The sequence below is a fragment of the Pseudomonas sp. FW300-N2F2 genome (genome assembly GCF_017351655.1).
GTDB classification, from domain to species: Bacteria; Pseudomonadota; Gammaproteobacteria; order Pseudomonadales; family Pseudomonadaceae; genus Aquipseudomonas; species Aquipseudomonas fluorescens_AA.
Genome location: NZ_JACNDQ010000001.1, coordinates 1,423,378 through 1,480,394 on the forward strand (window position 1 = coordinate 1,423,378; position 57,017 = coordinate 1,480,394).

Sequence of the window (57,017 nt, forward strand, 5' to 3'; positions counted from 1 at the left end):
AACGTCAAGGGCGCCAACACCGCTCTGGACGCCCTGTACCACTTCAACAACCCAGGCGACATGCTGCGTCCTTACGTTTCGGCCGGTTTCTCCGACCAGAGCATCGACCAGAATGGCAGCAACGGTCGTAACCGTTCTACCTTCGCCAACGTTGGTGGCGGCGCCAAGCTGTATTTCACCGAGAACTTCTACGCCCGTGCCGGCGTTGAAGCTCAGTACAACATCGACCAGGGCGACACCGAGTGGGCGCCAAGCGTTGGTATCGGTGTGAACTTCGGTGGCGGCTCCAAGCCTGCTGCTGCTCCAGTTCCAGCTCCGGCTGAAGTCTGCTCCGACAGCGACAACGACGGCGTGTGCGACAACGTCGACAAGTGCCCTGACACCCCAGCCAACGTAACCGTTGACGCTGATGGCTGCCCAGCAGTTGCCGAAGTCGTTCGTGTTGAGCTGGACGTCAAGTTCGACTTCGACAAGTCGGTCGTCAAGCCTAACAGCTACGGCGACATCAAGAACCTGGCTGACTTCATGAAGCAGTACCCATCCACCAGCACCACTGTTGAAGGTCACACTGACTCCGTCGGTCCTGACGCTTACAACCAGAAACTGTCCGAGCGTCGTGCAAACGCCGTTAAGCAAGTTCTGACCAACCAGTACGGTGTTGAATCGTCCCGCGTTCAGTCTGTTGGCTACGGCGAAACCCGCCCAGTTGCCGACAACGCCACTGAAGCTGGTCGTGCAGTTAACCGTCGCGTAGAAGCGCAGGTTGAAGCTCAAGCTAAGTAATTAGCCCACAGCTTTGGAAAAGCCCGGCCTAGGCCGGGCTTTTCTTTGCCTGGGATTTATGAAAATGAGGGGGGCGTTGCCGCAAGACCGTTGGTTAAACACAAAACCTGTGGGAGCGAGCTTGCTCGCGATAGCGGTGTGTCAGCCAGTATTGATGCTGCTGACCCGACGCTATCGCGAGCAAGCTCGCTCCCACATTGGGTTGGGTGTTGTTTGTTACAGCGCCGAAGCCTGAACCCACGCAGGCTGTGACGCTGCCAGTTCGGCAGCACCGGCCACCGCGCCAATCACCAGGATCGCCGGGCTCTTGAGCTGGAAGGCGCTGGCATCGGCTTCCATCGAGGCCAGGTCGCTGCGGCAATCACGCTGGTGGGGCAGGGAGGCGTTTTCGATCATGGCCACGGGCGTGTTCGCCGCCAGGCCACCGGCCAGCAACTGCTCACGGATCTCGCTCAGTTTCGCCACGCCCATGTACACCACCAGCGTTGTGCCGCTTTGAGCCAAGGCTTGCCAGTTCAGGCTGCTACCGTCCTGGGTGTGGGCCGTGACGAGGGTCACGCCCCGGGCAATCCCGCGCAGGGTCAGTGGAATATCGCACTGGGTCGCCCCCGCGAGGCCGGCGGTGATGCCGTTGACCAGCTCCACCTCGACGCCATGCTCGCGCAACCACTGCGCCTCTTCGCCGCCACGGCCGAAGATGCACGGGTCGCCGCCCTTGAGACGCACCACGCATTTGCCCTGGCGGGCATAACGCAGCATCAGCCGATGAATGAAGGCCTGGGGGGTGGAACGGCAGCCGCCGCGCTTGCCCACGGCAATGATGCGCGCAGCGGGGCAGTGTTCCAGCACCGCGGCATTGACCAGGTCGTCGATCAACACCACGTCGGCCTCGCCCAAGGCGCGCACGGCTTTGAGGGTCAGCAATTCAGGGTCACCGGGACCTGCACCCACCAGCCAGACTTTTGCGTTCATAGTGTTTTCCTCACGAGATAGCCGCCAGCGGTTGCGCAGTGGCAACCAGCAGGCGTTTGATTTCCGGTACGCACGAACCGCATTGCGTGCCACAGCCCAATTCCTGTTTAAGCCCCTGCAAGTCCAAGCCACGTTCAATGCCTGCGCAGATCGCACGCTGGCTGACGTTCATGCAGTTGCACAGCGTTTTGCTGCCACCCGTTGCGGCGCCGACATTGCCCGGCGGCGCGCTCAAAGGCGCCAGCAGCCAGCGCCGCAGTTGTTCATCGGCACGGCCTTCCAGCCACAGGTTCTGCAGCCAGTGCCGAGCCAGGGTTTCGCCGGCCAGGCGAATGGCGGTGATGCGGCCGCTTTCGATGCGCACCCGTTTGCCGATAGCGCGACGCGGGTCGTCATAGGCCAGCACCGGCCCGTCGATCAGGCCCAATTGCTCGTCGATGGCCTGGAGCAGTTGCGGTTCGGGTGCAACGGCGCTGGCAGCGCGAATCAGCAACGCAGGACGCTCACGGCCGGTCAGGCTCAGGCTGACGTAGGAAAACGCCTCGCACAGGGGGCGCAGCGCCTCCAGATGCTGTTGAACATCGCCTTCGATCAAGGCGAAAAGCTGCCAAGGCAGGTTCACCGGCTCCAGGCGCACGCCGCTGTGCTTGAGTTCCGGTTGTTTCGACAAGGGGTCGAAAGCCGGTTGAGTCAGGGTATTCACGCCGCCCTTGAGGAATCGATCACCCCAGTGCATGGGCAGGAACGCTTGGCCGGGGCGCACGCTGTCGTCGCTGTCCACCGCCACGATCACGCTGCCGCGACGGCTCTTGAGGCTGACCAGGTCGCCCGCTTGCAGGCGATGCCGCTGCAGTTCATCGGGATGCAGGCTGAGTACGGCTTCGTTCACATGCCCAAACAGCTGCGCGGCGGTACCGGTGCGGCTCATGCCGTGCCACTGGTCACGCAAGCGGCCAGTGTTGAGGGTCAATGGGTAGCGGGCGTCACGCAGTTCCTGGGCGGCGCGATAGGGATCGGCCACGAAGCGCGCTCGGCCACTGTCGGTCGGGAAAATCCCGTCCACGTACAGGCGCGCCGTCCCGACCGTGGCGCCGTCCGGGAAGGGCCATTGCTGAGGGCCGAGCCGGTCGATCAGGGCATGGCTGATGCCGGACAAGTCCAGGTCGCGGCCACGGGTCAGTTGCTTGTATTCATCGAACAGTTGGGCCGGGGTGTCAAAGGCGAACAGGCTGGGTTGGCCTGGGCGCAGACGTTTCTCCAGGCGTTGTGCGAAATCCACTGTGATTGCCCAGTCCGGCCGTGCTTCACCCGGTGCGCCGATGGCCCGACGGACGTGGGAAATACGCCGTTCGGAGTTGGTCACCGAGCCTTCTTTCTCGCCCCAACTGGCTGCCGGCAGCAGCAGGTCGGCAAAGGCAGCGGTCTCGGTGGTCCGGAAGGCTTCCTGCAACACCACGAACGGACAGGCTTGCAGGGCCTCGCGTACCGCTGTCTGGTCCGGCATCGACTGGGCCGGGTTGGTGCAGGCGATCCACAAGGCCTTGATCTTGCCGCTGCGCACTTGCTCGAACAGCTCGATGGCGCTCAAGCCGGTGGTGGCGGGCAATTGCTCGACGCCCCAGTAACGGGCGACGTCGGCGCGATGCTCCGGGTTGGCCGCTTCACGATGGCCCGGCAACAGGTTCGACAGGCTGCCGGTTTCCCGTCCGCCCATGGCATTGGGCTGGCCGGTCAGTGAGAAGGGGCCCGCCCCCGGCCGGCCGATTTGCCCGGTGGCCAGGTGCAGGTTGATCAGTGCGCTGTTCTTGGCGCTGCCGGCGGTGGACTGGTTCAGGCCCATGCACCACAGCGACAGGAAGCTCGGCGAGGTGCCGACCCATTCGGCGCACTGGTGCAGTTGTTCGACGCTGATGCCGCACAACTGGGCGACCATTGCCGGGGTGTAGTCGCGTACCAGGTTCTTCAGGTCCGCCAAACCTTCGGTGTGGGCCTTGATGAAGTCGCGGTCGACCCAGTCTTCCCACAGCAGCAGGTGCAAAATCCCATGGAACAAGGCGACATCGGTGCCCGGCAGGATCGCCAGGTGCAGGTCCGCCAGGTCGCAGGTGTCGGTGCGCCGGGGATCGATGACGATGATTTTCATCTGCGGCCGGCGGGATTTGGCCTCTTCGAGGCGGCGAAAGAGGATGGGATGGGCGTAGGCCATGTTACTGCCGACGATCATCACGCAGTCGCTCAGCTCCAGGTCTTCGTAACTGCAGGGTGGGGCGTCGGCGCCGAGGCTGCGTTTGTAGCCCACCACGGCGGAGGACATGCACAGCCGGGAATTGCTGTCGATGTTGTTGGTGCCCACCAATGCCCGGGCGAGTTTGTTGAAGGCGTAGTAATCCTCGGTCAGCAATTGGCCGGAGATGTAGAACGCCACGCTGTCGGGGCCGTGCTCGGCGATGGTCGCCGCGAAGACGCTGGCGGCGTGATCCAGGGCGCTGTCCCAGTCGGTACGGGCCCGGGCCAGGCCTTTGCCCAGGCGCAGTTCCGGGTACAGGGCGCGGGCGGCGAGGTCGCCGGTCAGGTGCAGGGTGGAACCCTTGCTGCACAGTTTGCCGAAGTTGGCCGGGTGGGCGGGATCGCCGCTGACGCCGAGGATGCGCTCGTCGTCATGCTCGATCAGGACGCCGCAACCGACCCCGCAATAACAGCAGGTCGAGGCAGTGATCTGGCGGTTCATCAGCTCGCGTCCCGCAGGGCCAACTGCACCCGGCCGTTTTCGACCCGGGCCGAATGATGATGGGCGCAGCCCACGTCGGGGGCTTGGGCCTGGCCGCTTTCCAGGTCGATCTGCCAGTTGTGCAGCGGACAGGCCACGCGCTTGCCGTAGACCAAGCCTTGGGACAACGGGCCGCCCTTGTGCGGGCAACGGTCATCGAGGGCGAACACTTCATCGTCGCTGGTGCGGAAAATCGCGATATCGCCTTTGGGGCCATTGATGATGCGCGAGCCCAAGATGTTGATCTCTTCCAGTGCGCAGATATCCAACCAGTTCATGCCGGCACCTCCAGGTTTTTCACGGGGATGACCTCGAACTCTTTCTTCAACTGAGGCTGTTCCAGGCGTTGCTTCCAAGGGTCCTGTTCCAGCGACAGGGAAAACTTCAGGCGTTCGTGGAGGGCCTTGCGCCGCTCGGGGTCTTCCAGCACGGCTTTCTTGATGTGCTCCATGCCAACTCGCTGCATGTAATGCACAGTGCGTTCGAGGTAGAAGGCTTCCTCGCGGTACAACTGCAGGAAGGCGCCGTTGTATTCACGCACTTCCTCAGCGGTCTTGAGCTTGACGAAGAATTCGGCGACCTCGGTCTTGATCCCGCCGTTGCCACCGATGTACATCTCCCAGCCGGAGTCGACGCCGATAATGCCGACGTCCTTGATCCCGGCTTCCGAACAGTTGCGTGGGCAACCGGAGACGGCCAGCTTTACCTTGTGGGGGGACCACATGTTGAACAGGTCGTGTTCCAGCTCGATGCCCAGTTGGGTCGAGTTCTGCGTGCCGAAGCGGCAGAACTCACTGCCCACGCAGGTCTTCACGGTGCGGATGGACTTGCCGTAGGCGTGGCCGGACGGCATGTCGAGGTCTTTCCAGACGCCGGGGAGGTCCTGCTTCTTGATCCCCAGCAAATCGATGCGCTGCCCGCCAGTGACCTTGACCATGGGTACGTTGTACTTGTCGGCCACGTCGGCGATGCGCCGCAGTTCCGAAGGATTGGTCACGCCGCCCCACATCCGCGGAACCACCGAGTAGGTGCCGTCTTTCTGGATGTTGGCGTGGGCGCGTTCGTTGATCAGGCGCGACTGCGGGTCGTCCTGGGCTTCGCCGGGCCAGGTGGAGATCAGGTAGTAGTTCAGCGCCGGGCGGCAGGTGGCGCAGCCGTTCGGGGTGCGCCAGTTCAGGTAGCTCATGGCCCCGGCGATGCTCAGCAGGTGCTGGTCGCGGATCGCCTGGCGGATCTGGCCGTGGTTGAGGTCGCTGCACCCGCAGATGGCTTTTTCGCTCTTCGGTTTGACGTCCGCCGCGCCGCCGACGGTGTTGATCAGGATCTGTTCCACCAGGCCGGCGCAGGAGCCGCAGGAGCTGGCGGCCTTGGTGTGTTTTTTCACGTCATCGACGCTGAACAGCCCGTGTTCCTGGATCGCCTTGACGATGGCGCCCTTGCACACGCCGTTGCAGCCGCAGACTTCGGCGCTGTCGGCCATGCTCATGGCTTTGTCCTGGCCTTGGTGGCCGACGTCGCCCAAGGCGTTTTCGCCGAACATCAGGTGATCGCGGATTTCGCTGATGCCGTGGTTTTCACGGATCTGGCGGAAGTACCAGCCGCCGTCCGCGGTATCGCCATACAGGCAGGCGCCGACCAGCACGTCATCCTTGATCACCAGTTTTTTGTAGACGCCACCGATGGGGTCGGAAAGGGTGATGGTCTCGGTGCCTTCGCCGCCCATGAAGTCCCCGGCGGAGAACAGGTCGATGCCGGTGACTTTCAGCTTGGTCGACGTGACCGAGCCCTTGTAAGTGGCGAAGCCCAGTTGGGCGAGGTGGTTGGCGCAGACCTTGGCCTGCTCGAACAACGGCGCCACCAGGCCGTAGGCGGTGCCGCGGTGGTTGGCGCATTCACCGATGGCGTAGATGCGCGGGTCGTAGGTTTGCATCGTGTCGTTGACCAGGATCCCACGGTTGCACGGGATGCCGGATTTTTCCGCCAGCGCGGTGTTGGGACGGATGCCGGCGGCCATCACCACCAGGTCGGCGGGGATGATGTCGCCGTTCTTGAACTGGACCGAGCCGACCCGGCCATTGCCGGCGTCGTGCAGGGCCTGGGTCTGCTCGCTGAGGCGGAATTTCAGGCCACGGTTTTCCAGGGCGGTCTGCAGCAATTGGCCGCTGGTCTTGTCCAGTTGCCGTTCCAGCAGCCATTCGCCCAGGTGCACCACGGTCACGTCCATGCCCCGCAGCTTCAAGCCGTTGGCGGCCTCCAGACCCAGCAGGCCGCCGCCGATGACCACGGCGTGCTTGTGGGTCTTGGCGGTGTCGATCATTGCCTGGGTGTCGGCGATGTCGCGGTAGCCGATCACGCCGTCCAGGGTATTGCCGGGGATCGGCAGGATGAACGGGGTGGAGCCGGTGGCGATGAGCAGGCGATCGTATTCGGCTTCGCTGCCGTCTTCGGCGATGACCCGACGCTTGACCCGGTCGATCTCCACCACTTTGCGGTTGAGCAGCAGCTTGATGTTGTTGTCCAGGTACCAGCTCAGGTCGTTGAGCACGATCTCTTCGAACGTCTGCTCACCGGCCAGCACCGGCGAGAGCAGGATGCGGTTGTAGTTGGTGTGGGGCTCGGCGCCGAACACCGTGATGTCGTACAGCTCGTTGCTCAGCTTGAGCAGTTCCTCGAGGGTTCGAACCCCGGCCATGCCGTTGCCGATCATTACCAGTTTGAGTTTTTTCATCAGGGTTCTCCGCAAGCCAGGTCCGTTTCGTCACGGCGATCGGACTGGCTCGGCAATTTTTACGAAAACAAAAAAAGGCGTCCCGCTAGCAAGCTAGCGAGGACGCCTTTGTCCTGGTCCCGTTCTCTCGGGAAGCACCGCCTTCATCGTTGGAGGCGTTGCTTTATGTATGGTGAGAGAGGTTATGCAGTGGTTGTGCCAAGTGCCGCGAGGGCGCGGATTTATTGAGGGGCAGGCGGGTGAGTCGAGTTGAAGAGGGATTTATTGCACCGAATCAAAGCGTGTTGCCCGGTATTGGAGCGCTGTCGAGCGGTAAGGCGTTTTATGTGGCGAGGGAGCTTGCTCCCGCTCGAGCGCGAAGCGGTCGCAAGTTATTGGGTCTGCTTCGCAGCCCAGCGGGAGCAAGCTCCCTCGCCACGGTCATGACGAGTGAAACACCAAAAACAGCAGCACAACATTCACCACCAACGACACCAGCGCCAACGTCCGCCAGACCTTCAGCGGTTCGCGCTCCAGCAATGGCCTGGGCCTTACGCTCAAGCTGCGGCGCTCGCCCTGTTCCAGCAGCAACAGCCATTCCTCGGCGGTTTCAAAGCGCTGGCCCGGGTCCGCCGCGACGGCGCGTTCCAGGCTTTGCCCGAGCCATTCGGGCAGGTCCGGCCGATAGCGGCTGGCACTGACCGGCACACCGAAGCGCGGACGCTGGAAGGCTTCGATCTCGCCGTAGGGATAATGCCCGGTCAGCAGGAAATACACGGTCACGCCGACGGCATACAGATCCTGTTGCGCCGTGGGCGCGGTGCCGCCGAAGGCTTCCGGGGCGATGTAGCTGGGGGTGCCGGGCAACACGTTGGCCTGGTCTTCGGACAGGCCCGGGCAGTACGCCAACCCAAAGTCCAGCAAGCGCAATTCCCCGTCGTCGCCCAGGTGCAGGTTTTCCGGCTTGATGTCGCGGTGGTAGATCTGCCTTCGATGCAACAGGCCCACGGCCCGCACCAGCCGTTGCGCCAGGTCCAGCCATTGCGCCAGAGGCAGCGGTCCACCCTGGTTGAACAGTTCGGCCAGGGTCGCCCCCGGATACTCCCGCATCACATAGTACAAATGCTGCCGCTGGGGAACGCCATGGACCTCGGGAAACTGTCGTCCGGCGACCCGCTTGAGAAACCATTCTTCCGAGAGCAAGGCCTGTCCGGCCCGGGTGTCGTCCCGTAGGTGCACGGGCAGGGTTTTCAGCAGCCAGGGTTGGCCTTGGCCGTCGCGTACCCGGTAGAGCAACGATTGCTGGCTGTGGCCGAGCAGGCTTTCGATCTGCCAGCCCTCGAAGACCTGGCCCGGTTTCAACGCAGGCGGCAGGGGCCATTGCTGCAACTGGATCAGGGCATCGCCGATGCTGGCTTCGCCCACCGCATCGACCCGCACCAACAAGGCGCTGGCGTTGTCCTGGCTACCGGCCAGGTGCGCGGCGTTGACCAGCGTCTGCGCGGCCAGGTCCAGGTCCGGCTGGTCGCGCAGGATGCCGGCGATGGCCGTGTCCCCCAGGACCGCCCAGACGCCGTCGCTGAGCAATACGAAGGTTTCGTCGATGCGCAGTTCACCGTCGAGAAAGTCGAGGATCAGGTGTTGATCCAGGCCCAGGGCGCGCTTGAGCACATGTTGCATGCCCTGCTGTTCCCAGACGTGATCCTCGCTGACCCGTTGCAGATGATCGGCATGCCAGCGGTAGACCCGGCAATCGCCGACATGCGCGAGGGTGAAGCGCCGGCCCCGCAGGACCAGCGCACTGACGGTGGTGAGCAGCGGTTGCCCGCCACCGTTGGCTTGCAGCCAACGGTTCTGTGCCAGCAACAGCCGGTCCAGGGCCTGGGCCACGCCCCAGGTTTGCGGCGTGGAGTAGTAGTCCAGGGCCAGGGCCTGCAAGGTCGAACGGGCGGCCAGCCCGCCATCGGCGCATTGGCTCACGCCGTCGGCGATGGCGAACAGGTAACCCTTGCTGGCGGCCAGGGCCGGGGCGGGGGTGACCAGGCGCAGGGCGTCCTGGTTTTCCTCCCGCGGGCCAATGGCACTGGCTTCGGCGAAGCTCAATTGCAGGCTCATGGTTGCAGGTTATACCCGAGCAGCGGTGACGGCGGCCGAACCCCAAGTGGTTCTCCAGCGACGCTTGACGCCGTGCAGGCCGAACCAGGCCAGGACACCGAGGCTGGCGAACAACCACAGCGCCAGTTGATAGCTGCCGGTGCTTTGCTTGATCGCCCCCATGCCCGCCGCCAGGGCGAAGCCACCGATGCCGCCGGCCATGCCGATCAGCCCGGTCATCACGCCGATTTCGCGACGGAAGCGTTGTGGCACCAGTTGGAACACCGCGCCGTTACCCGCACCCAAACCGAGCATGGTGCAGACGAACAGGGCCAGGGCCGCATAGGAACTTGGCAGGTTGAAGCCCACCGCCGCGATGCAGACCGCCGCTACGGTGTACATGCCCAGCAAGGTGCGGATGCCGCCGAAACGGTCCGCCAGGGCACCGCCCAAGGGCCGCATCAGGCTGCCACCGAAGACGCAGGCGGCGGTGTAATAGCCGGCGGTGACCGGGCTCAGGCCGTATTGGTCGTTGAAGTAGCCGGGCAGGGCGCTGGCCAGGCCGATGAAACCACCGAAGGTCACGCTGTAGAAGAACATGAACCACCAGCTGTCACGATCGCCCAGGGCCTTGAGGTAGTCGGCCATGGATTTGGCTTTCGGCCGCTCGGGGGCGTTCTTGGCCAGCCAGGCGAAGAGCACCAGGGTCAGCACCAGGGGGATCAGCGCGAAGCCGAACACGTTGGTCCAGCCGAAGGCCACCGCCATCACTGGAGCGATCAACGCTGCGAGCACGGTGCCCGAGTTACCGGCACCAGCGATGCCCATGGCCTTGCCCTGGTGCTGTGGCGGATACCACTGGGACGCCAGCGGCAGGGCCACGGCGAACGACGCGCCGGCCACGCCCAGGAACAAGCCCAGCAACAAGGCTTGCTCGTAGCTGTGGATGCCCAGTTTCCAGGCGCAGAACAGCGCACCGATCACAATCACCTGGCCGACCATGCCGGCGGTCTTCGGTGAAATCCGGTCGGCCAGCAGGCCCATGAACAGGCGCAGCACGGCGCCGGCCAGGATCGGTGTCGCCACCATCAGGCCGCGTTGTTGGGTGGTCAGGTGCAGGTCGGCGGAGATCTGCACCGCCAGTGGACCGAGCAGGTACCAGACCATGAAACTCAGGTCGAAGTAGAGGAAGGCCGCGAACAGTGTCGGGGTGTGGCCGGATTTCCAGAAGCTTGAATTCATCGCGCACCTCAGCTGTAAAAGTCTCGAGAAATGAGTCAGTGCTTAGAGCAGTGCGCCGTCTGTGGTCGCACCACCGGCTCCGAAGAGCCAAAACAAAAAAACGCCGCAACCCGGATCGCCAGAGAGGCAAGGAGGGTGTGCGACGTCTTTGTCGTAGGTGGGGCAACCGCCGTTGGTTACCTGTGGGTTTGCTTAAGCGAGATCTGTGCCAACAGTAGGGATTGGCGTGAGGGCTATCGCGAGCAGGCTCGCTCCCACACTGGAACTTCAGAGGCTACAGAACCTGTGGGAGCGAGCTTGCTCGCGAAGACGGTGGGTCAGTCGATATTGATGGTGGAAGTTAGATTGCTATCGCGAGCAAGCTCGCTCCCACAATGGATTTTCAGGGGCTATGAAACCTGTGGGAGCGGGCTTGCTCGCGAAGACGGTGGGTCAGTCGATATTGATGTTGGAAGTTAGATTGCTATCGCGAGCAAGCTCGCTCCCACACTGGAACTTCAGAGGCTACAGAACCTGTGGGAGCGAGCTTGCTCGCGATGGCGCCAGGCCAGGCGCTACAAGGCTTTCAGCCGAGCAACTCGTTCATGGCAATGATCTGCTCAGCCACCTGGATCAGCTTCTGCTGGCGGCTCATGGCCTGGCGGCGCATCAGGGTGTAGGCCTGCTCTTCGTTGCAGTCCTTCATCTTCATCAGCATGCCCTTGGCCAGTTCGATGCGCTTGCGTTCGGCCAGTTGCTGGTCCCGGGCCAGGAGTTGGGCGCGCAGGGCCTGGTCGCTTTCGAAGCGGGCCATGGCCACGTCGAGGATCGGTTGCAGGCGTGCGGCGTGGATGCCTTCGACGATGTAGGCACTGACGCCCGACTTGATCGCCTGGCGCATCACATTGGGGTCGTGCTCGTCGGTAAACATGACGATCGGTCGTGGTTGGTCACGACTGACCAGCACCACTTGCTCCATCACATCGCGTCCGGGTGACTCGGTATCGATCAGGATCACATCCGGACGCACCGTTTCGACGCGCGCCGGCAGGTCGATGGTCAGGCCGGATTCGTCGATCACTTCGAAACCGGCTTCAATCAGGGCAGCCTTGAGGCGGCCGACTTTTTTCGCGGTGTCGTTGATCAGCAGGATACGCAGCATGGTCGTGGCTCCTGTCAGCGGCTGGCGAGAAGGGGAGCCGCATCGCTCAAGGCGTGCAGTTTGAAGCTGCGGGCGTACCCGACCGGGTCCGAGCCGTCCCAGATGATGCCGTCGATCAGTTGGCTGCTGCGCATGTCCTGGCCCGGGGACGCGATGTCCAGCGCCGCACAGGCTTCACGGTACAACGTGAGCTGCTGGACGTCCCGGGCCACGGCCAGGTAATCCGGGTCTTCGCGCAGCAGGCCCCAGCGACGGAACTGGGTCATGAACCACATGCCGTCGGACAGGTATGGCAGGTTCACCTCGCCATTGCCGTGGAAACGCATGGCGTGGGGATCCTGCCAACTGTTGCCCAAGCCATCGGCGTAGATCCCCAGCAAGCGGGGCTCGATGCAGTCCAGCGGGGCGTCGAGGTATTCGGGTGCACTCAACAGTTGCGCGGTGCTGCGACGGTTTTCGCTGTTTTGTTCGATGAAGCGGCTGGCTTCGAGGATCGCCATCACCAAGGCCCGGGCGGTATTGGGGTATTGCTCGACGAACGCCCGGGTGCAGCCCAGGACTTTTTCCGGGTGGTCGGGCCAGATGGTCTGGGTGGTCGCCAGGGTAAAACCGAGGTTCTGTTTCACCGCGCTGGCGCACCACGGCTCGCCGACACAAAAGCCGTCGATGCGCCCGGCTTGCAGGTGCGCAATCATTTGCGGCGGCGGCACCACCACGCTGTCGACGTCCGACAAGGGGTGGATGCCCTGGGCGGCGAGCCAGTAATAGAGCCACATGGCGTGGGTGCCGGTGGGGAAGGTCTGGGCGAAGGTCAGTTTCGGGCGAGTTTGGTGCACGTGCCGTTCCAGTGCTTCAGGACTGGTCACGCCCTGGGCCTGCAAGCCATGGGACAGGTTGATGCTCTGGCCGTTCTGGTTCAGCCCCATCAGCACCGCCATGTCGGTCGGTGCGACCCCGCCGATGCCCAGATGCACGGCGTAGACCAGGCCATACAGGCTGTGGGCGGCATCGATTTCACCGCTGACCAGTTTGTCCCGCAGGTTGGCCCAGGATGCCTGGCGCTTGAGGTTCAGGGTCAGGCCGTAGGGTTGGGCGAAGCCCTGGGTGGCGGCGACCACCACTGGGGCGCAGTCGCTCAAGGCCATGAAACCGAGGTTGACCGCGCTCTTTTCCGGGGCATCGCTGCCATTGACCCAGGCCAGGGGGTTGGCTGGAACTTCATTCATCGCGCTTCACCTTTACACATAAAAAAAGCGCCGTGTCCGAGCCAATTGCCAGAGCCGGGCTGGAGACGCCGCCGTTGTCCCTTTAATCAGTCTGGCACTCATTTGGCCATCGGCATGGGCGCCGATGAACAGTAATGGTGCAAGGCATATGCCAGCCCGGCCCTCATCACCTTTCCATCAAGATTCCCGGCGTCGGGTCTTTCATCCTGTCGTTCCTTCCAACGCCACGTAGCAAAGGAGACGGTATGCAGGACAAATCAATTCGCGCCACGACCTTGCCTGATCTGGGCGAACGCGTGCTGCACCTGCGCGTGGCCCAGTCCCCGGTTCAGCTCAATGCTGCACAGTTGGGCCGCAGTCACTGCCTGCCCGTCGGTTGGGAGGGTTTGGTGGTGCAGAGCGATTCGCTGCGCTTCAGTGGCGGCAAGTTGCATGTCACCCCGGTGTGCGAAGCGACGCTGGTCAAGCTGCAGGCGTTCCTGGATATGAGCGATGCCCTGGTGGATGTCGGGCAGCGGCTGGACGCGCTGCCATGGGCCTTGTTGCCGGTGGCCGGCGAAACCGTCCGCTCGCCCCAACGGCTCGAACGCTGGTACATCGGGCAAGCGATGGACGGCACCGTGGCCTATCACGCGGTCGCTCGCCTGTTGCGGCATCACGAGAGCTACGGGCTCGTGCGCTTTTTGCTGGAGCAAGGCACCCGCAGTGAAAAACTGACCACCCTGGCGCAGCGTTATGGCGTGTCGGTCTCGCATTTTCGCCGGCTCTGCCACCAAGCCCTGGGCAGCGCGGCCAAACCGGCCTTGCGCGGTTGGCGCACGGCCCGGGCGTTGTTGAACATGAGCCTTGGGGACGGCTCGCTGACCGATGTCGCGCTGGAGTTCGGCTTCGCCTCTTCGTCACATTTCTCCAAGGAGATTCGCGAGCTGGTGGGTTTTACCCCCAGCAGCCTGGCCGATATCACCTACCTGCCAGGCAAGTGAGTCGATGATCCCTCGTTCGTTATCCCGGGTCCTGTTATCCCTCTGCTTGAACGGCGCGTGGCTGTTCGCGCCCGTTGCCGCGGCGGCCAATGTCTATACCTTCGAGGCCCGGGAACAGAGTGCGCGCACGTTTTTCAGCGAGTTGTCCGGGTCCTTGGGCAAACCGGTCATCGTCAGCAAGGCCGCAGCGGCCAAGCGCATTGGCGGGACGTTCGATCTGCGCACGCCGCAACGGACGTTCGAGCGGGTCAGCGCGCAGATGGGGTTGATCTGGTACAGCGATGGCCAGGCGATCTATCTGTATGACGCCTCGGAAATCAAGAGCGCGATGATGTCGCTGCAGACCTTGACCGTCGCCAAGCTCCAGGCGTTCCTCGGGCGTTCGGGCTTGCACGATGGGCGTTATCCGTTGCGCCACGACGGGCTGCGGACGTTCCATGTGTCGGGGCCGCCGATGTATGTCGACCTGGTGGTGCAAGCGGCCGGGTTGATGGACAACCAGCGCTCGGAACTGTTGCTGGGCAAGCAGCAGATTGGCGTCATTCATGTGCGCAACACCTTCGTCAGCGATCGCCAATATGAGCTGCGCGACGACAAGGTGACCATCCCCGGGCTGGCCACCGTGATCGAAGCGTTGTTGCGCGGCGAGCAGCAACAGGTCGAGCCGTCGGTGGCGCAAACCCCCGAACCGCGACCGCGGGGGACGATGCCGGTGTTTCCCCTCGAAGGCCTGGCGAACACCTCTTCGGACCAGGACCCGACGGCCCCACGCATCATTGCGCGCGAGGTGGCCGCCGGCAACATTCGGGTGGTGGCCTACCCGGATACCAACAGCCTGCTGGTCAAGGGGCTGCCGGAGCAGGTGCGCTTCATCGAGAACCTGGTCAACGCCCTCGACACGCCGAAACGCCACGTCGAGTTGTCGCTGTGGATCATCGACCTGCACAAGGATGAGCTCAACCAGTTGGGCATCAACTGGCAGGGCGCGGTGAAGTCTGGCGGGCAGTTCAGCGCCTCGCTCAACGCCGGCTCGGCCACCACCCTTGACGGCGCCTCGTTCGTGACCCAGGTCATGGCGCTGGAACGTACCCACCGGGCGAACGTGGTCTCGCGACCGGTGATCCTGACGCAGGAAAACGTGCCGGCGATCTTCGACAACAACCGCACGTTCTACGCCCCGCTGGTGGGGGAGCGCAGCGTCGATCTGCAGCACATCACCTACGGCACCCTGGTCAACGTGCTGCCGCGTTTCGCCCAGGCCGACGAGATCGAGATGTCGCTCAATATCGAGGACGGCAACGAAGTCGAGAATCCCGGCCGGGGTGAGCAGCACAGTGCGTTGCCGACGGTCGGGCGCACCCGCATCAGTACCGTGGCGCGGGTGCCCCAGGGCAAGAGCCTGCTGGTGGGCGGCTTCACCCGTGACGATCACGGCGAGCAGATCGGCCGCGTGCCGGTGCTGGGATCGATTCCGTGGATCGGCCGATTGTTCAGCTATCGCCAGGGCCGCTCGGCCAACACGGTGCGGGTGTTTCTGATCCAGCCCAAGGAGATCCGCGACGCCCTTGAATCCGCCACGGTGGAGTTGGGCATGCCGTTGCTGACCCCTGAGCAGCACGAGCGCGTGCGGCGAATGTACTTCCGGATGTCCGAGCAATGATCCTGCCACCGGTTTCCATGGGCGGCCGGGCCGCCCAGGCCCGGTTGAATGCCGAGAAGGCCGCCGAGCATCCACAACCGCAAGTCGACGCCGAGGCGACGCTGGACGACAGCGCAACGGCGGCCATGGCGCAGCGCATCGTGCAGATCAGCGACGAGTTGTCGGCGGCGCTGACGCAGTTCCGTGCCCGACGGTTGTTCGAACTCAAGTCCGAAACCCTGACCGACACCTTCGAACGCGTGCTGGAGGACGACACCGTGCCCAAGGCCCGGCAGGTGCTGAGCCTGGCGCGGCTGGCGGACAAGCCCGTGGCCTGGTTGCTGCAGATGGCGCGCCGCCTGTTCCCCGATGACAGCGACCTGGCGCTGGTGCTGCGGGCGTTGTTGCGCCGCCGCAACCTGGAAACCCACACCCGCCAGCGCCTCGAAACGCTCTTGCAGACGGTGGTTGCCCAAGGCTCCCCCAAGCGCATGAACGCCGGGATCAACGCCGCGCTCAAGGCCAGGATGTTCGGCAAGAGCATGACGGTCAGGGCCGGCCTGTTGCGCGAGACCTACCGGGATTTTCTCGAGTCCGACGAAGGCCCGCTCGGTTGCTACCAGGACTGGATCGCCCTGTATGGCCCGGCACAGCGCATGAATGTGCTGGCCTTCATCGAAGCCGCGTTGCTGACTGACATCAGCGCCCAGGACCCCAGTTGCTCGCGCCTCGAGTTCGGCCAATTGCTGACCCGGGTGACCGACCTGAAGCGCTTGCGTTCGGCCGATGGGCTGTTTATCGGCGCCGTGCTCGGCGATGCACTGATCTGTCGGCACAACCCCCATGAGGCCGAATGGCTGGTGTTCCTGCTCGGCGTGTTGACCTACCCCGACGACCTCGACCAGCTGCTGCTCGGGGCGTTGGGCGAGCAGGTGCTGCTCAGTGCCCACCGCGAGCGTTCGACGTTGCTGCAAACCCTGCGGCGGCTCAGCCTGCAATTGCCGCCGCCATTGTTTGCCGATGAAGAGGCGCCACAACGCCTGGCCATTCAGTTCACCCGCCTGGCCGACGTCGCCTATGCCCACGAATGCATCGAACAGCGCCAGTCCGGCGGTCAGCCATGATCTTGTCGCGGAGCCAGGCCTGAAATGCTCAATGTGTTCCTGCGAAGTGTCGGCGCGCGTCCGGAGCTGCTGATCCTGACCTTGATGGTGATGATCATCGCCATGCTGATCATCCCCCTGCCGACGGTGCTGGTGGATTTTCTCATCGGCCTGAACATCGTCATCTCGTTGTTGGTGTTCATGGGCTCGTTCTACATCGAGCGCATCCTCAGCTATTCGACGTTCCCGGCGCTGCTGCTGTTGACGACCTTGTTTCGCCTGGCCCTGTCGATCAGCACCAGCCGGCTGATTCTCAGCCAGGCCGATGCCGGCGAGATCATCGCTTCCTTCGGTGACTTCGTGATCGGCGAAAGCCTGGTGGTGGGCTTCGTGATTTTTTCCATCGTCACCATTGTCCAGTTCATCGTGATTACCAAAGGCTCGGAGCGGGTGGCCGAAGTGGCGGCGCGCTTCTCCCTGGACGGCATGCCCGGCAAGCAAATGAGCATCGACGGCGACCTCAAGGCCGGCGCCATCGATGCGGCCCAGGCGCGGGAAAAACGCAGCGTGCTGGAACGTGAAAGCCAGCTGTACGGTTCTTTCGACGGGGCGATGAAATTCATCAAGGGCGATGCAATCGCCGGCATCATCATTATCTTCGTCAACTTCATCGGCGGCATGGCCATCGGCGTCGGGCAACTGGGCATGGACCTGTCCACGGCCCTGTCGACCTACACCCTGTTGACCATCGGCGATGGCCTGGTCGCCCAGATCCCCGCGCTGCTGATCGCCATCGGCGCCGGTTTCATCGTCACCCGCGTCAACGGCGATGACAGCAACCTGGGGCGCAACATGCTCACCCAGATGCTGGGCAACCCGTTCGTCCTGGGCGTCACCGCGTTGCTGGCGGTGGGCGTGGGCCTGTTGCCCGGTTTTCCACTGCCGACATTTCTCTCGATCGCCGCGGTGCTGGGGCTGGTGGTGTTCGTGCGCCATCGCCGCGCCTCGCGCCCGGCTGGATCGGGGGAAAGCCGCAGCGAACCTGTCGAGGCCGGCGCGGGGCCGGGGGCGTCGGGATTGATCGATGACGTCGACAACGTTGCGACCGAAACCATCGCCCTGATGCTGCTGGTGCCCCCGGCGCGCCTGCAAGCGTTGGAGAAGGATCGTTGGGCGGCGCGCTTTCGCAGCCAGTTTTTCGTCGATTACGGGCTGCGCATTCCCGAGCCGCAGCTGCGGGCCAGCGAGGCGCTGCCGGTCCATCAAGTGGCGGTGTTGATCAACGAAGTGCGCGCCGAGCAGTTCGATATTCATTTCGAGCACTGGCGCCTGCTGGATTATTCCCCCGAGTTGGAACCGTTGGGCTTTGCCCTGGTGCGCGGCACCGACAGCAATCGCCTGGGCGGCGTCTGGGTTACGGCCGCCGACCGGGAGCGGGTGCAGCAGTTGGGTTATCACCTGCGGCCCGCCGACGAAGAATGTTATCGCTGCCTGGTCACGCTGCTGGCGCGCAACATCCAGGAGTTTTTCGGCGTGCAGGAAACCAAGCAGTTGCTCGACGAAATGGAAGCGCGTTACCCCGACCTGCTCAAGGAAGTCTATCGCCACGTCACGGTGCAGAAGATCGCCGAGGTGCTGCAACGCTTGATCGGCGAGCGCATCTCCGTGCGCAACATGAAGCTCATCCTCGAATCCCTCGCCCATTGGGCCTCCCGGGAAAAGGATGTGCTGGCGCTGGTGGAACACGTTCGCGGCGCGATGGCTCGTTACATCAGCAACAAGTTCGCCCAGGGCAACGACCTGCGGGTCTTGCTGTTGTCGGCGGAGTTCGAGGACGTGGTCCGCCGGGGCATCCGGCAAACCTCGGGCGGCAATTTCCTCAACCTGGAGCCGGCCGACTCGGAAGAGCTGATGGACCGTCTCAGTGTCGGCCTGGACAGCGTGCACATCGCTCACAAGGACATGGTGCTGCTGTGTTCGGTCGACGTGCGGCGCTACATCAAGAAACTGATCGAGGGACGTTTCCGGGAGCTGGACGTCATGTCGTTCGGCGAGGTTTCCGAGAATGTCTCGGTCAATGTCATCAAGACGCTTTGAGGAGATCTGTCCCATGTCGCACGTCTTTTTGCAGGTTGTTGAAACGCTGGCCGAGCAGCCGTGACGATGAATGTCCACCTGGAAAGACGGGCGGCCCATCCCTTGCGTTTGAGCGGTCCATTGATCGAAGCGGCGCTGAGTGAGGTGGTGGTCGGCGAAATCTGTGAAGTGCGCCGGCATTGGCGTTCGCCCCAGGTCGCAGCCAGGGCGCAGGTCATCGGCTTCAAGCCCGGCGCGGTGCTGCTCAGTTTGCTGGGCGAGGCGAAAGGCTTGTCCCGGGAATCGATGATCGTGCCCACCGGCTCGACTTTGCAGTTGACGTGCAGTGACGCCTTGCTCGGCAGCGTGGTCGATCCCCAGGGCGTTATCGTCGAGCGCCTGGCGCCGTCGACGGCGGTCGCCCAGCGCGATTGTGCGGTGGATGCCGACCCACCGTCGTACCAGCAGCGGCGCCCGGTGGTGGAGCCGCTGCGCACCGGCATTCGCGTCATCGACGGCTTGCTGACCTGCGGCGTCGGCCAGCGCATCGGCATTTTTGCCGCCGCCGGTTCCGGCAAGACCACCTTGATCAACATGCTGATCGAACACACGGACGCGGAGGTTTTTGTCATTGGCCTGATTGGCGAACGCGGGCGCGAAGTCACCGAGTTCATCGAGCATTTGCGCCAGTCGCCCAAGCATTCCCGTTGTGTGGTGGTGTACGCCACGTCGGATTTTTCCTCGGTGGATCGCTGTAACTCGGCGCTGCAGGCCACCACCATCGCCGAGTATTTTCGCGACCAGGGCCGGCGCGTGGTGCTGTTGCTGGACTCGTTGACCCGCTACGCCCGCGCGCGCCGCGACCTGGCCTTGGCCGCCGGTGAAGCACCGGCGCGGCGGGGTTATCCGGCCTCGGTGTTCGATGCATTGCCGCGCCTGTTGGAACGTCCGGGCGTGACCGCGTCGGGCAGCATCACGGCCTGGTACACCGTGCTGCTGGAAAGTGACGACGAGCCGGATCCGATCGCCGAGGAGATTCGCTCCATTCTCGATGGCCACATCTACCTTAGCCGGACCTTGGCCGCCAAGGGGCATTACCCGGCCATCGATGTCTTGCGCAGCGTCAGCCGGGTGGCGACGCAGGTCACCACGCCAGAGGTCCGGCAATTGGCGGCCGCGACTCGCGATGCCCTGGCGCGCCTTGAACAGCTGCAGGTGTTTCTCGACATGGGCGAGTACAGCCCGGGTGCGGACGCGGCCAATGACCACGCGCTGCAACGTCGCGAAGCCCTCGGCCAATGGTTGCGCCAGCCGACGGATCAATCCAGTGAGCCAGATGAAACCCTGCGGAGCCTGCATGAAATCATTGCTTGATCGACGACGCCTGCTGGCTTTCAGTCAGTTCCGCCGGCAACGCGGCGAGCAGGCCGTGTTGCGTGTCCAGCGTCAATTGCAGCTGCTGCGCCAGGAACAGTCCGCTTTCGAGGAGCAAGAGGCGGCGCTGCAACGTTTGTTGAGCAGTCATCAAGCCAATGATTGTGTGCTGGATCACGGCCAGTTGTTGGCGCTGTTGCGCACCCAGGCGGTCATCCGGCGACGCATCGACCTGCTGCGTGTCGAGCGTGACCGTGTGGATCAGCAGTGTCGGCAGGTCGAGCAACAGTTGCAGGCGCAGCGCGAGCAACTGCGTGGGCTGCAACGCAAACACGACAAGTATGCGCGCGGCGTCCAACAGCTGTTGCGTGGGCAGCGGCTCGAGGCGGTGCGCCGCGAAGAACGGGAGCTGGAAGAGATGATCGGAGTGCGGCGATGAACGAGGTCTTTGCAGTGTCCACGGGGTCGGTCCAGGCCCTGGAGCCCGTCGACGAAGGTCCGCTGGATGAGCTGCTGGAACAGCTCGTCCCGGTGCAAGAGGATGAACTGCCACAAGGTGCGCTGGAACTGATGGCGGCGCTGATCCAGCCTCGGCGCCCCCTGATGGAAGCCGCTCGGACGTTGGCCTGGCAGGCGATGAAGGTGGGGCAGGAGACGCTGGCGGTTGAACGCGATGAAGCCCGGCCGGTTGTCCGGGGTACGGAGGGGGCTGAGCCCGCTGGCAGGCGATGGGTTACCCGGGAACCCCAGGCTTTTCCACAGGCAGGCGCGCCGTTCGGCAAGTTGACCCAATACGCGTTGCCGCAACGCCTGGAGCCTGTGGCCCCTGGCGTCGATAAAGCGGCGGTGTCGGCATCGGTTGAGTCGCTGGCGGTGGAGCCTTTCACTGCACCCCGTCTCGACGAACAACCGTTGCCCCAGGCGCCGATGAGCGCTCAAGGCCCGCGCCAGACGCCGGCCGTTGCCCCAGCGGCCCTCCCTTCAGCGGCACTACCACCAGCGCCGCCAATGCTTGAGGTGATGGTCGAGGCGTTGCCGGACACGGGCCGGGGCGTGCTGCAAGTACCGTTCAATAGAGGTGCTGCCAGTGGACAGATAACGATTACCCGGGTGCCCGAAGAATCCACCCGGAGCCTGACGCTCAGCCCCAGCAATACCCTGGTGTTCGAGCAACTCAAGGCGCCTTTCGAGCTGGCCCGGGAACCGGCCTGGCGGCTGGCCGACAGTGGCGGCGAGCAGTCGCGCCAGGGCTCGCATCAGGCGCCGGATGAGGAGCAGGACGAACAGGTAGAGCGTCCGGCATGAGCGCGTTGCCGCTACGACGGGTCGAGCCGTTGGCCCATGCCCAGGCCCAGGCGACTCAACGTTGGCGACGGGCCGGTCGTGGTACGGGGTTGGGCCGGGTGCCAGGGCATGACGGCTACTTGCGTTTCTGCGCCCACGGAGACGGCGGCCACTGGCAAGGGTTGATCGCGGCCCATGACTGGCTGTATCGCGCGCTTCCACAGTTGCAATCGTTACTGAAGGTGGAAACGTCGTTGATGAATATCGTCGAGCTGTTTCGGGCGTTGCCACGCCCCTTGCTGCTGGAGGTGGAGGAGCTGCAGTACCGGGCGCTGTCCGACATCGAATGCGTCGCCCCGGCGCGATTGCCTACCTGCGAGCTGCCCTGGCTCGAAACCCCACGGGGGCGCCTGTGGTTGCTGCAACTGCCGCCGACACCCGTTGCCAGCGAGCGCTTGGGTGTCGATTCATGGCTGGACGAATTGCCGTTGCGCCTGGAGTTGCTGCTCGGCGTCAGCCACCTGAGCCGTGCCAGCCGGATGCGCCTGGAAGAGGGCGATGTCGTGCGCATCGTCCAGCGTTCTCAGCGCTGTTGTCTGGCCGACTACAGCCTTGGCACTTTCACCTTTACCCAGGAGGGTCTACACATGCAACCGAGCGTGACCGATGCCAATGCGGATATCCCGCCAGAAACCGACGCGACGATCGACCTGGGAGCGCTCCCGGTGCGCCTGGAGTTCCTGCTCCCCAGCCATGAAACCGACCTGGCCACGTTGTCGCGCATCATCGACGGGCAACTGATCCCGTTGACCGAGGACGCGGTGCGGCACATCGAGGTGCGGGCCAACGGCAAGCCGGTGGCCCGCGGGGAGCTGGTGCAGTTGGACGGTCAGTTGGCGGTCGAATTGCTCCAGGTCTATCGGGCCAGCGCCGATGAATGATGTCTCGCTGATCGCGCTGTTGGCGTTCGCGTCGCTGCTGCCGTTCCTGGTGGCGGCGGGCACGTGCTACCTCAAGTTTTCCATTGTGTTCATCATCGTGCGCAACGCGTTGGGCCTGCAGCAGGTGCCGTCGAACATGGCGCTCAATGCGATTGCCCTGATGCTGGCGATTTTCGTCATGACGCCGGTCATGAAGCAGGGCCATGACTACTACAAGCGCGAGGCGGTGGCCTTTACCGATATCGAGTCGGTGGTGAACTTCGCCGAGAACGGCCTGGGCAGTTACAAGGATTACCTGCGCACCTACACCGACCCGGAACTGGCGCAGTTTTTCGAGCGGGCCCAGGCGCTCCAGGATGAAACCGACGCGGACCTGCCTGCCGATGAAGAACTTGTGCCCTCGCTGTTTGCGCTGTTGCCGGCCTATGCCCTGAGTGAAATCAAGAGTGCCTTCAAGATTGGCTTCTACCTATACTTGCCCTTCGTGATCGTCGACCTGGTGATCTCCAGCATCCTGCTGGCGCTGGGCATGATGATGATGAGCCCGGTGATCATTTCCGTGCCGATCAAACTGGTGTTGTTTGTCGCGCTTGACGGTTGGGCGCTGCTGTCGACCGGGCTGGTCAAGCAATACCTGACCTTGCTGGCATAGGCGCACCGATGAACGATCTGGTCTATGCCGGCAACAAAACCCTGTACCTGATCCTGCTGATGGTGGCCTGGCCGATCATCGTCGCCACCGTGGTCGGCCTGGTGGTCGGGTTGATCCAGACCGTGACCCAGTTGCAGGAACAGACGCTGCCGTTCGGTTTCAAGTTGTTGGCGGTGGCGGCGTGCCTGTTCCTGCTGTCGGGCTGGTACGGCGAAACGCTGCTGGATTTCAGTCGTGAAGTCATCCGCCTGGCGTTGAGCTAGCCGATGTCGGTGGCGTTGTTTTTCGACCTGTACGCCTGGTTCGCCGCAGCGGTCCTGGGTGTGGCGCGGCTGGCACCGATTTTTTTCATGTTGCCGTTTCTCAACAGTGGTGTGCTCACCGGTGTCGCGCGTCAGGCGGTGATTGTGCTGGTGGCGCTGGGGTTCTGGCGCTACATCGGTGTGCCCGCACCCGCCCTCGACAGCCTGGCGTTCCTCGGCCTGGTGCTGCGCGAGGCGAGTATCGGCGTGCTGTTGGGGATGCTGTTGGGCTGGCCGTTCTGGGTGTTGCACGCCATGGGCAACCTGATCGACAACCAGCGCGGGGCCATGCTCAGCAGCACCATGGATCCGGCCAATGGTGTCGACACCTCGGAACTGGCGAATTTTCTCCAGTTGTTTGCCGCGGCGGTGTATCTCGCCGGTGGCGGGATGCTGCTGATGCTCGAAACCGTTGGCCACAGTTATCGCTTGTGTGCACCGGCGAGCGGTTGCCAGCTGCATGTGCCGGCGTTGCTGGGGTTGCTGGATGCGCTGGTGAGCAAGACGCTGGTCATCAGTGCGCCGGTGGTGGCGACCTTGCTGGTCAGCGAGGCGCTGCTGGGTTTGCTTTCGCGCTATGCGCCGCAGATGAACGCCTTCTCCGTGTCGCTGACGGTCAAGAGCCTGGTGGCGTTGGTGGTGCTGATGCTGTACTTCGGCGTGCATCTGCCGGACGAAGTCTTGCGCATGGGCACGATGGTCGACGGGGTGGCGCAGGCTCTGGGCGGCGGGGAGGAGGGTGATGTCATCCAGCGCCTCGAAGACTGAAAAACCCACCGCCAAGCGCTTGCGCGATGCCGCGCGCAAAGGGCAGACGTTCAAGGCCAAGGACCTGGTCATCACCTGCCTGACCCTGTGTGGCATCACTTACATGGTGTTCAACAGCTCGTTGATCGAGATCATGGAGGTCTACCGGCGCATCATCGCCAGCGATTTTGACACGCAGCTGCAAGCCTACTCGGCGATGCTGGTGCTGGTCGGTCTCAAGGCGTTGCTGCCGTTGTTGCTGGTGTGCGTGCTGACGAGTGCCTTGCCGGCCTTGCTGCAAAGCAGTTTTGCCTTGGCCAGTGAAGCGTTGAAGTTGAATCTGGGGGCGTTGAACCCGGTCAACGGCTTCAAAAAACTGTTCAGCCTGCGCACGGTCAAGGACACGCTCAAGGCGCTGCTGTACCTGGGCAGTTTCGCCGTGGCGCTGTGGATCGTCTGGATCACCCAGCGGCAATTGATCTTCGCCCAACTGTTCGTCCAGGCACCGGCGTTGTTCGCGATCTGGGGGCGTTTGTTGCTGGTGTTGGTGCTGGCATTTCTCGCCTGTGTCCTGCTGATCGTCGTGCTCGATGCCCTCAGCGAGTACTGGCTGTTCATGAAAGACCAGATGATGGACAAGGATTCGGTCAAGCGTGAACACAAGGAACAGGACGGTAACCCACAGATCAAGGGGCGCCGCCGCGACCTGCACATGGAGCTGTTGTCGGAGCAGGTCAAGTCCGATGTGCGCAGCTCGCGGATGATCATCGCCAACCCGACCCACATTGCCATCGGCGTGTATTTCCGCCCGGAAATCACCCTGCTGCCGTTTATTTCCCTGATGGAGACCAACCAGCGTGCCCTGGCGGTCCGGGCGTACGCCAAGGAGGTCGGGGTGCCGGTGATCAACGACGTCGCCTTGGCCCGACGGATCTTCAAGACCCACCAGCGCTACAGCTTTCTGCAGGTGCAGGAAGTCGAGGAGGTGCTGCGCCTGTTGATCTGGCTGGAGCAGGTCGAACAGGCCTGAAGCCAAGCAAAGCCCCTGTGGCGAGGGAGCAAGCTCCCTCGCCACAAAGGGATTGATGAGCGCAATTTGGCAGCGAGGCCTATCGGTGTTTTGGCCCAATGCACCGGTCAGCGACGCTGACGTTTTTTCAGGAGTGTGGCTGATGAGTCGTGACAACAAACAAGACGAGCAGGTGGCCCTGGACGTCGTCGACGCGGTGCTTGGTGGCGCGGCGTTGAAGGACGTGCAAGGCCTCAGTGACGAGCACATGGACAGTCTCTATGCCTTCGCCTTCCAGTTCTACGAACAGGGGCGGCTGGACGATGCCGAGAAGTTCTTTCACTTCCTGTGCATCTACGACTTCTACAACAGCCATTACTGGATGGGACTGGCGGCGGTGCACCAGCTCAAGCAAAACCACCAAAAGGCAATCGACCTGTATGCCATCGCTTTTGCCCAAGGCAGCAACGACTACCGGCCGATGCTCTACACCGGCCAGTGTCATCTGGCCCTGGGCAAGGTCGGCAAGGCCCGGTTGTGTTTCGAGTATGTGCTTGAGCAAGCCCCGCAAGACGACCTGCGCGAGCAGGCCAAGGTGTATCTCGACACCCTGGCCCACATGGAACAGCACTGTTCGGAGGACTGAACATGAGTGAGATAAGGGCTGCATTTAACCCGGCACTTCACGGCACGATGAGCCGCAGCGAGGCCTTTGAAAAATACGCCGCGGCGGCCAGCAAGGCCGCTCGGACCGCGGACTTCCAGGAGGCCGGCCAGAAAGCGCTGGCGGACCTGATGTCAGTGAAATACGAAGGTCAAACCGGCACATCCGCCGCCTCTACAGGCCGGCCCATGCTACATGCGCCGCCACCGCGCGCCGATGGCAACAAACAGGAAACCAACGGCGACCTGTTCACCCTGTTGATGGCGATGATCAGCGAGCTGATCGGCGAGGTCGACGTCAAAAAGCTGAAAAATCGCCTGGCCATGCTGCAGAGCATGGCCGGCGCCAGGCAACAGGCCCATGAAAACCTGTCGGCTGAATACACCGCCGCCGTCGAGGCCATGACGGCGGCCGAGGGCAACGTCGGGAGCAGCCAGGAACACCTCGATCAATTGCAGGAGCGGGTCCTGCATTTCCAGGCGTTGCTTCAAGAAAGCGAGGCGCGACTGGCGCAGCTGGACCCGGAGTCCCCCGAATATGCCCAGGAGCTGGCCCGGCGCGACCAGATCCGCGGCGACTTGACCAGCCAGGCCCAGACCCTGCAGACCGCCACCGATGCGCATCTGAAACTGATCGAGGTCGCCAACGCCTGCGCGAAAACGGTGAGCGTGGTGTTCGGCAAAGTGCTGGTGTTCAGCGCCACGAGTTCGACCCCCAAGCAAACCGATGAAAAGGCCCTCAGCAGCAGTGCGCTGGCGCTATTGAACCGCTTGAAAATCATCGAGTTGCTCGGCGAGTCGGCGCAAAGCAAAGAGGAGCTCAGCCAGGAGCTGTTCCAGGAACTGCAAGCCAGGCTCCAGGCGCACATGCAGCGCGAGTCGGAAAAGTACCTGGAAGAAGTCCGCAAGGCCGAGGCCCTGCAAAAGACCATGGGCTGCATCGGCAAGATCGTCGGGGCGATCTTGACCGTGGCGACCATCGCTGCCGGTGTCTTGACCGCCAACCCGGTGCTCATCGCCGTGGGCGTGGTCGGTGCGGCCGTGATGATTGCCGACTCGGTGATCCAGGACAAAACCGGCGTGTCGTTCATGGCCGAAGCGATGAAGCCGCTGACCCTCGTCATGCAGGAAGCCATCAAGCTGTTCACCGAGATCTATACCAAGATGCTGATAGGGCTGGGCGTCGATGAAGACAAGGCCAAGGAAATCGCACAGATCGCCGGCATGATCCAGGGCGTCGTTTCGACGCTGGCCGCCGTCGCGCTGGTGGCCGTGGTCGGGGTGCAGGTGATCGGGCCGATGGTCAGTGCCGTCGCTTCGAAACTGGCGTCGGTGGCCGCCCAGGCCGCGCCCGCCGCGATGCAAGCGATGAAGCAAGTGGCGACCTCGGTCGGCAACACGCTGACCCAGATGCTCACCCAGTTGCGCGGCTTCATCACCAACGGTGCCGATCCGGTGTCGCTGGCCCGTTACGCCGCCAACCTGGAAATCGCCCAGGCCGTCACCGAGTTCGGCCATGTCGCGGTGCAGGGCGGGCTGCAGATCAAAAGCGGCCAGCACCAGGCCCAGGCTGCCGTGCACCTGGCCGATGTGCGGGTACGCATGGCAATCAGCGAGGAAATCAGCGCCTACCTGACTCAGGTGGTCAGCAACTATGGCCAGGCGATGCAGGAACGAACCCGCCAGATCGAGCACTTGTTTGCCGATATGCAACGCAGCCATTCCGTCAGCCTGCAAATGGTCAGGCATGTTTGAAATCACGGACAACAGGTATCTACGATGAGCACTATTTACGTTCCAACCACCATCGCATCCCCTGTCATTGACCACGACCGGATCAATGACGCAGGGCTGAGCGAGTTGATCGCCCAAGAGCAATTTTCAAAACGCAAATCCCTCGAGGATTCGCCGATCCTCGACCAGATCGCTGCAAAGCAAATCCTCCAGAACGGTCACTTCGCAGGCCCTTCGGCTGCGGAACTGGGAAGCCGGATCAACGCCTACCAGCCCACTGAATCGGACCAGGAGGACTTCGCTGAAGCGTTGTCGATGGTCAGCGATGACGTGCGCACCGACCTGGCATTTGACCCGGGCGCCTGGGAGAAACACGCCAACGTACTGGTGGCTGCGATCATTGCCTTGAACGTCGCGCGGGTCGCCAATGCGCAACTGCGCGGCCACTTCAGCGTCATGGCTTCGGAGGCGGCAAAATCCCAGGGCGCGGCCATTGTCGAGTCGGGCCGGGCAGCGCTGAACAGCGCCATCACCGGCGCGGTGGTGTCCGGTGCCATCGCCGGGTTCGCCATGGTCAAGACCTTCCAGGGCCAGGCGTTGAAGCATGCCGACATCGACGTGAACCGTCGTAATGCCATGGATGCCGGCAACCTGGAACGCGACCTCAGGTTGGAGCGCGATCGCAATGAGTGGAACCCGCAGACCACCTACAAGATCAAGACCTTCGATGATTTCGCTCGGCCGAAAACGGTCGACTTCAAACCTGAGGGTTCGACACTGACGGACAAGGAACGGGCCTGGTTCGACGGGGAAATCCTCAAGGCCCAGAAGGTCGGCCAGACCTCCGACTGGTTGAGCCAGATGGGCAGCAAGGGGATCGAAAGGAAACTGGAAATCGGCCGCGCCCTCAGCGCCCTGTCGATGAGCTTCAGCCAGGTGGTCACGAATATGGTGCGTCTGACCGAGCACGCGGCGAAGGAGAAAGAAGTGCTGATGCAAAGTGCGCAAAGCAGCCAGAAGAGCCTGGCTGATGAAGTCAGCCAGAGGGATGGGGCCGACGCGGCGCTGCTGCAAAAAATGATGGACACGGTGATGCAGCTTTTCCAATCCCGTAGCGATGGCATTCGTGCCGTGACGGCGTGAAGGAGCGAGGCCTATGGAAATCACTCAATCTATTCGTTCGCCTATCGTACTGCTGCCGAACGTGGAGGCCATTACCGATGCAGCCCCGCCTCCAGACGTACCGGCGGAGATTCAAACGGTCAGTTCCCTGACGAATCTGCTCGATCGGTCCATGAACGCAATGAACCGCAGCCTCGGTCATCTGCTCAAGTGCCCGTCAATCATTGCCAAGCCAGTGCAAGGCGATGCCGCCGAGTCCACGACGCAGCACCTCGTCGCGGAGTTTGTCGAACTGATCCACGCCAAACGTGATCGAGCGCAAATGTGGGCCGTACAGGTGCGCCAGTGCGTTGCCGTGATGACCCACAGCCAGGGCACGGGGCTTTTGGACAAAGGCCAGCGCCAGCAAATCAATGGCGAACAAAGCAGAATCCTCCGGGCCCTCCAGGAACACCTGGAGCAGGACAAGCCCCTCGAGATCGCCGAGGCCTTGGATGCGACGATAAACTCGTCGAACGACTTCTTCGACAAACTCCTTGAGCTGATCGACCTGATCAAGAACGGCTACCTCGCCGGCTACGAGCACATCATCTCGGCCTATTCGGACTTCTTCTCCGATTTCAACACCGAAATCACCGCGATGATGAAGGATTGGGTCGAAGGGGTTAACGACGGTAAAGAGGTCGAGTTAAGTGCAGGCCCGTTGCGCGAGGCACTGGAAAAACTGATTGCAAAATATTCCCTGCCCAACCCTGCCGCCATGCTCTTTCCGGCACCCCCCGATACCGGAGCGAGCAAGGAAGACGCGGAAAAATGGCTCAAGGCGCTGGGCCTGCCTGACAGTTGCCTTCAGCAGAATCCCAAGCCGAACGGTCCCTGGTGCGTGGTCATCGACATCGGGCCGTTGAATGTGATGCACGAGGGGCTGAAGGATTATGGCGACAAGGTAAAGCTCGATACGGCCGCATTCAACGCTTGGCAAACCGGCTTCAACGCCCAGGAGGAACTTCTGAAAAACAGATTGCAGTCCTTCACGCAGAAGTATTCGAACGCCAACGCTTATCACGATAACTTCAATAAGACCTTGTCGGCGCATTTGAATCAGTATGCGGATATGTTGAGGGCGATGTTGAACTTCTAAGGTCGAGCAACGGCTGCAATATTCAATCTGGCATGGCGTGTATTGTTCCACGCCTGTCAGATTCTTTTCAGGAAAGAAAATGTCAGAAAATCTAAGCGAAAGTATCCAGGCCGTCATCAAATCATTGGCGCTTGGTATTCCCCCCAGTGATCGGGTCATTGGCGATGCTTCGCGGTTGGTCGAGGACCTGTTTATCGATTCCATGAGTCTGGTGGAGCTTGTCCTGGCGCTGAATAACGCTTTCGGTATCGAGCTGCCCGAAGGTGAGGTGGAGGCGTGGAGGACAGTGCAGGATGTAGTCGACTCGGTGCAGAGGCATATAGGGAATAGCCCTTGATGGGTACCTATCCAGGGGGTAAAGCGTTTTTAATATTCATTGCCGTGTTTGTTCGCTCTTTGCGGTGTGGTTAAGTTTTATATCTTGATTTTATTGAGTGCCTTCCTACGGTTCTCGTCGCGGTTTCCTACGTTAATAACGTTCAGCGACCTACGGAATCCTCCTACGCATCTTCCTATAGTCAAGCAGCTCGTCATCCCGAGCCTGTCACACCCACAGGCTCACGCGCGCTTCAGTAACTTTCTATAGAGAAGTTTCAAAGTATGGACAGTGCAACTGATCAACCGCTGGTCAAGTCATTCGTTTTTGACCACTGGCTATTGCAAAGCGATGGAACGCTGATGCGAGATGGACAAGGCGTTCATGTTCCACCCAAAGAGCTGCACGTACTGCGTCTGTTGTTGAAGTCGGCGGGTACGGTCGTCAGCAAGGATTTTCTGCTGGACCATGTCTGGCCCCGGATGGATGCGGCGGAGGAGTCGTTGACCCGTTGTATCTACGCATTACGCAAGTTGTTCAAGGAGAACAAGGGCTACATTGCGACGGTTTACGGCCAGGGTTATCGGTTCACCGGTTCCGTGGTCGAGCTCGACGTACCGAGCGAGGCGAGGGCGGTGGCGCCTTCGCTGGCGGTGTTGCCTTTTCGCAATCTGGACGAGATCGCGGCGCTGGATCTGCAGGATCTGATGATCCGCCAACTGACCACGGCGTTCGGTGAGGCATTGCATGTCATTCCCTCGGGGCTGATCGCGGCCTGCGGGGCTTCGGACGACGTGCGGTCGGTGGCCGGGCAGTTGTCGGCGGATTATTGCTTGAACGGTCGTTTTATCGGTGCGGGCGGGTTGCAACACTGGTCGATCGAGTTGATTCGTGGACGCGACCAGGCCTTGCTGCACGGTCAGACGCTGGATGCCTGGGATCCGGGGGAGGCGCTGGGTACGTTGACATGCCTGGTTGCCCAGCACGTACCGGGGCTGCGGCCGGTCGGTGATCGCTGCGGGTCCTATCCGGTGGCGGTGGCGTATCTCAATGGCTTGTGCAGCGTGCAACAGCACACGGTGCAAAGCCTGTGCGATGCCCGGGTGCTGTTCAGGCAGTGTTTGAAACTCGACGCCGGGTACGCGCCACCCTGGTGTGGTCTGGCGGATGTGTGGCTGGGGCAGGCGATGATGGGCATGGGTGACCCGGAGCGCGCCATCGACGAGGCGCATTCGGCGGTTTCCAGTGCGTTGGCGCTGGACCCCGGCAGCATCCCGGCGTTGACGCGCCTGGCGTTGCTTACCAGTTTGCGCGGCTGCGAGCAGGCGGCCCAAGTGTTGTTCCGGCGCTGCCTGTTGTCGGCCGATCAGGCGGACGTGCTGTATTTTCATGCCTGGCATCACTGGTTCTGGCAACGCAACGAGCAGGCGCTGCAAGTGCTTGACCAGTGTCTGGCGCATGATCCGGGCTGTGTCCGGGCGCAGATCTTGCGGGTGCGCATTCATGAACAGCCGGTGTGGATCCGCGAGAGACGCCTGGCATGACGCGGCGCAGCAAACCGTGGTTATGCCTGCCGGTGTGTCTCGGCCTGGGGTTTGGCATGGCCCAGGCGCACGCCTGGTGCTGGAGCAAGGCGGGACAATTGCACGCCATCGAACCCGAACTGCTTCAGGCGATTGCCGAGGTCGAGTCGGGCCTGCGCTCGGATGCCATCAACCACAACCGCGATGGCACCCGCGATATCGGGCTGATGCAGATCAACAGCATCCATCTCCCACGGCTGAGCACCCAGGGCATTACCGAACAACGCCTGCTGGACGATCCTTGCCTGTCGGTGGAGGTCGGGGCGTCGGTGCTGGCCGGGTTCATCACCCGTTATGGCTATAACTGGACGGCGGTCGGTGCCTACAACGCTGGCAATTCTCCCCGGCGCCAGGCCGCGCGCCTGCGTTATGCGCGCAAGGTCTGGCAGCGCTATCAAGTGTTTACCCAGGCCCGACGATGACCGCGCCATGACCAGGCCGGCGCAGGATTCTGATCGTTTGCCGCACGCTATCGGCAGAATCCGATCAGGAAGCCGGCGGCGGGCCTTTCTACCATGGCAGCTCATTTGACTGCCCTGGAGCCTGGACGGTGACAGTCCTGACAGCCCCCACGCCACAGCCCTGTGTCCTGCGGATACTCAATGGTCCCTTGCAGGGCTGCGAGTTTCCCCTTGGTGAAGGCACGACCCTGTTCATCGTCGGGGCGGTGGATGTGCTCGCGCAAGGCTCACATTCAGCCAGCGTGCCGGCGGATGCTTTCTTCGTGCCCCTGGAGGACGACGGGTGCAATTTCGAGGTGCTGGCCGATCAGGTCACGCCGGACGGTTTGCCGCTGCGGCTGCTCGGCGACCCCGTGCAAGTCCGGCAGTGTGCCTTCCAGGCCAGGGTGCAGATCGGCGGCCTGCACATCGCCTTGCGTCCGGAAGACCAGCCTTGGGCGCCGGAGTTGCTCGATTCGCCACTCGATGCCCGGGGAGAGACTGGCATGCAGCTGGGTGGGCGCCGGCAGTGGATGCGCGGGATTGGCGGCGCTCTGGCGCTGGCGGTGGCGGTCGTTGCGATCAGTCTCTGGTGGATGCCGGGGCCTGCGCCTGAAGCCGATGTGCGTGCGCTGATGGCGGGCGCCAGTGCGCAGGTCCAGGTGCTGCGCGGGCGTGATCAGGGGGTTTATGTCTTTGTGGCGTCCGAGCGCGATGCCGGCTGGAGCCGGCAGGTGCTGACGCGCCACGCCACCTTGAGCGGGCACGTGCGGGTGATGGACCAGGAGCGGCGCCGGCTGGAGCAGGTGCTGGTGGACCATGATCCGCAACTGGCCTGGCATTTCCTCGACCTCAAGGACCCGTCGGTGCCGCGGCTGCTGCTCAGCGCGCAACGCAACCTGCTCACGCCGGACCAGCAGGCCAGGCTGCTCGAGACCTTGCTCGCGGCGGCGCCGTATGCCCGCGACGTCGTGCTGCAAGTGCAGGACGACGCGCTGCTCGCCGATCTGGCCCAGGGCGGTTTGCAGCGTCTTTCGCTGACCTTCAGTCGGGTCGAGCATGGGGACAGTGTCACGTTTGCCGTCGCGGGCGATTTGCAGGATGCCGAACTGGCTGCCGCCCGCCAGTACGTCGACGATTTTTACCGGCAGTGGGGTGGCCGCTACGTGCATTTCACTGTCGAGCTCAGGGACGACGGACTCAAGGGCAAGTCGTTCCAAACCGGCCCGCAGGGCTACGTCAAGACGAGCGCTTCGTCCTGGCATTTCTCCAACATGCAGAGTGAATAACGAATGCCTGGTATCCCGATCATGTTTCCCTTATTCCCCGATGACTTTCTCGGCAAGCAAGCCGTTGCCTTCGAGCTTGGCGCCCAAGGCCTGAAGGAAGCCTTGGACCAAGCGCTGGTGGACCTCAAGGCGGATGCCTCAGACCCCGGAAAACTGGCGGCCTATCAGACCGCGTTTTCCTCCTACACGGTGTTCCGCAACGCCCAGACCAACACGATCAAGGGCTTCAAGGATATCGACATGGCGATCATCCAGGCGGCTCGCTGACCCGTTCTCTTTCAGTTGGCCATCGCTCATGACGATGGCCATTTTCATGAGTGCATCGTATGTCCATCCAAGCTGTTTCCCCGTCGGTCAGTGCGCGCTCGGCCTTGATTGAGTTGCGCGGCCCGCAGGAAGGTCCGGTCGTGTCACTGGAATCGAGAATGATCGAGTTGTTTGCCGGTTCCGCCATCAACAGCGAGCAAGAGGTCTCGGCGATCAACCAGTTGATGCAACGGCCGGACGTCACTCACCCCGAAGTGCTGGCCCACTTGCAGGAGTTGACCGGGCAGTACAACGTGGAGATCAATCTGCTCAACGTGCTGGTACGCAAAGGGGTGAGCACGGCAGAAACCTTGTTGCGTGCGTCATGAAGCCAGGCCTGTGGGGACTGCTGTTGTGCCTGGCGCTGGCGGGTTGCCGTCAGCCGAACCTGCTGGAAGGGCTGGATCAGCAACAGGCCAATGAAGTGCTTTCGGTGCTGCAGCGCAACAATATCGCCGCGGTGAAAGTCGACGCCGGCAAGAACGGTTATGCGGTGAAAATCGATCAGTTGGATTTGCCCGCCGCCGTCGATCTGCTCAACCTGTATTCATTGCCTTCCCGGCCACGCCTGCAAGTGGCCGAAATGTTTCCCGCCGATTCCCTGGTGGCCTCGCCCCGTGCGGAAAAGGCCCGGCTGTATTCGGCGTTGGAGCAGCGCATCGAACAGTCGCTGGGTGTGCTCGAAGGCGTGGTGTCGGCACGGGTCCACGTCAGTTACGACCTCGATGCGGGCGAAGGTGGGCGCAAGCCGTCGCCCATCCACCTTTCAGCGGTGGTGTTGCATGAGCGCGATGTCGAACCGCAGTTGCTGATCACCGACATCAAGCGCTTTCTCAAGAACAGTTTTGCCGCGGTGGCGTACGAGAACGTTTCGGTGGTGCTGTCCAAACGCTCTGCAACCCAGCATGTGGCGCCGTCGGTGGTCACGACGCGGCGGCATTCGCCGTGGCCGTGGTGGTTGGCGGCGATTGGCGCGGTGCTGGTGGCCGGTGGTGGCGCTTGGTTGTATCGCCAGTCAACTGCAAGGCCGCGTGATGTCGGACCTTGAGTGTCTGGAACGCATCCTCGCCGAGCCTTTGGCCTACCTGCACCCCCAGCGCCTGGTCGTACCGGCGGGGTTCGAGGGCGATGATGCCCGCGATCTGCTCGACCGGATCGTCCTCGAGGGGCTGGCACTGCAAGGGCCGTGGCCTTCGCTGCCGTTAACCGGCGTGGTGAAGCAGTGGGTTCGTCATTGGCGGCAATTGCCCTACATCGCCTCGCTCATGGGCGCCTGTCGTTTGCGCGCCGAACTGGCGCGCGGCGCGGCGCTGCTGGGCCTGCCAGGCTCGGTTCGCCGGTTCGCCTGCTTCAACCTGGAGGCTCGGGAACGCCTGGCGATCGAATGTCCGCCGGTTTCGCTGGAGCAGGTACAAGCGGCCGGCCTCAACGCATTATGGGGCTGGCACGGGTACGTCCCGTCCCCGCTGCTCGAACGCCTGGACTTGCAGTTCTGCGAGGCGGTGGTTCACCTGCACCGGCAATGGCCCGTCACGAAACCTGATCCAACCCTGTTCTTTTTGGCGGTGCAGCATGCTCGACTCCATCCGAACCCTGACTGACGTGCCCGTTGGCGAAGATGTGCACCTGGCTCGCGAAGACATCGCCGCCGCCCGGCGCCGTCATGCCTTGCAGCTCGAGGCCCGGCGCCGGGCACGGGCCTGTGTCGAACAGGCCCACCGCGAGGCCGAGGCGGTGCAGGCCCAGGCGTTTCAGCAAGGCTACGCCGAAGGCATCCTGCGGGCGAGCGGGCATCTGGCCGATGCGTTGTTGAAGACGCAAACCCTGGGACAGCAATTGCGCAACGCGTTGGCCCAGGCCAGTCGTGAGCTGCTTGCGCAAGCCTTGAGCCGCCCCGAGTGGCTGGATGAGCTACTGGCGCGGTGGCTGGCCGGGCAACCGGGTGACTCGGGTGCGGTCCTGCACCTGTTGTTGCCACTGCATTGTCGTACGCGCGGCCATGCGTTGCGCGAAAGCGTGGGCAGGCAATGGGCCGGCGAGTTGATTCTGGAATATCACCCGCAAGACCGCTATGTGCTTCGGCTGGCGGATCAACTGCTGGAATTCGATGTCGAGGCGACCCGGGAACGGCTGGAGCCCCGGTTGTTGGCAAGCCTGGCCAACCTGCCCGAGACGCTGCGCTCCCTGGATCAGGCATCGAGACAGGCGCTTGCAGACCTGTGTGCAAGTTTTATCGAATCCGCGTCCACCGGCGTTGCCGAGGTTCGCCATGAAGATTGAACCCATGACGGTTTCCAGCCTGCTGGATCGCGACGCGAACTCATCGGTCCAGACGCTGGAGTCGCGGCTGCTGGCTGCCCGCGAACAGGCACCGGACAGCAAGCGTCCGGATCCTGAATTCGAGCACCTGTATCAATTGCTGTTGGCCATGGAAGGGCAGGGGGAGAAGGCGATCCATGAGTTTCTACGCACGCTGCGCGGGCCGGATGGCGCGACGGCGGCGTACCCCACGGCCCAGGCGTTGCTGGCGATCACACTGCAGGTTTTGGTTCGATTGAAGGATGAGGGGCTGGAAAAATCGCAGCTCTATAAAGAAGTCAGCGGTGCCAATGGCCTGGCGTTCGCGATGGATCTGTTCACCAAAAGCTTTATGCGCGATGTGTTCCAGCCGATGGGGGATGAGGCGTGGGAGAAGACTGAGTGGTGAGGCTGGGCCGCACCCTGTCGGCCAACGGAGCACGACCGAAACGCGCATGGTTTTTTGTGGCGAGGGGGCTTGCTCCCTCGCCACGGTCAGCCTGTATGCCAGGCTAGGCCGATGCGCTTTGGACCTCAGGGATTTTTTGGCGCAGCGGTGCGTGCGTTGACGTAAGTCGTGCCGGGACGGACAACGAACACCACCATCGCGACCACTGTGTTGACCATATGGTCGACCATTTCTTTTGAAATGGGCAGGTCTGAAAAGAATCGGGATGCGGCGATGACGGTGGCCATGATGATCTGGCCTACGGAGGTGCGTATCGCATTGGTGGACAGGAATTGATTGGCCACCTGCTCGGCAGTGGGTATTCGTGCCGAGATCGAGTTGACACGAAAACCTTCTTCAGAAGGATTTTCCTGTAGGGCGTGCATCACTTGACCCATGACCACTTGGCCGAGGACGTCGGCTCCGGCGTTGTAGACACCCCGCAATACATCGTCTCCCAGTATCGGGGTCAGGGATTCGACAATTTGCGAGGCTCGGGCCTCAATCGGCAGATTTGCATCGAAGGGGGTATTGGCCTGTTGTTCCGCCCAGGCCGAGAGTTGAAAGGCAAAGCTTTCCGCTTCTGAGGCCGGGGGCGTTCTGCCTTGCGCCATGACATAACCGGGCCCGGAGTGCGGCGCGGTGTAGTTCATGCCGGTGAAGGACAGGAATTGGAACATGGCGTTCAGCGCGCCTGCTGCGGCCGTGCCGCCGGGGTTGGGTTTTGCGTTGTCGCCCGTGGGAAAGAACAGGCTCACCAGATCCTGGGCAAACGTGTAGAACGCCATTTGCGTGCTGAAGGATGCCAAGGCCGGCAGCGCGGTTGGCACGATTACGGCGGCTGTCAGGGCCATGGCCGAGACCGCGAGGGTGATGGAGCGAGCCATGCGCGTTTCGGCGTTCGCGGTGCCATTGCACTCGTCCCTGATGGCGCCGAGGATGTTCAGCAAGGGGCCGATGCTCTGGGCAACAACGCCGATCACACCACGGGTCAGTGGCGAAGCGGCATTGGTTTGGAGGGTTTTCTCCAGGGCGAAGCCGACCAGTTGCCTCATTACCGTGAGGGCGCCGGTGACCAGTCCGGTGCGCAGGCCGGAAATGGTCAGGTTGCTGGCCCAGCGCCCGAGATCGCCTTCGAATTCGTTGTTGAGCAGTTTGCCCAGTTGTTCACCGAGGTATTGCAGGATGATTTGGCCGCGTTGTATGAACGAGTCTGAATCTGTCGAGTGACTTGAGTTTTCGAACAACGCCAAGCCGGGAATATCCAGAGAGACATCGTCAGGGGATGCTGAATCGTCAGAGGTGCCGGTCATCTGCACGACGATGGCGTTGATGAATTGCTCAGTGGCGTTGTCGGCGCTATCCAATTGCCCGGTAATGATTGCATTGAGCGCATCCTCGACGCTCATCAGCCCGAGCCTCACGTCTTGCGCTGAAAGCGGGCTTCTCTGCTCGGCAGGAATGCCTTCACAAAGTATCTCTATAACGGTGTCGGTGTCGGTTGAGCGCCGTTCGATATCGATGACGGTGTCCGGTTTCTGAGCGCGAACGGAGTCGTTTGGCGTGTATTGAGTTACGGAGGCGCCTGAAGCTAAGGCAATCATTTTTTGATCCTGCGTGACGAAGGGCTACTGGGTTGCTGCGGTTGCAGCTGCATCGCTTTTTTGCAGGCATTTGGCGCTTGCAACTATCAAATAACGCTCCGAGGCAAAGGGGCGCGGCGCGTCGGCGCAAAGATGGCGCCCGGAATCGAAGCGGTTCTCGCCGCTGACGCTCCTGCTCGGTATAATCGCGTCACTTTTTATCGCCCAGAGTCAAACCCACCCATGTACACCCTGGCCCGTCAGCTGTTGTTCAAACTTTCCCCGGAAACCTCCCACGATCTGTCCCTTGACCTGATCGGCGCGGGCGGACGTTTGGGCCTCAACGGTTTGCTGTGCAAGGCACCGGCGAAATTGCCGGTGACGGTCATGGGCCTGGAGTTTCCCAACCCGGTCGGGTTGGCGGCGGGCCTGGACAAGAATGGTGCGGCCATCGACGGCTTCGCCCAGTTGGGTTTCGGTTTCGTCGAAATCGGCACCGTTACCCCACGACCCCAGCCGGGCAACCCCAAGCCACGGATCTTCCGCCTGCCGCAAGCCGAGGCGATCATCAACCGCATGGGTTTCAACAACCTGGGTGTAGACAACCTGCTGGCTCGCGTCGCAGCGGCCAAGTACCAGGGCGTGCTGGGCATCAACATCGGCAAGAACTTCGACACGCCAGTGGAGCGGGCCGTCGACGACTACTTGATCTGCCTGGACAAGGTCTACGCCCACGCCAGCTACGTGACCGTCAACGTCAGCTCCCCCAACACCCCGGGGCTGCGCAGCCTGCAATTCGGTGATTCCCTCAAGCAATTGCTGGCCGACCTGGCCCGGCGTCGCGCGGAACTGGCATTGACCCACGGCCGGCATGTGCCACTGGCGATCAAGATCGCCCCGGACATGACCGACGAGGAGACCACCCAGGTGGCCCAGGCCCTGATCGAGACGGGCATGGACGCGGTGATCGCCACCAACACGACCCTGGGGCGCGAAGGTGTCGAAGGGCTGGAGCACGGTGACGAGGCGGGTGGTTTGTCTGGCGCGCCAGTGCGTGACAAGAGCACCCACACCGTGAAGGTGCTGGCCGCTGAATTGGCGGGGCGCTTGCCGATCATCGCGGCGGGCGGGATTACCGAAGGCAAGCATGCCGTCGAGAAGATCACCGCCGGGGCGAGCCTGGTGCAGATCTATTCGGGGTTCATCTATAAAGGGCCGGCGCTGATCCGTGAGTCGGTGGATGCCATTGCGGCGTTGGGTTGATCAGCCGCGCCTTGAAGTCTGAACAGACCCCTGTGGCGAGGGAGCTTGCTCCCGCTGGACTCTGTAGGAGCTGGCGCAGCCTGCGATCTTTTGATCTTGATCGTTCGCTCTCGACTCAATTGTCTGGAGCAAGATCGCAGCCTCGTTGCACTCGTCAGCTCCTACAGAGCGCAGCCCAGCGGGAGCAAGCTCCCTCGCCACAACGGCGTTTGCAGCTTAGTAATTACATAAAGCCAAGGTATTGATGTTTGCCGCTCAGGCGATCGCATAAAGCCCAGGCATTAAAAAGGGCTCCTCGAAGGAGCCCCCTGGGCCGTAGCCCGCCGTCCGGATGGGACGTGCGTGGTTAAATCGATATGGGTGTCAAATTGTCGAGTTCTTGAGTATTAAGCCCTGTGTCAGCCGACGGCGTGAAGTTCGTTGAGTCTGTGGATACCCGCAGTGCCGGTCATACCGTCCCAGTTGTCGCCGCGTCCTTCTCGCCAGCCATTGATCCAGGCTTGACGTACCGACGGTAGAGTAAAGGGGCAAAGCTCACGGGATTTACCACCAACGCCATATTGGTAACCACGTAAAAATGCTCTTTCCAACGGATCACGCTTAAGTCTTCTCATAGGGTGTTGCCCTCACTTGTTGACTGTTACTTAGCGTCGACCTCTATCGAGGCCGGGGCAGAATCATTCTGCCGTTGGTGGCTCGTTGCCGGCGTGACGAGCCGAGGTGTTGACGCCGTTGCGACGTCAACCTGTGTTGAGTTCTAACCAAAGCGTCACAGGGATGGAATGATCGTTTTGTCATAAGCACGTAACAATAAAGATGTTAGGGCGATAAGTAACTTCATGTTCGTTGACCGCTTTTGAGCAAGACCCCTGTATGATCGGCCCTGCGCCAAAGGGGACTGGCTTCGCTTGAATGAGAATGTCCCCCTGTTGCACTCGGGTACTATTCGACGAAAGGGTCGAGTTTTCACAATTTGTTGCACAGAATTTTTTTTCTGCCTTCGCATCTAAGCTCTTTTAACCTGAGCGGCGAGGGCGGCACGGCACACATTCGTGCCACGCGGGTGCTCTTGAGAAAAGCACCTGACTGAACCCGGCCCGGCAATGCGTTGCCCGGTCCACTTAGCCAAAGGCTCTGGAAATCCCATGTCCGATCGTTTCGAACTCTTCCTCACCTGCCCCAAGGGCCTCGAAGGCCTGCTGATCGAGGAAGCCGTCGGGCTTGGCCTTGAAGAGGCGCGCGAGCACACCTCGGCCGTGCGCGGCATGGCCGACATGGAAACGGCTTATCGCCTGTGCCTGTGGTCGCGCTTGGCCAACCGCGTGTTGCTGGTGCTCAAGCGCTTCCCGATGAAGGATGCCGAAGACCTGTACCACGGTGTGCTGGATGTCGACTGGCAAGACCATATGCTGGCCGATGGCACCCTGGCGGTGGAGTTCAGTGGCCATGGTTCGGGCATCGACAACACTCACTTCGGCGCCTTGAAGGTCAAGGACGCCATCGTCGACAAGCTGCGCACCCCGACGGGCGAGCGGCCGTCCATCGACAAGCTCAACCCGGACCTGCGCATCCACCTGCGCCTGGACCGCGGCGAAGCGATCCTTTCCCTCGACCTTTCCGGCCACAGCCTGCACCAGCGCGGTTATCGCCTGCAGCAAGGCGCCGCGCCGCTGAAGGAAAACCTCGCCGCCGCGATCCTGATCCGCGCCGGTTGGCCGCGCATTGCCGCTGAAGGCGGGGCGTTGGCCGACCCGATGTGCGGTGTCGGCACGTTCCTGGTGGAAGCAGGCATGATCGCCGCCGATATGGCGCCGAACCTGCGTCGCCAGCAGTGGGGTTTCACCGCCTGGCTCGGCCATGTGCCGGCGTTGTGGAAGAAACTCCACGAAGAGGCCACCGCCCGCGCCGCCGCCGGGCTGGCCAAGCCGCCGTTGTGGATTCGCGGCTACGAAGCCGACCCACGGCTGATCCAGCCGGGCCGCAACAACGTCGAGCGTGCAGGCCTGAGCGAGTGGATCAAGATCTATCAGGGCGAAGTCGCCACCTTCGAACCGCGTCCGGACCAGAACCAGAAAGGCCTGGTGATCTGCAACCCGCCGTACGGCGAGCGTCTGGGCGACGAAGCCAGCCTGCTTTACCTCTACCAGAATCTCGGCGAACGTCTGCGCCAGGCCTGCCTGAACTGGGAGGCGGCGGTGTTCACCGGCGCGCCAGACCTGGGCAAGCGCATGGGCATTCGCAGCCACAAGCAGTATTCGTTCTGGAACGGCGCCTTGCCGTGCAAGCTGCTGCTGATCAAGGTCCTGCCGGATCAGTTCGTCACCGGCGAGCGTCGCACCCCGGAGCAACGCCAGGCCGAGCGCGAACAGGCCGCCTACGATCAGGCCCCTGAAGTACCGCAAGAGCGCCAGTACAACAAGAACGGCAACCCGATCAAACCGGCGCCGGCACCGGCCCCTGTGGTCGAGCAGGCGCGGTTGAGCGAAGGCGGGCAGATGTTCGCCAATCGCCTGCAAAAGAACCTCAAGTTGCTGAGTAAATGGGCCAAGCGTGAAGGTGTGGACTGCTATCGGGTCTACGATGCCGACATGCCGGAATATTCCATGGCCATCGACCTCTACCACGACTGGGTTCACGTCCAGGAATACGTCGCGCCCAAGTCCATCGACCCGGAAAAGGCCTCGGCCCGCTTGTTCGACGCCCTGGCGGCCATCCCCCAGGCACTGAACGTCGACAAGAGCCGCGTGGTGATCAAGCGCCGCGAGCGTCAGAGCGGCACCAAGCAGTACGAGCGCCAGAGCGCCCAGGGCAAGTTCACCGAGGTCAACGAAGGCGGCGTGAAGCTGCTGGTCAACCTCACCGACTACCTGGACACCGGGCTGTTTCTGGATCATCGGCCGATGCGCCTGCGGATCCAGAAAGAGGCGGCCGGCAAACGCTTCCTCAACCTGTTCTGCTACACCGCGACCGCCAGCGTCCACGCTGCCAAGGGTGGTGCTCGGAGCACCACCAGTGTCGACTTGTCGAAAACCTACCTGGACTGGGCACGGCGCAACCTGTCGCTCAATGGTTTTTCCGACAAGAACCGCCTGGAACAGGGCGATGTGATGGCCTGGCTGGAAGCCAGTCGTGACGAGTACGACCTGATCTTCATCGACCCGCCGACCTTCTCCAACTCCAAGCGCATGGAAGGCGTGTTCGATGTGCAGCGCGACCATGTCCAGTTGCTGGACCTGGCCATGGCGCGCCTGGCCCCGGGCGGTGTGCTGTATTTCTCCAACAACTTCCGCAAGTTCCAGCTCGAGGACAATCTCGGCGAGCGCTACGCGGTGGAAGAGATCACTGCCAAGACCATTGATCCGGATTTTGCCCGCAACGGCAAGATCCACCGTGCCTGGAAGATCATGGCCCGTTGATCGAAGTCTGATTGGATCCATGAAGCCTTGTAATTCAAGGCTTCCAGCCGCATTTTTGGGCTGGCCAAAGTAATGGCTAATAGCTATAACTTAGGCTGTGTCCAGGGCTGTGCCTATGCCTGGCTCCATTCTGAGTTGTGTTTATGGCATTGCATCAGGTGCGCCCCAGGATCCTGGGCTTTATCAGCGAAGATGTGTCGGCCTGGCTAGTGGCTTTGCTGGTGCTGCTGGCCGGCACTTTCCTGACCGGCTTGCTGAGCTGGGCGATGACGAACCTGTTCAATCAGCAATTACGCCAGCGCTTCGAGTTGCAAGCCGAGGAGCGCTTCAGCCGCATCGAAGAACGCTTCCAGGACGAGGAACAACGTCTCGATGGTTTGCGGCGGTTCTTTGCCAATTCGGTAGCGGTTTCCAACGCGGAATTTCACGGCTACGTCGAACCGCTGTTGCGGCGCACCCTGGCCTTCGCCTGGGCGCCACGGGTATCTCGGGACCTGCGACAATCCTTCGAACAAGAGACGCGAGCCGAGGGGGACGACGCCTTTGCCATCCGCGAGGCGGACGATAGCGGCGGCTTGCGGCGGGCCGCCGAGCGGGACGAGTACGTGCCGGTGCTGTACCTCCAGAGCCAGCCGCTCTCGATGTCCCCCCTGGGGTTCGATCTGCTTTCCCATCCATTGCGGCGGGCCGCGCTTGAGCGTGCGCGTTTGCTTGGCACGCTGGTGGTCTCGCAGCCGTTGGACCTGATGGGGGTCGGACCGGACTTCGCCCGTGGCGTGTTGCTGGTGGCGCCGGTCACCCGAGCCTCGGCCAAGGAACCGTTCGGTTACGTGGTGGCGGGTATCAACATGCGTCAGCTGGTGGGCGATGGCTTGCCGGCCGCAGGTCATGACAACCTTTCGATGCGTGTTCTCGACCTGTCCACGGACGACCGGGGGGAAGTGCTGTTCGATTCCCTCGACGTGCCGGGTGACAGCGATTTGTCGGCGACCCGCCTGTTACGCCTGGCCGATCACAATTACCGAGTGGAATTGCGGCCCAGCCGGGCGTTCGTGTCGACCAATCACTCCTCGGTCACAAGCATGGTGATACTTGGCGGCTTGCTCAGCCTGCTGCTCAGTGCCTTGCTCTACGTGCTGGTCAGCCAGCGGCAGCGGGCCTTGAAGCTGGTGGAGCAACGCACCCGTGAACTGCGCGCCCGGGAACAGGAATTGCGCGGTACCCACGGCCAGTTGCGCGGTGTGCTGGATGCCGCAACCCAGGTTGCGATCATCGCCACTGACCTGCGCGGCGTTATCACGACATTCAACGCTGGCGCCGAACAGATGCTCGGCTACCCGAGTTGCGAGGTGCTGCAGAGCATGACCCTGGAAAGCCTGCATGTGCCCCGCGAGCTCCAGGCCCGGGCCGCCCAGCTCGGCGCGCGTTTTGGCAAACCGATCCCCACCTGCCATGCGATGCTGCTCGAGGGCGGTGAACAGGGTGGGCAACAGGCGCGGGAATGGACCCTGGTACGCCGCGATGGCAGCCACCTGACCGTGAACATGCTCGCCACACCGATGCTCGATGAGCAGGGGCTGTGGGTCGGGCACTTGGCAATCTGCATCGACGTCACCGAACGCAAACGCGTCCACGAAGCGCTGGCGGCCCGTGACCTGTTGTTGAAAAAGCTCAGCGCTCATGTGCCCGGGGGGATCTACCAGTTCAAGATGGACTTCAATGGTCGCTTCAGCGTGATCTATGCCAGTGACGGCATTCGCGACATCTATGAGTTGGAACCCGATGTACTGGTGCAGAACGCCGAGGCGATTTTCTCGCGTATTCACTCCTTGGACAGTACGCGCGTCCGCGCTTCGATCCGTGCTTCGGCCCACACCTTGAGCCCGTGGCGTGAAGAGTACCGGGTGCAATTGCCTTTGCGCGGCCTGCGTTGGGTGCGTGGCGAGGCCACGCCCGAGGAGCTGCCTGGCGGGGGGGTGTTGTGGCACGGCTATATCTCGGATATTTCCGACCTCAAGCGCGTGGAAGAAGAACTGCGGGCGTTGTCCGTGACCGACGCCCTGACCGGCATTCGCAATCGCCGCTATTTCCAGGAGCGCCTGACCTCGGAGATGGCCCGGGTCGAGCGTGGTTCCGGTGGGCTGGCGGTCATCATGCTCGACATCGACCACTTCAAGCGCATCAATGACCAACACGGCCATGCGGTGGGTGACCGGGTGTTGCAAGCGGTCTGCCAGCGCATTGCCCAACGGTTGCGCCGCACCGATGTGTTCTGCCGGTTGGGTGGGGAAGAGTTCGTGGTGCTATGCCCGGACACTGACAGCGACAGCGCCTATTCCCTGGCCCTGGAACTGTGGGAAGGCTTGCGGGCTGCGCCCATCGAGGATGTGGGGGTGGTCACCGCCAGTTTCGGCATCGCCACCTGGCGCGCCGGGGAGGGCGCCGATGCGTTGCTGCTCAGGGCCGACTCGGGTGTGTACGCGGCCAAGCAGGCCGGGCGGGATCGGGTCGAGACGCAGCTGGATTAGCCACTTGAGCCGGGTACATGGGGTCAAAGTGGGCACAAATCCCCTGTGGGAGCGAGCTTGCTCGCGATAGCGCCAGGTCAGTCACATCCCTATCAACTGGCCGACCGAATCGCGAGCAAGCTCGCTCCCACATTGGGTTTTGTGTTGAGTCAGAGCACCGAAGCCGTCTGCGGCAGTTTCGGCTGGCGGTACAGGTCCAGCAGCACCTGGTCCAGCACTGACGAAGCGCCCCATGGCTTCGGATCGTTGAGGATCGCTACCACCGCCCAGGTGTTGCCATTGATGTCGCGGCTGTAGCCGGCGATGGCGCGGACGGTGTTCAGGGTCCCGGTCTTGACGTGGGCCTCGCCGGCCATGGCGGTGGTCTTCAGGCGTTTGCGCATGGTGCCGTCGGTGCCGGCAATTGGCATCGAGCTAATGAACTCCGCCGAATACGGGCTGCGCCAGGCCGCTTGCAGCATCGCCGCCATTTCCCGGGCGCTGACCCGTTCGGCGCGGGACAGGCCGGAGCCGTTCTCCATCACCAGGTGCGGCGCGGTGATGCCTTTCTTGGCCAGCCACTGGCGCACCACCCGTTGCGCCGCCTTGGCGTCATCACCATCGGCTTCGTTACGGAACTGCGCGCCGAGGCTCAGGAACAACTGCTGGGCCATGGTGTTGTTACTGTATTTGTTGATGTCGCGGATGATCTCCGCCAGGTCCGGGGAGAACGCCCGGGCCAGCACCTTGGCGTTGCTCGGGGTCGCGGCCAGGCGGTCCTTGCCCTGGATGCTGCCGCCCAGTTCCTTCCAGATCGCCCGCACGGCACCAGCGGTGTAGGTGGCATGGTCCAGCAGCGACAGGTAGGTCTGGGAGCTGCAACCATCACCGAGCTGGCCGCCGACGGTCACCGTCACGCTGCCGTCCGCCTGTGGCACCGGGTTGTAGCGCACGCCGCCGGCGCATTGCTTGGAATTGACCGCCTTGACCTGGTTTTCGATGCGAATGCTGGCAATCGGCGGTTCCACCGACACCAGCACCCGGCCGCCGTCATTGCGGGCGACGAAGCGCAGGGCCTTGAGGTTGACCAGCAGCGAGTCGGGCTTGACCAGGAACGGCTTGTTTTCGTCGTTGCCGTCGTCGTTGAACTCGGGCAGTTGCGGCTGGATGAAGAAACTGCGGTCCAGGACCAGGTCGCCGGTGATCTGCTGCACGCCGTTGGCCCGCAGGTCGCGCATCAGCAGCCAGAGTTTTTCCATGTTCAGCTTGGGATCGCCGCCGCCCTTGAGGTACAGGTTGCCGTTGAGAATCCCGCCACTGAGGGTGCCGTCGGTGTAGAACTCGGTTTTCCACTGGTGATTGGGGCCGAGCATTTCCAGGGCCGCGTAGGTGGTCACCAGTTTCATGGTGGAAGCGGGGTTGACCGAAACGTCGGCGTTGTACAGGGTCGGAGTGCCGGGGCCATTGAGCGGCACCATCACCAGGGACAGGGCGTCATCCTGCAGTTTGCTGGCCTTGAGGGCCTTTTGTACATTGGGCGACAGGGCAGTGTTGATCGTGGCGGCGTGGGTGGTGACAGGGAGGGCCAGGGGAAGAAGAAGGCTGGCCAGAAGCAGTGGACGCAAAGATTTGATCATTTGAAATAGAACCCTACGGGCGAGGGGGAAAAAACGAGGACATGAAAATGAACGTCCTCAACGGTCATGAAAGTGTCGGCATTATGCCCCAAGCTGCAACGGCTTGGGCCGTGCCTGAGCCCTTCGGCCGCTATTTTTTACCGACGGTAGGCCGATACGCCCGATCAGTCGGGCAATCGACGCATCAAACTGGTAAAGTGCCGGCCGTTATTACTTATGAGGATTGTTCCAATGGCGACTAACCGTTCCCAGCGTCTGCGCAAAAAACTGTGCGTGGATGAATTTCAAGAGCTGGGTTTCGAACTGAACCTGGATTTCAAAGAAGATCTGGCCGATGAGGCTATTGACGCTTTCCTCGACGCTTTCCTGAAAGAAGCCATGGAAGCCAACGGCCTGGGCTACGTCGGCGGCGACGACTACGGTCTGGTTTGCCTGCAGAAGCGTGGCTCGGTCACCGAAGAGCAGCGCGCTGCCGTTGAAACCTGGCTCAAGGCCCGTCCTGAGCTGACCAGCGTGGAAGTCAGCCCGCTGATGGACGTCTGGTACCCGGAAAAGCCGATCAACCCGGTCGCTTGATGGTCCGATGATGTTCCGAAACCGGCTGCCCGTCTGGGGGCCGGTTTTTTTGTGCCTGTCTGTTGGGTATTGAGTGATCTTCAGGCCGCTATCGCGAGCAAGCTCGCTCCCACAAGGGGCGCATGAACACCCCAAATCTCCTGTGGGAGCGAGCTTGCTCGCGAAGCTTTCAAGCGCTACGCCAGTTCAGAATCACCAGGGTCAACACCCCCGCCACAATCCCCCAGAACGCCGAACCGACGGAGAACAGCGTCAGCCCCGACGCCGTGACCATGAAGGTGATCAACGCCGCTTCCCGTTCCTTCACTTCGCTCATGGCGATGCTCAAGCCATTGATGATCGAGCCGAACAGTGCCAAGGCCGCGATGGACAGCACCAGTTCCTTGGGCAGCGCCGCGAACAACGCCGCCAGCGTCGCGCCGAACACCCCGGCAATCCCGTAGAAAATCCCGCACCACACCGCTGCCGTGTAGCGCTTGTTGCGATCTTCGTGGGCGTGGGGGCCGGTGCAGATGGCCGCGCTGATGGCGGCCAGGTTGATGCCATGGGAGCCGAACGGCGCCAACAGCAGCGAGGCAATACCGGTGCTGGTGATCAGTGGCGAGGCCGGCACGTTGTAGCCGTCGGCCCGCAGCACGGCGATGCCGGGCATGTTCTGCGAGGTCATCGCCACCACGAACAGTGGAATGCCGATGCTGATGGTGGCCGCCAGGGAGAAGTGCGGCGTGGTCCACACCGGCGTCGCGACTTCCAGGGCGAAGCCGCTGAAGTCCAGCAGCCCCAGCAGGCCCGACAGCGCCGTGCCGATCAGCAGCGCCGCCAATACCGCGTAGCGGGGCGACAGGCGCTTGACGATCAGGTAGGTGAAAAACATCCCCAGCACCAGGCCGGTGCGATGCTGGGTGGCGACGAAGATCTCGCTGCCGATCTTGAACAGGATGCCCGCCAGCAACGCTGCCGCCAGCGAGGCCGGAATGCGCTTGACCAGGCGCTCGAAACTGCCGGTCAGGCCACAGATCGTCACCAGGACTGCGCAGGTAATATAGGCGCCGATGGCCTCGCCGTAACTCACACCGCCCAGGCTGGTGATCAGCAGCGCCGCGCCGGGTGTCGACCAGGCGATGGTGATCGGCGTGCGATAACGCAGCGACAACCCGATGGAGCACACGGCCATGCCAATGGAAATCGCCCAGATCCACGAGGAAATCTGCCCGCTGGTCAGCCCGGCCGACTGCCCTGCCTGGAACATCAGCACCAGGGAACTGGTGTAGCCGGTCATCATCGCGATGAACCCGGCGACGATGGCCGAAGGCGAGGTATCGGCTAATGGACGAAGTGGCGTGGTCGTGACTTCGGTCATGGTGGGCGATGTTCCTTATTATAAATTGGCAGAATCTGGAGCAGCCCTGTGGCGAGGGAGCTTGCTCCCGCTGGACTGCGAAGCAGGCCCAATTGCGGCGGCTACGCAACCGAGCGGGAGCAAGCTCCCTCGCCACAGGGTTTCGGTTTTAAGCCTAAACTCAACCCAACTGCCGATTGCAATACAGCCATGCCCGCAAACAGCCGTACAGTCGTGTTGCCATCAGAGGTTGTGTACAATCGAGCTGTTTTTTACGCGATACTTGCCAGCGACCCGCTGTGCCGTATTACAGTCACGGTCAATTCGCCGCAGTTCTCCCGACTCGAGTGCCCATGAACGAACAGTTGCAGCCCCTCAAGAAACAACCGCGAGCTGGTAAAGCCGGCCGCAGCGGAACCCAGGACGATATTGTCTATGCGCATATCTTCGAGGCCATCCTCGAGCAACGCCTGGCGCCCGGTACCAAGTTGAGCGAAGAGGCGCTGGGGGAAATTTTCGGGGTCAGCCGCACGATCATCCGCCGGGCGTTGTCACGCCTGGCCCACGAAGGCGTGGTGTTGCTGCGGCCCAATCGCGGTGCGGTGGTGGCGAGCCCCAGTGTCGAAGAGGCCCGCCAGGTATTCATGGCCCGGCGCCTGGTGGAGCGGGCGATCACCGAACTGGCGGTGCAGCATGCCACGGCCGAACAACTGGCTGAGCTGCGGCAGATGGTCAGCGATGAGCGCGACAGTTTTTCCCGTGGCGACCGTGGCGCCGGCATCCGTTTGTCGGGCGAGTTCCACCTCAAGCTGGCCGAAGCGGCGAAGAATGCACCGCTGATCAGTTTCCAGCGTAGCCTCGTGTCCCAGACGTCGCTGATCATCGCCCAGTACGAAAGCGGCAACCGCTCCCACTGTTCCTACGACGAACACACCCAGTTGATCGACGCCATCGAGGCGCGCGATGCGACGTTGGCGGTGGACCTGATGATGCATCACATGGACCACATCGACAGCAAACTCAACCTCGACGAAGAAAGCGCGTCGGATGACTTGCACGCGGTGTTCTCGCATTTGTTGCAGAGCAAGAAGCCGGGGCGGTCGACGGCCAAGCTCTGAGGGTTGAATCAGTCATACCGTCAATCGCGAGCAAGCTCGCTCCCACAGTGGATTTGTGTTGTTCACATAACCCTGTGGGAGCGAGCTTGCTCGCGATAGCGATCCAACAGGCGCTGAAACTTTAGCGCTGATGCACCAATTTACCGGCCGCATAGGTCTGCGCCACCGTCCGGTCATCCCCCAACGTCATCAACACGAACAACCGCTCGGCAATGTCCCTGGCCTGCTTCAGGCGATAGCCCAGCAGCGGCGTGGCGTTGTAGTCCAATACCAGGAAATCCGCGTCCGTCCCCGGCTGCAACGTGCCGATCTTGTCCTCCAGGCGCAGGGCCCGGGCGCCGCCGAGGGTGGCCAGGTACAGCGACTTGAACGGGCTCAGCCGCGCCCCTTGTAACTGCATTACCTTGTAGGCTTCGTTCAGGGTGTGCAGCAGCGAAAAACTGGTGCCGCCACCGACGTCTGTACCCAACCCTACGTTCACCTTGTGCTTCTCGGCCATCGGCAGGTTGAACAGGCCGCTGCCGAGGAAAAAGTTCGAGGTCGGGCAGAAGGCGATGGCCGAACCGGTCTCGGCCAGGCGCGCGCATTCGTCGTCGCACAGGTGCACGCCGTGGGCGAACACCGAGCGCTCGCCGAGCAACTGGTAGTGATCGTAGACGTCCAGGTAACCCTTGCGCTCCGGGAACAGTTCCTTGACCCACTGCACTTCCTGCAGGTTCTCGCTGATGTGGGTCTGCATGTACAAGTCGGGGTATTCCCCCAGCAACTGACCGGCCAGGGCCAGCTGTTCCGGGGTGCTGGTGGGCGCGAAGCGTGGGGTCACGGCGTAGTGCAGGCGACCCTTGCCGTGCCAGCGCTCGATCAGCGCCTTGCTCTCGGTGTAGCTGGATTCGGCGGTGTCGGTCAGGTAGTCCGGGGCGTTGCGGTCCATCATCACCTTGCCGGCGATCATCCGCAGGTCGAGCTTCTGGGCCACTTCGAAAAACGCGTTCACCGACTGCGGGTGCACGCTGCCGAACACCAGCGCGGTGGTGGTGCCGTTGCGCAGCAATTCCTTGACGAAAATATCCGCCACCGCGTCGGCGTGGGCCTTGTCGGCGAACTGGCTTTCGCAGGGGAAGGTGTAGGTGTTGAGCCAGTCCAACAGTTGTTCGCCATAGGCGCCGACCATGCCGGTTTGTGGCAGGTGGATGTGGGTGTCGATCAAACCTGGGGTGATCAGCGCGTCCGGGTAATGGGCTATTTCGATATCCGCCGCCAGGGTCGGCAGCAGGTCATGGGCGTGGCCGATGGCGCTGATCTGGCCGTTCTCCACCACCAGCAAACCGTCTTCGAAATATTCATAGGACGCCTCGATACCCACTTCGGCCGGGTCGGCGAGGCTGTGGAGCAGGGCGGCGCGGTAGGCTTTGCGTGTCAGGGGCATGGGAATTCTCAACGAGTGTTCAACGGTTCGCCTGGCTGCGGCGCGAGGCCGGCAGCAGCTTGGCAATCGGTTCGGCGCGCACGGTGTGCTGGCCGAAATCGGCGTTATAGGTGGCGATGATTTCGCCGGCGATGGAGATGGCGATTTCCACAGGCAACTTGCCTTTGACTTCGCCGATGCCCATCGGGCAACGCATGCGTTGCAAGGTGGTGCTGTCGAAACCTCGATCGCGCAGGCGATGTTCGAACTTGACCCGTTTGGTCTTCGAGCCGATCAGGCCGAAGTAGGCGAAGTCGTTGCGCTTGAGGATCGCGGCGCTCAATTCCAGATCGAGCTGATGGTTGTGGGTCATGACGATGCAGTAGCTGCCGGCGGGCAATTCGTCGACTTCATCCAGTGGCTCTTCGGTGACGATCTTGCGTACGCCGTGGGGCAAGTGTTCGGGGAATTCCGCCTCCCGCGAATCGATCCAGCGCACCTTGCAGGGCAGGCTCGCCAGCAGTGGCACCAGGGCGCGGCCGACATGGCCGGCGCCGAACACGGCGATCTGCGCCTGGACCTGGCCCATGGGTTCGAACAGCAACACGGTGACGCCGCCGCAGCACTGGCCCAGGCTCGCACCGAGGCTGAAGCGCTCCAGATGGGTATTCTGCTGGCCGCTGGCGAGCATGTTCCGGGCGATTTCCATGGCCTTGTATTCCAGGTGGCCGCCACCGATGGTGTCGAACGTCTGGCTGGCGCTGATGACCATCTTCGACCCGGCGTTGCGCGGGGTGGAGCCGAGTTCTTCGATGATCGTCACCAGCACACAGGGTTCGCCGCGGGTTTGCAGGTCGGCGAGGGCGCTGATCCAGTTGTACATATTCACCTCGACATCTGTTTTGTCTGTTCCGGCCTCATCGCGAGCAAGCTCGCTCCCACATTGGATAGGTGTTCACAAATACCCTGTGGGAGCGAGCTTGCTCGCGATCGGCCGCGCCGCGGTCTAGAGCGAAGCCACTTCGACTTCCGCTTCCTCAGTCTTGACCGCCTTCAACCCCCGCATCTGCTCACACCCCCACAACACCCGCTCCGGCGTGGCCGGGGCGTCGATGTTCGGCTGATGCCGGTAATCCCCCAGGCTCGCCACGGCGTCCTTGATGGCGCACCACGCGGCGATGCCGAGCATGAACGGTGGTTCGCCCACGGCCTTGGAATGGAACACTGTGTCTTCAGGGTTCTTGCGGTTTTCCACCAGCTTGACCCGCAGGTCCAGCGGCATGTCGGCCACGGCGGGGATCTTGTAGCTGGCCGGGCCATTGGTCATCAGCTTGCCCTTGTCGTTCCACACCAGCTCTTCCATGGTCAGCCAGCCCATGCCCTGGATGAAACCACCCTCGACCTGGCCGATGTCGATGGCGGGGTTCAGCGAGGCGCCGACGTCGTGGAGGATGTCGGTGCGCAGCATCTTGTACTCGCCGGTGAGGGTGTCGACGATCACCTCGGCGCAGGCCGCGCCATAGGCGTAGTAGTAGAACGGCCGGCCACGGGCCTGGCTGCGGTCGTAGTAGATTTTCGGGGTCTTGTAGAAGCCGGTGCTCGACAGCGAGACCTGGGCGAAATACGCCTGCTGCACCAGCGCCTCGAAGCTCAGGATGTGATCGCGTACCCGCACATGGCCGTTGTGGAATTCCACGTCTTCTTCGCTGACCTTGTACTGCCGCGCGGCGAACTCCACCAGGCGCCGCTTGATGGTTTCGGCGGCGTTCTGCGCCGCCTTGCCGTTCAGGTCGGCGCCGCTGGAGGCGGCGGTGGGCGAGGTGTTCGGCACTTTGTCGGTGTTGGTCGCAGTGATCTGCACGCGGTCCATTTCCACCTGGAACACCTCGGCCACCACCTGGGCGACCTTGGTGTTCAGGCCCTGGCCCATTTCGGTGCCGCCATGGTTGAGGTGGATGCTGCCATCGGTGTAGACGTGGATCAGCGCGCCGGCCTGGTTGAGGAAACTGGCGGTGAACGAAATACCGAATTTCACCGGGGTCAGCGCCAGGCCTTTTTTCAGGATCGGGCTGTTGGCGTTGTAGCGGCGGATCGCCTCGCGGCGCTCGGCGTACTGGCTGCTTTCTTCAAGCTCGGCGGTCATTTCCTCGAGCATGTTGTGCTCGACGGTCTGGTAGTAGTGGGTGACGTTGCGTTCGGTCTTGCCGTAGTAGTTGGCCTTGCGCACCGCCAGCGGATCCAGACCCAGGTGCCGGGCGATGGCGTCCATCACCTCTTCGATGGCGACCATGCCTTGGGGGCCGCCGAAACCACGGTAGGCGGTGTTCGACGCGGTGTTGGTCTTGCAGCGGTGGCCGTTGATGGTGGCATCGCCCAGGTAGTAGGCGTTGTCGGCATGGAACATCGCCCGATCGACGATGGAGGCCGACAGGTCCGGCGAGCAACCGCAGTTGCCGGCCAGTTCCAGGGCGATACCGTGCAAGCGCCCGCGGCTGTCGAAGCCCACGTCGTATTCGATGTAGAAGGGGTGGCGCTTGCCGGTCATCAGCATGTCTTCGACCCGGGGCAGGCGCATCTTGGTTGGTTGCCCGGTGAGGTGCGCGACGACCGCGCACAGGCACGCCGGGCTGGCGGCCTGGGTTTCCTTGCCGCCAAAGCCGCCGCCCATGCGGCGCATGTCCACCACGACTTTATTCATCGGCACGCCCAGCACTTCGGCCACCAGTTTCTGCACTTCGGTGGGGTTCTGGGTCGAGCAGTAGACGATCATGCCGCCGTCCTCGGTGGGCATCACCGAGGAAATCTGGGTTTCCAGGTAAAAATGCTCCTGGCCGCCGATGTGCAGCGAGCCCTGGAGGCGATGTTCGGCGCTCGCCAGTGCCGTGGCCGAATCGCCGCGTTGGTGGGTGTGGCTGTCGAGCACGAAATGCCGCTTGCGCAGGGCTTCGACCACATCCAGCACCGGTTCCAGGTCTTCGTATTCGACGATGGCGGCCATCGCCGCCTTGCGGGCGGTTTCCAGGTCTCTGGCGGCGACGGCCAGCACCGGTTGGCCGACGAACTGCACGTCATCGATGGCCAGCAGCGGGTCGCCGGGCAGCAGCGGGCCGATGTCCTTCAGCCCCGGAATGTCGGCATGGGTAATGGCGATGCGCACGCCTTCGAAGGCATAGCAGGGCGCGGTATCGATGCGGATGATCCGGGCGTGGGCGCGGTCCGATAGCCGGGCGTAGACGTGCAACTGGTTCGGGAATTCCAGGCGGTCATCGATGTACTGCGCTTCGCCGGACACATGCTTGGCGGCGCTGTCATGCTTGACGCTGCGGCCTACGCCAGTGGTCAGGTCACGGGCGAACAGCTCGGCCAGTTCGGCTTGGGTCTTCTCTACGGCGTGATGGTTAGACATAAGCGGTCACCCGAGTCTCGATGTGCGGCGTTTGCAGTTCGATGAAGTATTTGCGCAACAGGTTGCGGGCGCTGAGCAGGCGGTATTCCTTGCTGGCGCGGAAATCCGACAGCGGCGTGAAGTCCTCGGCCAGGGCAGCGCAGGCGCGTTCGACGGTGCTGTCGGTCCACGGCGCACCGATCAGTGCGGCTTCACAATGCTTGGCCCGCTTGGGTGTGGCGGCCATGCCGCCGAAGGCGACGCGGGCGTCGCGGACCACGCCGTTGTCGATGCGCAGGTTGAACGCCGCGCACACCGCGGAAATATCATCGTCCAGGCGTTTGGAGACCTTGTAGGCGCGGAACGCCTGTTCGGCACTGGCCCGGGGCACGATGATCTTCTCGATGAATTCGCTTTCCTGGCGCGCAGTGACCCGGTAGTCGATGAAATAGTCTTCCAGGGCCAGGGTGCGCCGGGTCTGGCCCTTGCACAGCACGATTTGCGCGCCGAGGGCGATCAGCAGGGGCGGCGAGTCGCCAATCGGCGAGGCGTTGCCGATGTTGCCGCCGAGGGTGCCCTGGTTGCGGATCTGCAGCGAGGCGAAGCGTTGCAGCAGTTCGCCAAAGTCCGGGTATTCGGCTTTCAAGGCTTCGTAGCAATCGGAGAGGGCGGTGGCGGCGCCGATCTCCAGGCGATCGTCGAAACGCTCGATACGCTTGAGTTCGGCGACGTTGCCCACGTAGATCATCACCGGCAGGGTGCGGTGAAATTGCGTGACTTCCAGGGCCAGGTCCGTGCCGCCGGCCAGCAGGCGCGCCTGGGGATAGGTGTCGTAGAGATCGGCCAGGTCGGCCACGGTCAGCGGCACCAGGCAACGTTTGTCGCCGCTGTTGAGCTCGCCGGTCTCGGTCGGCGCGATGGCTTTGAGGCGGGCGATGGTCTCGGCCGCGCGGGCGTCGAACTGGTCCGGTTGCTTGCCGCAGCAGGCCTGCTCGGCGGCGGCCAGGATCGGCCGATAGCCGGTGCAACGGCACAGGTTGCCGGCCAGGGCTTCGTGGGCCTTGTGGGCGTCGGGCTGCTCGCTGTTTTTTTGCAGGGCGAACAGCGACATGACGAAGCCCGGTGTGCAGAAACCGCACTGCGAACCGTGGCAATCGACCATCGCCTGCTGGACGCTGTGCAGTTGGCCCTGGTGCTTGAGGTCTTCGACGCTGATCAGTTGCTTGCCGTGCAGGGACGAGACGAAGGTCAGGCACGAATTGAGGCTGCGGTAGCGAATGCGTTCGCGGCCATTCGCGTCCGTTTCCAATTCGCCCACCACCACAGTGCACGCACCACAGTCGCCGCTGGCGCAACCTTCTTTGGTGCCTGGTTTGCCAACGTGTTCGCGCAAATAGTTGAGCACGGTCAGGTTCGGGTCCAGGGCGTGCTCGCTACGGAGTTCCTGGTTGAGTAAAAACTGGATCACGGAAGGCCTCGCAGACTCATTATTGTTGTATCGACATGGGCCTGAATTTATCAGGTCTGACTTTTCGGTCAATGATTTTCTGACTTAAAGGTCAGGAAAATTCGTTTAGTCGATCAACTGCCGTGTTTGGTCAGTATGGACCCATTGTGGGAGCGAGCTTGCTCGCGATAGCGCCGGGTCTGTCGATGCGTTCATCGGCTGGTGCACCGCCATCGCGAGCAAGCTCGCTCCCACAGGTTTGGTTCAGGATGAAAAGCTCAAACTTTTTTTGCTTATATCGTGCCAAAAACCCGCTGCAGGCCCTGCGCCATGACGTATCGAGTGCGCTACACTGCGCCGCTTGTGCAAATCGAAGAGTTTGAAGGACAACCATGACGTTCAAGGCCCCGGACAGCCTCGCCGAGCAAATCGCCCACCATCTCGCCGAACGCATCATTCGCGGCGAAATGAAGCCGGGAGAGCGCATCCAGGAACAGAAGGTCACGCTGGCGCTCAATGTCAGCCGCGGCTCGGTCCGCGAGGCCTTGCTGATCCTGGAACGACGCCATTTGATCGCGATCCTGCCGCGCCGTGGCGCCCACGTCACCGAACTCACCGAACACAAGGTGCGCAGCCTCTGCGCGCTGATGAGCGAGCTGTACATCCTGCTGGGCAACGCCGTGGCCCATGGCTGGAAAGAACAGGCCGACATGGCGCCGTTCGTCGCCATCCAGCAGCGTCTCCAGGACGCCTACGCGCGCCAGGACATCCGCACCTTCGTCGATGAAAGCTTCAGCGTGATGCGCGCCGCCTATCTCTTCGCCAACAACCCGTACTTGCAGGAAACCGTCGAGAACCTGCAACCGGCCATGAGCCGTGCCTATTTCCTGGCACTGGAACAGCGCAAGGCGGAAATGAGCGAATTCCTCGACCTGTTCCAGCGCCTGCTCGCCGCCGTG

General features: G+C 62.5%; 50 protein-coding genes (2 of these 50 only partly in view). 34 read left to right on the forward strand and 16 right to left on the reverse strand.

Translation table 11 applies throughout. The features are described 5' to 3' along the window. Window positions 1–783 carry the 3' portion of an OmpA family protein gene (locus J4E63_RS06475; protein ID WP_060738489.1) on the forward strand. 252 nt of this gene lie to the left of the window's left edge, so the window shows 783 of its 1,035 coding nt (coding positions 253–1,035); its start codon lies beyond the left edge, outside the window; the stop codon is at window positions 781–783. Between the two features lie 216 nt (window positions 784–999). Here the strand turns inward: J4E63_RS06475 and cobA are convergent, their stop codons facing one another. The 8 genes from cobA to J4E63_RS06515 form a co-directional block, all read right to left on the reverse strand. Further along, window positions 1,000–1,755: a uroporphyrinogen-III C-methyltransferase gene (cobA, locus tag J4E63_RS06480; RefSeq protein ID WP_060738488.1), complete on the reverse strand. Its 756-nt coding sequence runs from the start codon at window positions 1,753–1,755 to the stop codon at window positions 1,000–1,002. A gap of 10 nt (window positions 1,756–1,765) precedes the next feature. Beyond that, window positions 1,766–4,483: a nitrate reductase gene (locus J4E63_RS06485; protein ID WP_207281411.1), complete on the reverse strand. Its 2,718-nt coding sequence runs from the start codon at window positions 4,481–4,483 to the stop codon at window positions 1,766–1,768. Then, window positions 4,483–4,800, reverse strand: a complete 318-nt coding sequence (gene nirD, locus J4E63_RS06490; protein WP_018605256.1) for a nitrite reductase small subunit NirD — start codon at window positions 4,798–4,800, stop codon at window positions 4,483–4,485. The genes J4E63_RS06485 and nirD overlap by 1 nt, the downstream gene beginning before the upstream one ends. Next, complete coding sequence (gene nirB / locus J4E63_RS06495; protein ID WP_207281412.1) at window positions 4,797–7,250, reverse strand: nitrite reductase large subunit NirB; 2,454 nt, start codon at window positions 7,248–7,250, stop codon at window positions 4,797–4,799. Before nirB ends, nirD begins: the two co-directional genes overlap by 4 nt. 420 nt (window positions 7,251–7,670) lie before the next feature. After that, entirely contained in the window at window positions 7,671–9,344 is a 1,674-nt protein-coding gene (locus J4E63_RS06500; RefSeq protein ID WP_207281413.1) for a bifunctional protein-serine/threonine kinase/phosphatase, read from the reverse strand. Window positions 9,345–9,353: 9 nt separating this feature from the next. Next, on the reverse strand, window positions 9,354–10,565 hold the full coding sequence (locus J4E63_RS06505) for a NarK/NasA family nitrate transporter (RefSeq protein WP_025212688.1): 1,212 nt from the start codon (window positions 10,563–10,565) through the stop codon (window positions 9,354–9,356). 565 nt (window positions 10,566–11,130) lie between these two features. Next, window positions 11,131–11,706, reverse strand: a complete 576-nt coding sequence (locus tag J4E63_RS06510) for an ANTAR domain-containing response regulator (protein ID WP_060738484.1) — start codon at window positions 11,704–11,706, stop codon at window positions 11,131–11,133. A gap of 14 nt (window positions 11,707–11,720) precedes the next feature. After that, window positions 11,721–12,932: a CmpA/NrtA family ABC transporter substrate-binding protein gene (locus J4E63_RS06515; protein WP_207281414.1), complete on the reverse strand. Its 1,212-nt coding sequence runs from the start codon at window positions 12,930–12,932 to the stop codon at window positions 11,721–11,723. Window positions 12,933–13,177: 245 nt separating this feature from the next. Between J4E63_RS06515 and J4E63_RS06520 the strand changes: the two genes are divergently transcribed. From J4E63_RS06520 to J4E63_RS06645, 26 genes are all read left to right on the forward strand, one after another. Continuing rightward, complete coding sequence (locus J4E63_RS06520; protein WP_207281415.1) at window positions 13,178–13,915, forward strand: helix-turn-helix domain-containing protein; 738 nt, start codon at window positions 13,178–13,180, stop codon at window positions 13,913–13,915. A 4-nt stretch (window positions 13,916–13,919) separates the two neighbouring features. Next, a complete protein-coding gene (gene sctC, locus J4E63_RS06525; RefSeq protein WP_207281416.1) occupies window positions 13,920–15,575 on the forward strand; it encodes a type III secretion system outer membrane ring subunit SctC in 1,656 nt (551 codons plus the stop codon). Beyond that, window positions 15,572–16,678, forward strand: coding sequence for a type III secretion system gatekeeper subunit SctW (gene sctW / locus J4E63_RS06530; protein ID WP_207281417.1), 1,107 nt, complete (start codon window positions 15,572–15,574; stop codon window positions 16,676–16,678). The genes sctC and sctW overlap by 4 nt, the downstream gene beginning before the upstream one ends. Window positions 16,679–16,702: 24 nt before the next feature. After that, window positions 16,703–18,754: an EscV/YscV/HrcV family type III secretion system export apparatus protein gene (locus tag J4E63_RS06535; RefSeq protein ID WP_207281418.1), complete on the forward strand. Its 2,052-nt coding sequence runs from the start codon at window positions 16,703–16,705 to the stop codon at window positions 18,752–18,754. 66 nt (window positions 18,755–18,820) lie between these two features. Next, window positions 18,821–20,107 (forward strand): type III secretion system ATPase SctN, encoded by a 1,287-nt coding sequence (sctN, locus tag J4E63_RS06540; RefSeq protein WP_207282456.1) that lies wholly within the window; start codon window positions 18,821–18,823, stop codon window positions 20,105–20,107. Beyond that, the gene (locus J4E63_RS06545; protein ID WP_207281419.1) at window positions 20,091–20,546 is read left to right on the forward strand and encodes a type III secretion protein; all 456 of its coding nucleotides are present in this window, start codon (window positions 20,091–20,093) and stop codon (window positions 20,544–20,546) included. Before sctN ends, J4E63_RS06545 begins: the two co-directional genes overlap by 17 nt. Further along, window positions 20,543–21,412 (forward strand): type III secretion effector protein, encoded by an 870-nt coding sequence (locus tag J4E63_RS06550; protein WP_207281420.1) that lies wholly within the window; start codon window positions 20,543–20,545, stop codon window positions 21,410–21,412. Before J4E63_RS06545 ends, J4E63_RS06550 begins: the two co-directional genes overlap by 4 nt. Next, window positions 21,409–22,332, forward strand: coding sequence for a FliM/FliN family flagellar motor switch protein (locus J4E63_RS06555; RefSeq protein ID WP_207281421.1), 924 nt, complete (start codon window positions 21,409–21,411; stop codon window positions 22,330–22,332). The genes J4E63_RS06550 and J4E63_RS06555 overlap by 4 nt, the downstream gene beginning before the upstream one ends. Then, window positions 22,325–22,984, forward strand: coding sequence for an EscR/YscR/HrcR family type III secretion system export apparatus protein (locus J4E63_RS06560; RefSeq protein ID WP_192259714.1), 660 nt, complete (start codon window positions 22,325–22,327; stop codon window positions 22,982–22,984). The genes J4E63_RS06555 and J4E63_RS06560 overlap by 8 nt, the downstream gene beginning before the upstream one ends. Before the next feature lie 8 nt (window positions 22,985–22,992). Then, complete coding sequence (locus J4E63_RS06565; RefSeq protein ID WP_014337351.1) at window positions 22,993–23,247, forward strand: EscS/YscS/HrcS family type III secretion system export apparatus protein; 255 nt, start codon at window positions 22,993–22,995, stop codon at window positions 23,245–23,247. A 3-nt stretch (window positions 23,248–23,250) separates the two neighbouring features. Next, complete coding sequence (gene sctT / locus J4E63_RS06570; RefSeq protein ID WP_207281422.1) at window positions 23,251–24,054, forward strand: type III secretion system export apparatus subunit SctT; 804 nt, start codon at window positions 23,251–23,253, stop codon at window positions 24,052–24,054. Then, window positions 24,029–25,063 carry an EscU/YscU/HrcU family type III secretion system export apparatus switch protein gene (locus J4E63_RS06575; protein ID WP_207281423.1) on the forward strand — a complete coding sequence of 345 codons (1,035 nt, stop codon included), beginning with the start codon at window positions 24,029–24,031 and terminating at the stop codon, window positions 25,061–25,063. Before sctT ends, J4E63_RS06575 begins: the two co-directional genes overlap by 26 nt. A gap of 142 nt (window positions 25,064–25,205) precedes the next feature. Then, the gene (sicA, locus tag J4E63_RS06580) at window positions 25,206–25,688 is read left to right on the forward strand and encodes a type III secretion system translocator chaperone SicA (protein WP_060738471.1); all 483 of its coding nucleotides are present in this window, start codon (window positions 25,206–25,208) and stop codon (window positions 25,686–25,688) included. 2 nt (window positions 25,689–25,690) lie between these two features. Then, entirely contained in the window at window positions 25,691–27,460 is a 1,770-nt protein-coding gene (gene sctE, locus J4E63_RS06585; protein ID WP_207281424.1) for a type III secretion system translocon subunit SctE, read from the forward strand. A 24-nt stretch (window positions 27,461–27,484) separates the two neighbouring features. Continuing rightward, window positions 27,485–28,582 (forward strand): cell invasion protein, encoded by a 1,098-nt coding sequence (locus J4E63_RS06590; RefSeq protein WP_207281425.1) that lies wholly within the window; start codon window positions 27,485–27,487, stop codon window positions 28,580–28,582. A 13-nt stretch (window positions 28,583–28,595) separates the two neighbouring features. Continuing rightward, entirely contained in the window at window positions 28,596–29,702 is a 1,107-nt protein-coding gene (locus tag J4E63_RS06595) for an IpaD/SipD/SspD family type III secretion system needle tip protein (RefSeq protein WP_207281426.1), read from the forward strand. Window positions 29,703–29,781: 79 nt separating this feature from the next. After that, the gene (locus tag J4E63_RS06600; RefSeq protein WP_207281427.1) at window positions 29,782–30,039 is read left to right on the forward strand and encodes an acyl carrier protein; all 258 of its coding nucleotides are present in this window, start codon (window positions 29,782–29,784) and stop codon (window positions 30,037–30,039) included. Window positions 30,040–30,380: 341 nt separating this feature from the next. Beyond that, window positions 30,381–31,562, forward strand: coding sequence for a winged helix-turn-helix domain-containing protein (locus tag J4E63_RS06605; protein ID WP_259333582.1), 1,182 nt, complete (start codon window positions 30,381–30,383; stop codon window positions 31,560–31,562). After that, the gene (locus tag J4E63_RS06610) at window positions 31,559–32,023 is read left to right on the forward strand and encodes a transglycosylase SLT domain-containing protein (RefSeq protein ID WP_060738465.1); all 465 of its coding nucleotides are present in this window, start codon (window positions 31,559–31,561) and stop codon (window positions 32,021–32,023) included. Before J4E63_RS06605 ends, J4E63_RS06610 begins: the two co-directional genes overlap by 4 nt. Window positions 32,024–32,151: 128 nt before the next feature. Beyond that, window positions 32,152–33,330, forward strand: coding sequence for a PrgH/EprH family type III secretion apparatus protein (locus J4E63_RS06615; RefSeq protein ID WP_207281429.1), 1,179 nt, complete (start codon window positions 32,152–32,154; stop codon window positions 33,328–33,330). Between the two features lie 21 nt (window positions 33,331–33,351). Beyond that, complete coding sequence (sctF, locus tag J4E63_RS06620; RefSeq protein WP_371919210.1) at window positions 33,352–33,597, forward strand: type III secretion system needle filament subunit SctF; 246 nt, start codon at window positions 33,352–33,354, stop codon at window positions 33,595–33,597. 59 nt (window positions 33,598–33,656) lie between these two features. After that, entirely contained in the window at window positions 33,657–33,965 is a 309-nt protein-coding gene (gene sctI / locus J4E63_RS06625) for a type III secretion system inner rod subunit SctI (RefSeq protein WP_207281430.1), read from the forward strand. Continuing rightward, window positions 33,962–34,684, forward strand: a complete 723-nt coding sequence (locus J4E63_RS06630) for an EscJ/YscJ/HrcJ family type III secretion inner membrane ring protein (RefSeq protein WP_103308500.1) — start codon at window positions 33,962–33,964, stop codon at window positions 34,682–34,684. The genes sctI and J4E63_RS06630 overlap by 4 nt, the downstream gene beginning before the upstream one ends. Next, entirely contained in the window at window positions 34,671–35,237 is a 567-nt protein-coding gene (locus J4E63_RS06635) for a secretion system protein (RefSeq protein WP_207281431.1), read from the forward strand. Before J4E63_RS06630 ends, J4E63_RS06635 begins: the two co-directional genes overlap by 14 nt. Beyond that, window positions 35,209–35,916, forward strand: coding sequence for an oxygen-regulated invasion protein OrgB (locus tag J4E63_RS06640; RefSeq protein WP_207281432.1), 708 nt, complete (start codon window positions 35,209–35,211; stop codon window positions 35,914–35,916). The genes J4E63_RS06635 and J4E63_RS06640 overlap by 29 nt, the downstream gene beginning before the upstream one ends. Beyond that, the gene (locus J4E63_RS06645) at window positions 35,906–36,343 is read left to right on the forward strand and encodes a hypothetical protein (RefSeq protein ID WP_259333583.1); all 438 of its coding nucleotides are present in this window, start codon (window positions 35,906–35,908) and stop codon (window positions 36,341–36,343) included. Before J4E63_RS06640 ends, J4E63_RS06645 begins: the two co-directional genes overlap by 11 nt. Window positions 36,344–36,468: 125 nt before the next feature. On the opposite strand, the gene J4E63_RS06650 is transcribed toward J4E63_RS06645, so the two are convergent. After that, complete coding sequence (locus J4E63_RS06650; protein ID WP_259333586.1) at window positions 36,469–37,986, reverse strand: hypothetical protein; 1,518 nt, start codon at window positions 37,984–37,986, stop codon at window positions 36,469–36,471. 222 nt (window positions 37,987–38,208) lie between these two features. On the opposite strand from J4E63_RS06650, the gene J4E63_RS06655 reads away from it, so the two are divergent. Continuing rightward, window positions 38,209–39,228, forward strand: a complete 1,020-nt coding sequence (locus J4E63_RS06655; protein WP_207281433.1) for a quinone-dependent dihydroorotate dehydrogenase — start codon at window positions 38,209–38,211, stop codon at window positions 39,226–39,228. 398 nt (window positions 39,229–39,626) lie between these two features. Here J4E63_RS06655 and rmf read toward each other — a convergent pair whose 3' ends face one another. After that, window positions 39,627–39,842 carry a ribosome modulation factor gene (gene rmf / locus J4E63_RS06660; protein WP_003223300.1) on the reverse strand — a complete coding sequence of 72 codons (216 nt, stop codon included), beginning with the start codon at window positions 39,840–39,842 and terminating at the stop codon, window positions 39,627–39,629. A gap of 531 nt (window positions 39,843–40,373) precedes the next feature. On the opposite strand from rmf, the gene rlmKL reads away from it, so the two are divergent. Then, window positions 40,374–42,644, forward strand: coding sequence for a bifunctional 23S rRNA (guanine(2069)-N(7))-methyltransferase RlmK/23S rRNA (guanine(2445)-N(2))-methyltransferase RlmL (gene rlmKL / locus J4E63_RS06665; RefSeq protein ID WP_060738456.1), 2,271 nt, complete (start codon window positions 40,374–40,376; stop codon window positions 42,642–42,644). Between the two features lie 143 nt (window positions 42,645–42,787). Next, the gene (locus tag J4E63_RS06670; protein WP_207281434.1) at window positions 42,788–45,172 is read left to right on the forward strand and encodes a GGDEF domain-containing protein; all 2,385 of its coding nucleotides are present in this window, start codon (window positions 42,788–42,790) and stop codon (window positions 45,170–45,172) included. 149 nt (window positions 45,173–45,321) lie between these two features. Here J4E63_RS06670 and dacB read toward each other — a convergent pair whose 3' ends face one another. Further along, window positions 45,322–46,788, reverse strand: coding sequence for a D-alanyl-D-alanine carboxypeptidase/D-alanyl-D-alanine-endopeptidase (dacB, locus tag J4E63_RS06675; RefSeq protein WP_103308506.1), 1,467 nt, complete (start codon window positions 46,786–46,788; stop codon window positions 45,322–45,324). 47 nt (window positions 46,789–46,835) lie between these two features. Here dacB and J4E63_RS06680 point away from each other — a divergent pair, with 47 nt between their 5' ends. Next, the gene (locus J4E63_RS06680; RefSeq protein WP_192259744.1) at window positions 46,836–47,030 is read left to right on the forward strand and encodes a hypothetical protein; all 195 of its coding nucleotides are present in this window, start codon (window positions 46,836–46,838) and stop codon (window positions 47,028–47,030) included. Continuing rightward, window positions 47,020–47,364, forward strand: coding sequence for a YggL family protein (locus J4E63_RS06685; protein ID WP_207281435.1), 345 nt, complete (start codon window positions 47,020–47,022; stop codon window positions 47,362–47,364). Before J4E63_RS06680 ends, J4E63_RS06685 begins: the two co-directional genes overlap by 11 nt. A gap of 169 nt (window positions 47,365–47,533) precedes the next feature. Here J4E63_RS06685 and J4E63_RS06690 read toward each other — a convergent pair whose 3' ends face one another. After that, window positions 47,534–48,724, reverse strand: coding sequence for a benzoate/H(+) symporter BenE family transporter (locus J4E63_RS06690; protein ID WP_207281436.1), 1,191 nt, complete (start codon window positions 48,722–48,724; stop codon window positions 47,534–47,536). A 332-nt stretch (window positions 48,725–49,056) separates the two neighbouring features. On the opposite strand from J4E63_RS06690, the gene J4E63_RS06695 reads away from it, so the two are divergent. Next, the gene (locus J4E63_RS06695; protein ID WP_003183531.1) at window positions 49,057–49,821 is read left to right on the forward strand and encodes a GntR family transcriptional regulator; all 765 of its coding nucleotides are present in this window, start codon (window positions 49,057–49,059) and stop codon (window positions 49,819–49,821) included. A gap of 121 nt (window positions 49,822–49,942) precedes the next feature. Here the strand turns inward: J4E63_RS06695 and guaD are convergent, their stop codons facing one another. The 4 genes from guaD to xdhA form a co-directional block, all read right to left on the reverse strand. Further along, window positions 49,943–51,247 carry a guanine deaminase gene (gene guaD, locus J4E63_RS06700; RefSeq protein ID WP_207281437.1) on the reverse strand — a complete coding sequence of 435 codons (1,305 nt, stop codon included), beginning with the start codon at window positions 51,245–51,247 and terminating at the stop codon, window positions 49,943–49,945. Window positions 51,248–51,266: 19 nt separating this feature from the next. Further along, the gene (gene xdhC, locus J4E63_RS06705) at window positions 51,267–52,109 is read right to left on the reverse strand and encodes a xanthine dehydrogenase accessory protein XdhC (protein ID WP_060738450.1); all 843 of its coding nucleotides are present in this window, start codon (window positions 52,107–52,109) and stop codon (window positions 51,267–51,269) included. Between the two features lie 123 nt (window positions 52,110–52,232). Beyond that, on the reverse strand, window positions 52,233–54,632 hold the full coding sequence (gene xdhB, locus J4E63_RS06710; RefSeq protein ID WP_207281438.1) for a xanthine dehydrogenase molybdopterin binding subunit: 2,400 nt from the start codon (window positions 54,630–54,632) through the stop codon (window positions 52,233–52,235). Further along, on the reverse strand, window positions 54,625–56,079 hold the full coding sequence (xdhA, locus tag J4E63_RS06715) for a xanthine dehydrogenase small subunit (protein ID WP_207281439.1): 1,455 nt from the start codon (window positions 56,077–56,079) through the stop codon (window positions 54,625–54,627). Before xdhA ends, xdhB begins: the two co-directional genes overlap by 8 nt. A gap of 371 nt (window positions 56,080–56,450) precedes the next feature. Between xdhA and J4E63_RS06720 the strand changes: the two genes are divergently transcribed. Beyond that, on the forward strand, window positions 56,451–57,017 hold the 5' portion of the coding sequence (locus J4E63_RS06720) for a GntR family transcriptional regulator (protein WP_207281440.1). The gene runs 93 nt beyond the window's last position; 567 of the gene's 660 nt are visible here — the first part of the coding sequence; it begins with the start codon at window positions 56,451–56,453; the stop codon falls past the right edge of the window.

Excerpts from the sequence above, each read along its gene's own strand:
- xdhC (WP_060738450.1), bottom strand. The coding sequence starts at position 52,109 with ATGTACAACTGGATCAGCGCCCTCGCCGACCTGCAAACCCGCGGCGAA.
- J4E63_RS06485 (WP_207281411.1), bottom strand. The coding sequence starts at position 4,483 with ATGAACCGCCAGATCACTGCCTCGACCTGCTGTTATTGCGGGGTCGGT.
- J4E63_RS06595 (WP_207281426.1), top strand. The coding sequence starts at position 28,596 with ATGGAAATCACTCAATCTATTCGTTCGCCTATCGTACTGCTGCCGAAC.
- J4E63_RS06690 (WP_207281436.1), bottom strand. The coding sequence starts at position 48,724 with ATGACCGAAGTCACGACCACGCCACTTCGTCCATTAGCCGATACCTCG.
- sctF (WP_371919210.1), top strand. The coding sequence starts at position 33,352 with ATGTTTCCCTTATTCCCCGATGACTTTCTCGGCAAGCAAGCCGTTGCC.
- J4E63_RS06515 (WP_207281414.1), bottom strand. The coding sequence starts at position 12,932 with ATGAATGAAGTTCCAGCCAACCCCCTGGCCTGGGTCAATGGCAGCGAT.
- J4E63_RS06575 (WP_207281423.1), top strand. The coding sequence starts at position 24,029 with ATGTCATCCAGCGCCTCGAAGACTGAAAAACCCACCGCCAAGCGCTTG.
- J4E63_RS06520 (WP_207281415.1), top strand. The coding sequence starts at position 13,178 with ATGCAGGACAAATCAATTCGCGCCACGACCTTGCCTGATCTGGGCGAA.
- nirD (WP_018605256.1), bottom strand. The coding sequence starts at position 4,800 with ATGAACTGGTTGGATATCTGCGCACTGGAAGAGATCAACATCTTGGGC.
- cobA (WP_060738488.1), bottom strand. The coding sequence starts at position 1,755 with ATGAACGCAAAAGTCTGGCTGGTGGGTGCAGGTCCCGGTGACCCTGAA.
- J4E63_RS06560 (WP_192259714.1), top strand. The coding sequence starts at position 22,325 with ATGAATGATGTCTCGCTGATCGCGCTGTTGGCGTTCGCGTCGCTGCTG.
- sctW (WP_207281417.1), top strand. The coding sequence starts at position 15,572 with ATGATCCTGCCACCGGTTTCCATGGGCGGCCGGGCCGCCCAGGCCCGG.
- rmf (WP_003223300.1), bottom strand. The coding sequence starts at position 39,842 with ATGAGAAGACTTAAGCGTGATCCGTTGGAAAGAGCATTTTTACGTGGT.
- J4E63_RS06605 (WP_259333582.1), top strand. The coding sequence starts at position 30,381 with ATGCGAGATGGACAAGGCGTTCATGTTCCACCCAAAGAGCTGCACGTA.
- J4E63_RS06565 (WP_014337351.1), top strand. The coding sequence starts at position 22,993 with ATGAACGATCTGGTCTATGCCGGCAACAAAACCCTGTACCTGATCCTG.
- xdhB (WP_207281438.1), bottom strand. The coding sequence starts at position 54,632 with ATGTCTAACCATCACGCCGTAGAGAAGACCCAAGCCGAACTGGCCGAG.
- J4E63_RS06645 (WP_259333583.1), top strand. The coding sequence starts at position 35,906 with ATGAAGATTGAACCCATGACGGTTTCCAGCCTGCTGGATCGCGACGCG.
- J4E63_RS06630 (WP_103308500.1), top strand. The coding sequence starts at position 33,962 with ATGAAGCCAGGCCTGTGGGGACTGCTGTTGTGCCTGGCGCTGGCGGGT.
- rlmKL (WP_060738456.1), top strand. The coding sequence starts at position 40,374 with ATGTCCGATCGTTTCGAACTCTTCCTCACCTGCCCCAAGGGCCTCGAA.
- J4E63_RS06640 (WP_207281432.1), top strand. The coding sequence starts at position 35,209 with ATGCTCGACTCCATCCGAACCCTGACTGACGTGCCCGTTGGCGAAGAT.
- J4E63_RS06500 (WP_207281413.1), bottom strand. The coding sequence starts at position 9,344 with ATGAGCCTGCAATTGAGCTTCGCCGAAGCCAGTGCCATTGGCCCGCGG.
- J4E63_RS06655 (WP_207281433.1), top strand. The coding sequence starts at position 38,209 with ATGTACACCCTGGCCCGTCAGCTGTTGTTCAAACTTTCCCCGGAAACC.
- J4E63_RS06590 (WP_207281425.1), top strand. The coding sequence starts at position 27,485 with ATGAGCACTATTTACGTTCCAACCACCATCGCATCCCCTGTCATTGAC.
- J4E63_RS06545 (WP_207281419.1), top strand. The coding sequence starts at position 20,091 with ATGAAATCATTGCTTGATCGACGACGCCTGCTGGCTTTCAGTCAGTTC.
- J4E63_RS06685 (WP_207281435.1), top strand. The coding sequence starts at position 47,020 with ATGGCGACTAACCGTTCCCAGCGTCTGCGCAAAAAACTGTGCGTGGAT.
- J4E63_RS06535 (WP_207281418.1), top strand. The coding sequence starts at position 16,703 with ATGCTCAATGTGTTCCTGCGAAGTGTCGGCGCGCGTCCGGAGCTGCTG.
- sctE (WP_207281424.1), top strand. The coding sequence starts at position 25,691 with ATGAGTGAGATAAGGGCTGCATTTAACCCGGCACTTCACGGCACGATG.
- J4E63_RS06635 (WP_207281431.1), top strand. The coding sequence starts at position 34,671 with ATGTCGGACCTTGAGTGTCTGGAACGCATCCTCGCCGAGCCTTTGGCC.
- J4E63_RS06670 (WP_207281434.1), top strand. The coding sequence starts at position 42,788 with ATGGCATTGCATCAGGTGCGCCCCAGGATCCTGGGCTTTATCAGCGAA.
- nirB (WP_207281412.1), bottom strand. The coding sequence starts at position 7,250 with ATGAAAAAACTCAAACTGGTAATGATCGGCAACGGCATGGCCGGGGTT.
- J4E63_RS06650 (WP_259333586.1), bottom strand. The coding sequence starts at position 37,986 with ATGATTGCCTTAGCTTCAGGCGCCTCCGTAACTCAATACACGCCAAAC.
- sctI (WP_207281430.1), top strand. The coding sequence starts at position 33,657 with ATGTCCATCCAAGCTGTTTCCCCGTCGGTCAGTGCGCGCTCGGCCTTG.
- sctN (WP_207282456.1), top strand. The coding sequence starts at position 18,821 with ATGAATGTCCACCTGGAAAGACGGGCGGCCCATCCCTTGCGTTTGAGC.
- sctC (WP_207281416.1), top strand. The coding sequence starts at position 13,920 with ATGATCCCTCGTTCGTTATCCCGGGTCCTGTTATCCCTCTGCTTGAAC.
- J4E63_RS06695 (WP_003183531.1), top strand. The coding sequence starts at position 49,057 with ATGAACGAACAGTTGCAGCCCCTCAAGAAACAACCGCGAGCTGGTAAA.
- J4E63_RS06505 (WP_025212688.1), bottom strand. The coding sequence starts at position 10,565 with ATGAATTCAAGCTTCTGGAAATCCGGCCACACCCCGACACTGTTCGCG.
- sicA (WP_060738471.1), top strand. The coding sequence starts at position 25,206 with ATGAGTCGTGACAACAAACAAGACGAGCAGGTGGCCCTGGACGTCGTC.
- sctT (WP_207281422.1), top strand. The coding sequence starts at position 23,251 with ATGTCGGTGGCGTTGTTTTTCGACCTGTACGCCTGGTTCGCCGCAGCG.
- J4E63_RS06555 (WP_207281421.1), top strand. The coding sequence starts at position 21,409 with ATGAGCGCGTTGCCGCTACGACGGGTCGAGCCGTTGGCCCATGCCCAG.
- J4E63_RS06680 (WP_192259744.1), top strand. The coding sequence starts at position 46,836 with ATGAACGTCCTCAACGGTCATGAAAGTGTCGGCATTATGCCCCAAGCT.
- J4E63_RS06600 (WP_207281427.1), top strand. The coding sequence starts at position 29,782 with ATGTCAGAAAATCTAAGCGAAAGTATCCAGGCCGTCATCAAATCATTG.
- J4E63_RS06510 (WP_060738484.1), bottom strand. The coding sequence starts at position 11,706 with ATGCTGCGTATCCTGCTGATCAACGACACCGCGAAAAAAGTCGGCCGC.
- dacB (WP_103308506.1), bottom strand. The coding sequence starts at position 46,788 with ATGATCAAATCTTTGCGTCCACTGCTTCTGGCCAGCCTTCTTCTTCCC.
- J4E63_RS06610 (WP_060738465.1), top strand. The coding sequence starts at position 31,559 with ATGACGCGGCGCAGCAAACCGTGGTTATGCCTGCCGGTGTGTCTCGGC.
- J4E63_RS06550 (WP_207281420.1), top strand. The coding sequence starts at position 20,543 with ATGAACGAGGTCTTTGCAGTGTCCACGGGGTCGGTCCAGGCCCTGGAG.
- guaD (WP_207281437.1), bottom strand. The coding sequence starts at position 51,247 with ATGCCCCTGACACGCAAAGCCTACCGCGCCGCCCTGCTCCACAGCCTC.